64 protein-coding genes and 1 tRNA gene (2 of these 65 running past the window's edge) are annotated in these 53,895 nt (G+C 68.0%); 29 read left to right on the forward strand and 36 right to left on the reverse strand.

Going from position 1 to position 53,895, the window contains the following annotated elements:
• Positions 1-201: the final stretch of an alpha/beta hydrolase gene (locus H5U26_RS07080; protein ID WP_290618072.1), read on the forward strand. 693 nt of this gene lie to the left of the window's left edge; the window shows 201 of its 894 coding nt (coding positions 694-894); the start codon falls outside the window, past its left edge; it ends in the stop codon at positions 199-201.
• A gap of 27 nt (positions 202-228) precedes the next feature.
• Here H5U26_RS07080 and H5U26_RS07085 read toward each other — a convergent pair whose 3' ends face one another.
• The 4 genes from H5U26_RS07085 to H5U26_RS07100 form a co-directional block, all read right to left on the reverse strand.
• Positions 229-999 carry an SDR family oxidoreductase gene (locus H5U26_RS07085; protein ID WP_290618074.1) on the reverse strand — a complete coding sequence of 257 codons (771 nt, stop codon included), beginning with the start codon at positions 997-999 and terminating at the stop codon, positions 229-231.
• Positions 996-1,355: a dihydroneopterin aldolase gene (gene folB, locus H5U26_RS07090; RefSeq protein ID WP_290618076.1), complete on the reverse strand. Its 360-nt coding sequence runs from the start codon at positions 1,353-1,355 to the stop codon at positions 996-998. Before folB ends, H5U26_RS07085 begins: the two co-directional genes overlap by 4 nt.
• A 20-nt stretch (positions 1,356-1,375) precedes the next feature.
• A complete protein-coding gene (locus H5U26_RS07095) occupies positions 1,376-2,347 on the reverse strand; it encodes an NAD(P)-dependent oxidoreductase (protein ID WP_290618078.1) in 972 nt (323 codons plus the stop codon).
• 122 nt (positions 2,348-2,469) lie between these two features.
• Positions 2,470-5,292: a DUF748 domain-containing protein gene (locus H5U26_RS07100; protein WP_290618080.1), complete on the reverse strand. Its 2,823-nt coding sequence runs from the start codon at positions 5,290-5,292 to the stop codon at positions 2,470-2,472.
• A gap of 112 nt (positions 5,293-5,404) precedes the next feature.
• Here H5U26_RS07100 and H5U26_RS07105 point away from each other — a divergent pair, with 112 nt between their 5' ends.
• Entirely contained in the window at positions 5,405-6,226 is an 822-nt protein-coding gene (locus H5U26_RS07105; protein ID WP_290618082.1) for an NUDIX domain-containing protein, read from the forward strand.
• A complete protein-coding gene (locus H5U26_RS07110) occupies positions 6,223-7,101 on the forward strand; it encodes an MBL fold metallo-hydrolase (RefSeq protein WP_290618084.1) in 879 nt (292 codons plus the stop codon). The genes H5U26_RS07105 and H5U26_RS07110 overlap by 4 nt, the downstream gene beginning before the upstream one ends.
• Positions 7,102-7,282: 181 nt before the next feature.
• On the opposite strand, the gene ispF is transcribed toward H5U26_RS07110, so the two are convergent.
• From ispF to cutA, 11 genes are all read right to left on the reverse strand, one after another.
• Positions 7,283-7,756, reverse strand: coding sequence for a 2-C-methyl-D-erythritol 2,4-cyclodiphosphate synthase (ispF, locus tag H5U26_RS07115; protein ID WP_290618086.1), 474 nt, complete (start codon positions 7,754-7,756; stop codon positions 7,283-7,285).
• Positions 7,756-8,499: a 2-C-methyl-D-erythritol 4-phosphate cytidylyltransferase gene (gene ispD / locus H5U26_RS07120; protein ID WP_290618088.1), complete on the reverse strand. Its 744-nt coding sequence runs from the start codon at positions 8,497-8,499 to the stop codon at positions 7,756-7,758. Before ispD ends, ispF begins: the two co-directional genes overlap by 1 nt.
• 7 nt (positions 8,500-8,506) lie before the next feature.
• The gene (locus H5U26_RS07125) at positions 8,507-8,776 is read right to left on the reverse strand and encodes a septum formation initiator family protein (RefSeq protein ID WP_290618090.1); all 270 of its coding nucleotides are present in this window, start codon (positions 8,774-8,776) and stop codon (positions 8,507-8,509) included.
• A gap of 5 nt (positions 8,777-8,781) precedes the next feature.
• Positions 8,782-10,077: a phosphopyruvate hydratase gene (gene eno / locus H5U26_RS07130; protein WP_290618092.1), complete on the reverse strand. Its 1,296-nt coding sequence runs from the start codon at positions 10,075-10,077 to the stop codon at positions 8,782-8,784.
• Positions 10,078-10,084: 7 nt separating this feature from the next.
• Positions 10,085-10,933, reverse strand: coding sequence for a 3-deoxy-8-phosphooctulonate synthase (gene kdsA, locus H5U26_RS07135; RefSeq protein WP_290618094.1), 849 nt, complete (start codon positions 10,931-10,933; stop codon positions 10,085-10,087).
• Positions 10,930-12,579 (reverse strand): CTP synthase, encoded by a 1,650-nt coding sequence (locus H5U26_RS07140; RefSeq protein ID WP_290618096.1) that lies wholly within the window; start codon positions 12,577-12,579, stop codon positions 10,930-10,932. The genes kdsA and H5U26_RS07140 overlap by 4 nt, the downstream gene beginning before the upstream one ends.
• A 56-nt stretch (positions 12,580-12,635) precedes the next feature.
• Positions 12,636-14,531: a transglutaminase domain-containing protein gene (locus H5U26_RS07145; RefSeq protein ID WP_290618098.1), complete on the reverse strand. Its 1,896-nt coding sequence runs from the start codon at positions 14,529-14,531 to the stop codon at positions 12,636-12,638.
• On the reverse strand, positions 14,531-15,814 hold the full coding sequence (locus H5U26_RS07150) for a DUF58 domain-containing protein (RefSeq protein ID WP_290618100.1): 1,284 nt from the start codon (positions 15,812-15,814) through the stop codon (positions 14,531-14,533). Before H5U26_RS07150 ends, H5U26_RS07145 begins: the two co-directional genes overlap by 1 nt.
• Before the next feature lie 70 nt (positions 15,815-15,884).
• Complete coding sequence (locus tag H5U26_RS07155; protein ID WP_290618102.1) at positions 15,885-16,436, reverse strand: TlpA disulfide reductase family protein; 552 nt, start codon at positions 16,434-16,436, stop codon at positions 15,885-15,887.
• Positions 16,437-16,442: 6 nt separating this feature from the next.
• Complete coding sequence (locus tag H5U26_RS07160) at positions 16,443-16,868, reverse strand: protein-disulfide reductase DsbD domain-containing protein (RefSeq protein WP_290618105.1); 426 nt, start codon at positions 16,866-16,868, stop codon at positions 16,443-16,445.
• Complete coding sequence (gene cutA / locus H5U26_RS07165; RefSeq protein ID WP_290618106.1) at positions 16,861-17,190, reverse strand: divalent-cation tolerance protein CutA; 330 nt, start codon at positions 17,188-17,190, stop codon at positions 16,861-16,863. The genes H5U26_RS07160 and cutA overlap by 8 nt, the downstream gene beginning before the upstream one ends.
• 220 nt (positions 17,191-17,410) lie before the next feature.
• On the opposite strand from cutA, the gene H5U26_RS07170 reads away from it, so the two are divergent.
• The 4 genes from H5U26_RS07170 (at position 17,411) to H5U26_RS07185 (ending at position 21,130) form a co-directional block, all read left to right on the forward strand.
• Entirely contained in the window at positions 17,411-17,707 is a 297-nt protein-coding gene (locus tag H5U26_RS07170) for a co-chaperone GroES (protein ID WP_290618108.1), read from the forward strand.
• A gap of 39 nt (positions 17,708-17,746) precedes the next feature.
• The gene (groL, locus tag H5U26_RS07175; RefSeq protein ID WP_290618110.1) at positions 17,747-19,402 is read left to right on the forward strand and encodes a chaperonin GroEL; all 1,656 of its coding nucleotides are present in this window, start codon (positions 17,747-17,749) and stop codon (positions 19,400-19,402) included.
• 179 nt (positions 19,403-19,581) lie between these two features.
• Positions 19,582-20,556: a 4-hydroxythreonine-4-phosphate dehydrogenase PdxA gene (locus tag H5U26_RS07180; protein ID WP_290618112.1), complete on the forward strand. Its 975-nt coding sequence runs from the start codon at positions 19,582-19,584 to the stop codon at positions 20,554-20,556.
• Between the two features lie 34 nt (positions 20,557-20,590).
• Positions 20,591-21,130 (forward strand): DUF2058 domain-containing protein, encoded by a 540-nt coding sequence (locus tag H5U26_RS07185; RefSeq protein WP_290618114.1) that lies wholly within the window; start codon positions 20,591-20,593, stop codon positions 21,128-21,130.
• Positions 21,131-21,148: 18 nt separating this feature from the next.
• On the opposite strand, the gene H5U26_RS07190 is transcribed toward H5U26_RS07185, so the two are convergent.
• From H5U26_RS07190 to H5U26_RS07215, 6 genes are all read right to left on the reverse strand, one after another.
• A complete protein-coding gene (locus H5U26_RS07190; RefSeq protein ID WP_290618116.1) occupies positions 21,149-24,652 on the reverse strand; it encodes an FAD-dependent oxidoreductase in 3,504 nt (1,167 codons plus the stop codon).
• 106 nt (positions 24,653-24,758) lie between these two features.
• Positions 24,759-25,112 (reverse strand): rhodanese-like domain-containing protein, encoded by a 354-nt coding sequence (locus tag H5U26_RS07195; protein ID WP_290618118.1) that lies wholly within the window; start codon positions 25,110-25,112, stop codon positions 24,759-24,761.
• Between the two features lie 31 nt (positions 25,113-25,143).
• The gene (locus H5U26_RS07200; RefSeq protein ID WP_290618120.1) at positions 25,144-25,626 is read right to left on the reverse strand and encodes an aromatic-ring-hydroxylating dioxygenase subunit beta; all 483 of its coding nucleotides are present in this window, start codon (positions 25,624-25,626) and stop codon (positions 25,144-25,146) included.
• Positions 25,627-25,640: 14 nt separating this feature from the next.
• Entirely contained in the window at positions 25,641-26,948 is a 1,308-nt protein-coding gene (locus H5U26_RS07205; RefSeq protein WP_290618122.1) for an aromatic ring-hydroxylating dioxygenase subunit alpha, read from the reverse strand.
• Between the two features lie 139 nt (positions 26,949-27,087).
• Positions 27,088-27,297, reverse strand: a complete 210-nt coding sequence (locus tag H5U26_RS07210; protein ID WP_290618124.1) for a hypothetical protein — start codon at positions 27,295-27,297, stop codon at positions 27,088-27,090.
• Positions 27,298-27,312: 15 nt separating this feature from the next.
• Positions 27,313-27,888: a mismatch-specific DNA-glycosylase gene (locus H5U26_RS07215; RefSeq protein ID WP_290618126.1), complete on the reverse strand. Its 576-nt coding sequence runs from the start codon at positions 27,886-27,888 to the stop codon at positions 27,313-27,315.
• Positions 27,889-28,056: 168 nt separating this feature from the next.
• On the opposite strand from H5U26_RS07215, the gene H5U26_RS07220 reads away from it, so the two are divergent.
• The 4 genes from H5U26_RS07220 to H5U26_RS07235 all read left to right on the forward strand — a co-directional run bounded on the left by H5U26_RS07220 (position 28,057) and on the right by H5U26_RS07235 (position 30,138).
• Entirely contained in the window at positions 28,057-28,359 is a 303-nt protein-coding gene (locus H5U26_RS07220) for a hypothetical protein (RefSeq protein ID WP_290618128.1), read from the forward strand.
• Between the two features lie 12 nt (positions 28,360-28,371).
• Entirely contained in the window at positions 28,372-28,764 is a 393-nt protein-coding gene (locus H5U26_RS07225) for a hypothetical protein (RefSeq protein WP_290618130.1), read from the forward strand.
• Between the two features lie 518 nt (positions 28,765-29,282).
• Complete coding sequence (locus H5U26_RS07230; protein WP_290618131.1) at positions 29,283-29,666, forward strand: DUF423 domain-containing protein; 384 nt, start codon at positions 29,283-29,285, stop codon at positions 29,664-29,666.
• Between the two features lie 10 nt (positions 29,667-29,676).
• Entirely contained in the window at positions 29,677-30,138 is a 462-nt protein-coding gene (locus tag H5U26_RS07235) for a putative molybdenum carrier protein (RefSeq protein ID WP_290618132.1), read from the forward strand.
• Positions 30,139-30,168: 30 nt separating this feature from the next.
• Here the strand turns inward: H5U26_RS07235 and hslO are convergent, their stop codons facing one another.
• Both hslO and mscL read right to left on the reverse strand, forming a co-directional pair.
• Complete coding sequence (gene hslO / locus H5U26_RS07240; RefSeq protein ID WP_290618133.1) at positions 30,169-31,032, reverse strand: Hsp33 family molecular chaperone HslO; 864 nt, start codon at positions 31,030-31,032, stop codon at positions 30,169-30,171.
• A 74-nt stretch (positions 31,033-31,106) separates the two neighbouring features.
• Positions 31,107-31,547 carry a large-conductance mechanosensitive channel protein MscL gene (gene mscL / locus H5U26_RS07245; RefSeq protein WP_366055911.1) on the reverse strand — a complete coding sequence of 147 codons (441 nt, stop codon included), beginning with the start codon at positions 31,545-31,547 and terminating at the stop codon, positions 31,107-31,109.
• A gap of 365 nt (positions 31,548-31,912) precedes the next feature.
• Here mscL and H5U26_RS07250 point away from each other — a divergent pair, with 365 nt between their 5' ends.
• On the forward strand, positions 31,913-32,659 hold the full coding sequence (locus tag H5U26_RS07250) for a TorF family putative porin (protein ID WP_290618135.1): 747 nt from the start codon (positions 31,913-31,915) through the stop codon (positions 32,657-32,659).
• 112 nt (positions 32,660-32,771) lie between these two features.
• Here H5U26_RS07250 and icd read toward each other — a convergent pair whose 3' ends face one another.
• On the reverse strand, positions 32,772-34,028 hold the full coding sequence (icd, locus tag H5U26_RS07255; RefSeq protein WP_290618136.1) for an NADP-dependent isocitrate dehydrogenase: 1,257 nt from the start codon (positions 34,026-34,028) through the stop codon (positions 32,772-32,774).
• Positions 34,029-34,098: 70 nt separating this feature from the next.
• Here icd and H5U26_RS07260 point away from each other — a divergent pair, with 70 nt between their 5' ends.
• On the forward strand, positions 34,099-34,404 hold the full coding sequence (locus H5U26_RS07260; protein ID WP_290618137.1) for a 2Fe-2S iron-sulfur cluster binding domain-containing protein: 306 nt from the start codon (positions 34,099-34,101) through the stop codon (positions 34,402-34,404).
• A gap of 91 nt (positions 34,405-34,495) precedes the next feature.
• On the opposite strand, the gene H5U26_RS07265 is transcribed toward H5U26_RS07260, so the two are convergent.
• From H5U26_RS07265 to H5U26_RS07280, 5 genes are all read right to left on the reverse strand, one after another.
• Positions 34,496-35,173: a cupin domain-containing protein gene (locus H5U26_RS07265; protein ID WP_290618138.1), complete on the reverse strand. Its 678-nt coding sequence runs from the start codon at positions 35,171-35,173 to the stop codon at positions 34,496-34,498.
• 639 nt (positions 35,174-35,812) lie between these two features.
• Positions 35,813-36,163, reverse strand: coding sequence for a DUF1778 domain-containing protein (locus H5U26_RS14895; protein WP_366055912.1), 351 nt, complete (start codon positions 36,161-36,163; stop codon positions 35,813-35,815).
• Between the two features lie 22 nt (positions 36,164-36,185).
• Positions 36,186-36,569: a type II toxin-antitoxin system death-on-curing family toxin gene (locus H5U26_RS07270; protein ID WP_290618139.1), complete on the reverse strand. Its 384-nt coding sequence runs from the start codon at positions 36,567-36,569 to the stop codon at positions 36,186-36,188.
• 3 nt (positions 36,570-36,572) lie between these two features.
• Positions 36,573-36,803, reverse strand: a complete 231-nt coding sequence (locus tag H5U26_RS07275) for a hypothetical protein (RefSeq protein WP_290618141.1) — start codon at positions 36,801-36,803, stop codon at positions 36,573-36,575.
• Between the two features lie 324 nt (positions 36,804-37,127).
• Positions 37,128-37,203 (reverse strand) — tRNA-Ala (locus H5U26_RS07280).
• A gap of 136 nt (positions 37,204-37,339) precedes the next feature.
• On the opposite strand from H5U26_RS07280, the gene H5U26_RS07285 reads away from it, so the two are divergent.
• Both H5U26_RS07285 and H5U26_RS07290 read left to right on the forward strand, forming a co-directional pair.
• Positions 37,340-37,909, forward strand: a complete 570-nt coding sequence (locus H5U26_RS07285) for a tetratricopeptide repeat protein (RefSeq protein WP_290618142.1) — start codon at positions 37,340-37,342, stop codon at positions 37,907-37,909.
• Positions 37,910-37,948: 39 nt separating this feature from the next.
• Complete coding sequence (locus H5U26_RS07290) at positions 37,949-38,743, forward strand: sulfite exporter TauE/SafE family protein (protein ID WP_290618144.1); 795 nt, start codon at positions 37,949-37,951, stop codon at positions 38,741-38,743.
• Between the two features lie 3 nt (positions 38,744-38,746).
• Here H5U26_RS07290 and H5U26_RS07295 read toward each other — a convergent pair whose 3' ends face one another.
• Positions 38,747-39,253, reverse strand: a complete 507-nt coding sequence (locus tag H5U26_RS07295) for a dihydrofolate reductase (RefSeq protein ID WP_290618146.1) — start codon at positions 39,251-39,253, stop codon at positions 38,747-38,749.
• Positions 39,250-40,044, reverse strand: a complete 795-nt coding sequence (locus H5U26_RS07300; RefSeq protein ID WP_290618148.1) for a thymidylate synthase — start codon at positions 40,042-40,044, stop codon at positions 39,250-39,252. The genes H5U26_RS07295 and H5U26_RS07300 overlap by 4 nt, the downstream gene beginning before the upstream one ends.
• Before the next feature lie 45 nt (positions 40,045-40,089).
• Between H5U26_RS07300 and apaG the strand changes: the two genes are divergently transcribed.
• The 8 genes from apaG to H5U26_RS07340 all read left to right on the forward strand — a co-directional run bounded on the left by apaG (position 40,090) and on the right by H5U26_RS07340 (position 45,629).
• Complete coding sequence (apaG, locus tag H5U26_RS07305; RefSeq protein ID WP_290618150.1) at positions 40,090-40,491, forward strand: Co2+/Mg2+ efflux protein ApaG; 402 nt, start codon at positions 40,090-40,092, stop codon at positions 40,489-40,491.
• Entirely contained in the window at positions 40,492-40,692 is a 201-nt protein-coding gene (gene thiS, locus H5U26_RS07310; protein ID WP_366055905.1) for a sulfur carrier protein ThiS, read from the forward strand.
• 53 nt (positions 40,693-40,745) lie between these two features.
• On the forward strand, positions 40,746-41,540 hold the full coding sequence (locus H5U26_RS07315; protein WP_290618154.1) for a thiazole synthase: 795 nt from the start codon (positions 40,746-40,748) through the stop codon (positions 41,538-41,540).
• Between the two features lie 73 nt (positions 41,541-41,613).
• Positions 41,614-42,231 (forward strand): tRNA (guanosine(46)-N7)-methyltransferase TrmB, encoded by a 618-nt coding sequence (gene trmB / locus H5U26_RS07320; RefSeq protein ID WP_366055913.1) that lies wholly within the window; start codon positions 41,614-41,616, stop codon positions 42,229-42,231.
• Positions 42,232-42,402: 171 nt separating this feature from the next.
• Positions 42,403-43,542, forward strand: coding sequence for a hypothetical protein (locus H5U26_RS07325; protein WP_290618158.1), 1,140 nt, complete (start codon positions 42,403-42,405; stop codon positions 43,540-43,542).
• A gap of 45 nt (positions 43,543-43,587) precedes the next feature.
• Positions 43,588-44,640: a hypothetical protein gene (locus tag H5U26_RS07330; RefSeq protein ID WP_290618160.1), complete on the forward strand. Its 1,053-nt coding sequence runs from the start codon at positions 43,588-43,590 to the stop codon at positions 44,638-44,640.
• Positions 44,641-44,680: 40 nt separating this feature from the next.
• On the forward strand, positions 44,681-45,169 hold the full coding sequence (locus tag H5U26_RS07335; protein ID WP_290618162.1) for a flavin reductase family protein: 489 nt from the start codon (positions 44,681-44,683) through the stop codon (positions 45,167-45,169).
• Positions 45,170-45,203: 34 nt separating this feature from the next.
• Positions 45,204-45,629: an SRPBCC family protein gene (locus H5U26_RS07340; protein ID WP_290618164.1), complete on the forward strand. Its 426-nt coding sequence runs from the start codon at positions 45,204-45,206 to the stop codon at positions 45,627-45,629.
• On the opposite strand, the gene H5U26_RS07345 is transcribed toward H5U26_RS07340, so the two are convergent.
• The 4 genes from H5U26_RS07345 to H5U26_RS07360 form a co-directional block, all read right to left on the reverse strand.
• The gene (locus tag H5U26_RS07345) at positions 45,571-46,395 is read right to left on the reverse strand and encodes a VOC family protein (protein ID WP_290618166.1); all 825 of its coding nucleotides are present in this window, start codon (positions 46,393-46,395) and stop codon (positions 45,571-45,573) included. The genes H5U26_RS07340 and H5U26_RS07345 overlap by 59 nt on opposite strands.
• A gap of 495 nt (positions 46,396-46,890) precedes the next feature.
• Positions 46,891-48,318, reverse strand: coding sequence for a GGDEF domain-containing response regulator (locus H5U26_RS07350; RefSeq protein WP_290618168.1), 1,428 nt, complete (start codon positions 48,316-48,318; stop codon positions 46,891-46,893).
• A gap of 298 nt (positions 48,319-48,616) precedes the next feature.
• Positions 48,617-48,835, reverse strand: a complete 219-nt coding sequence (locus H5U26_RS07355) for a hypothetical protein (protein WP_290618170.1) — start codon at positions 48,833-48,835, stop codon at positions 48,617-48,619.
• 62 nt (positions 48,836-48,897) lie between these two features.
• Complete coding sequence (locus H5U26_RS07360; protein WP_290618172.1) at positions 48,898-49,044, reverse strand: lmo0937 family membrane protein; 147 nt, start codon at positions 49,042-49,044, stop codon at positions 48,898-48,900.
• Positions 49,045-49,321: 277 nt separating this feature from the next.
• Between H5U26_RS07360 and H5U26_RS07365 the strand changes: the two genes are divergently transcribed.
• The 6 genes from H5U26_RS07365 to H5U26_RS07390 all read left to right on the forward strand — a co-directional run bounded on the left by H5U26_RS07365 (position 49,322) and on the right by H5U26_RS07390 (position 53,464).
• Positions 49,322-50,077 carry a Crp/Fnr family transcriptional regulator gene (locus H5U26_RS07365; protein ID WP_366055914.1) on the forward strand — a complete coding sequence of 252 codons (756 nt, stop codon included), beginning with the start codon at positions 49,322-49,324 and terminating at the stop codon, positions 50,075-50,077.
• 404 nt (positions 50,078-50,481) lie between these two features.
• Positions 50,482-50,658 (forward strand): CsbD family protein, encoded by a 177-nt coding sequence (locus H5U26_RS07370; RefSeq protein WP_290618176.1) that lies wholly within the window; start codon positions 50,482-50,484, stop codon positions 50,656-50,658.
• A gap of 102 nt (positions 50,659-50,760) precedes the next feature.
• Entirely contained in the window at positions 50,761-51,183 is a 423-nt protein-coding gene (locus H5U26_RS07375; protein ID WP_290618178.1) for a PRC-barrel domain-containing protein, read from the forward strand.
• 155 nt (positions 51,184-51,338) lie between these two features.
• Positions 51,339-52,052 carry a Crp/Fnr family transcriptional regulator gene (locus H5U26_RS07380; protein WP_290618180.1) on the forward strand — a complete coding sequence of 238 codons (714 nt, stop codon included), beginning with the start codon at positions 51,339-51,341 and terminating at the stop codon, positions 52,050-52,052.
• Positions 52,053-52,867: 815 nt separating this feature from the next.
• Positions 52,868-53,167 (forward strand): hypothetical protein, encoded by a 300-nt coding sequence (locus H5U26_RS07385; RefSeq protein ID WP_290618182.1) that lies wholly within the window; start codon positions 52,868-52,870, stop codon positions 53,165-53,167.
• 93 nt (positions 53,168-53,260) lie between these two features.
• Positions 53,261-53,464 (forward strand): hypothetical protein, encoded by a 204-nt coding sequence (locus tag H5U26_RS07390; protein ID WP_290618184.1) that lies wholly within the window; start codon positions 53,261-53,263, stop codon positions 53,462-53,464.
• A gap of 45 nt (positions 53,465-53,509) precedes the next feature.
• Here the strand turns inward: H5U26_RS07390 and H5U26_RS07395 are convergent, their stop codons facing one another.
• Positions 53,510-53,895: the 3' portion of a phosphatase PAP2 family protein gene (locus H5U26_RS07395; protein WP_290618186.1), read on the reverse strand. It continues 313 nt past the right edge of the window; the window shows 386 of its 699 coding nt (coding positions 314-699); its start codon lies beyond the right edge, outside the window; the stop codon is at positions 53,510-53,512.

The raw sequence follows: 53,895 nt of genomic DNA on the forward strand, positions 1-53,895 counted from the left end.
ACGCCCCTGGCGGTCATCCATGGCGACCACAGCGCGGTCTTCACGCCGGCGGTCAAGGACTACATCGGGCGCCTGGCGCGCCAGCGCGGCTGGCCCATGTTCGCCATCCCGGGCGCGCACCACCACTTGATGCTCGACTCGCCGCGCGCGCTGTGCGGCGCCCTGCACGGGCTGCTGGCCGGCTGGCCCACGGCTGCGTGACGGCGCCGTTTCGGCCGGCCGTCGCGCTCAATCCAGCGTGTCGGCCAGACTCAGCCGATAGCCTCCGGCCACCTCGATATTGGCGCCGGTGATGTAGCCGCCGGCTGGCGACAGCAGAAACAGCAGTGCGCCGGCGATGTCGTCGACCTGCGCCGGGCGGCCCAGCGGCACGTGCTTTTCGATGTCCGCCGGCAGGTCGACCGAGTTGTCGATGTGGCCGGGCGAGACCATGTTCACGCGCACGCCCTGCGGCCCCAGCGCTTGCGCCAGGCTGCGCGTGAGCACCAGCAGTCCGGCCTTGGAAATCTGGTAGGCCATGGCGCGGGTGTTGGCCACCAGGTGCTCGACGCCGGCGTAGCCGAGGTTGATGACGTGGCCCATGCCGGAGGCCACCAGCGCCGGCAGGGCGGCGCGGATCAGCGCGTAGGGCGCGATGAGGTTGGTCTCCAGCGTGGCGCGAAACTGCTCCGGCGCCAGGCCGAGCGGGTCGCCGAGCGGGTAGTTGCCGACGTTGTTGACCAGCATGTCGAGGCGCCCGGCCTGCGTCAGGGCGGCTTCGATCAGCGCTTCGGCTTGCCCCGGCACCGCCAGATCGGCGCTGATCGCGAACCCCCGCCGGCCGAGCGCGGCGATTTCGGCCACCGCGCTTTCGGCGTCCTGCCGCGACCGGCCGTAATGCACCACCACGTCCGCACCGGCCCGCGCCAGGGCCAGGGCCAGGCCACGGCCGGTGCGCCGGGCAGCGCCGGTGACCAGCGCCACGCGGCCGCTGAGGTCGGCGGTCGGTGCCGCCGTCATCGGCGCCGTTCGAGGCTGACGCCGACGCTGCGCGCGGCCGGCAGGATGTCCGGCTTGCGCACGCGCACGCGCACCCGGCTCACCTGCGGGTAGCGTTCCAGCAGCAGCTGCGTGGCGTGGCTGACGTAGGCCTCCACCAGATAAAACCGGCCTTCCACGGCCAGCCGGGTGAGGTGTTCGGCCGCCACCGCGTAGTTGATGGTGTCGTTGATGCTGTCGCTGGCGGCAGCGGCGGCGAAATCGATATCCAGCTCCGCATCGATCAGGATGCGCTGGTCGTGCAGGCGCTCGGATTCGATGATGCCGATGACGCAGTGGACCGTCAGTTCGTCGATGTGGATGGTGCCGATGCTCATGGGTGAAAACTGCTCCGGAATCAGCTGACGACCGCGTAGCGGCCGGTCTTGACGAAGGCGATGTACTCGCGCAGGCCGCGCATCAGGTCGTACTCGGGCAGGTAGCCGAAGTCGGCCTGCGCGCGCGGGTCGGGCGCAATCGGACCGGCCCGGAATGGGCCGGCCTCGGTCGGTGCCTCGGGCACCTCGATGTCGGCGCCGGGTATCAGCGCCTTGATCGCCTGCACGACCTGGTACAGCGTGCTGGCGACCGGCGCGTTGATGTCGTAGACCACGTGCGGCAGGTCGGCGGCCAGGGTGGCAGTCATGCAGCCGCGACCGGCGTCGGCGCCGTACAGCATGGGGATGATGGGTGCCGAGTAGGCCAGCAGCGGATTGTCGTAGTGCACCGGCTCGCCGCGCAGCGGCTTCTCGATGAACGGCTGCAGGCCCTGGCCGACGGCGCCGGCAAAGGCGAAGCCCGGCCCGTACACCTGCCCGCCCAGGCGCAGGATGCGCACGTCCAGGTCGTACAGCTGGCGATAGTCGTTGGCCAGCAGCTCGGCGCCGACCTTGGCGCTGGCGTAGGGATCGGCGGGGATGTCGAACTTGCCGGTATTGAGCGTTCCGGAGAAGGCCGCGCCGGTCCACCCGGTCTTGCCGGTGGACACGTAGCTGACGCGCTTGATGCCCATGGCGCGGGCGCATTCGAGCACGTTCAGCGTGCCCATGATGGTCAGCTCGGCGTTGGCGTAGGGCCGCGCGTAGGCGCCGGGGGTGAGGAAGCTCGCCGTGTGCAGGATGCGCGTCACGTCCAGCTCGCGCACCGCCCGGTACAGGTCCGGCGCGTGCAGCACGTTGCCCTGCATCAGCGTGACCTTGTCGCGGATGTCGGCCAGCAGTTCGGTTTTCAAGACCATGTCGAAGGCCGCCACCGGCACGCCGCGAGCCGCCGCCTCGCGCACCGCAAACGAGCCCACCAGGCCACAGCCGCCGGTTACCAGAATTGTCACGGGTCTCTCCTCTTGTGTCGTGGCTTGAAAATGAATCCATGCGCATTCGGCCCGGGAGCGGGCCTCCCACACCGCCTCGAAGAGTGTGGGAGCGGCGCCGTCGCCGCGAACGGTGCGTTTCCTCAGGAAGTCGCCAGCACCAGTTCGCTGGTGGCCGAAGGCTGCAGCGGCGCATCCTCGGCCGGCAGCACGATAGTCAGGCGCCGGACCGGCACGCCATTGTCCATCAGTGCGGCGCGGATTGCCTCGCCGCGTGCCTGCGCCAGCGCCCGCAGGGCCGCCGTATCCGGAGCCATGGCGGCCAGCAGGCGCTCACGCCCGGCGCGCGCCGCCGCGGCGCGCTGCTCGGCAGCAGTCGGCTGGGTATCGGCCGGTGCGGGCACTGCCGGCGGCTCGTTGCCGAAACGCTCTTCGTACAGCGCGATCAGGCGCTCGGTCCAGTCGGCATCGCCCTCGAACGGATCATCATCTTCACCGCCCGCCTGGCCGAGGGCCGCCCCCAGCGCCTGCTGCGCCAGGGCCCGGGCGTCGTTCTGGTCTGCCAGCGGGTGGATGTGCAGCGTGAGCTGCGGCCGCGCGATGAGGGCCTGCGCCACTTTCTGCAGGGGTTCCATCTGCGCCGCCGGCAACTGCGCGCTGCCGGGGGCGAACGCGACTGTCCGCAGGTCTTTTGCCTTGCCGCCGACCAGGCGCGCCAGCAGGGTGAAGGGTGTTTTCACCGCCTTGACCACGAGCGCCCTGATCGCCTTGCCGATCAGGGCGCCGTAGTCGAACTGCGGGTTCGAGAGATCGCCGCGCAGCGGCAGGGCGACGTCGATGACTCCGCGCGAGTCCTTGAGCACTGCCAGGGCCAGGGTCAGCGGCAGGTCGAGCGCGTCCGGACTGTCCACCCGCTCGCCCAGCACCAGACGGTTGAGGATGATTCGGTTGTTGCCGATCACCTGTGGCCCGCTTACCGTGTAATCGAGGTCCACGTCCAGCGTGCCGCGCTCGATGCGGTAGCCGGCAAACCTGCTCACGTAGGGCGTGAAGGTCGCCATCTCGACCCCGGTGAAGGACAGCTTGAACGCGGCTTCGCGCGGTACGCCGACGGTAAAGCTGCCCTCGACCGTGGCTGGCGCGTACTGGTCGATGCGACCGTTCAGCACGACGCGCGCCGGCTGCGTGGCATCACTCGCCAGGCCGTCGATGTTGCCTTTCAGCTGCTCGATGCTGACCGCGAAATGCGGCGTCAGGCTGTGGTCTTCGATGTGGAGCGTGCCGCGACTGACGCGCACCGTGTCGACTGCGAAGCGCATCGGCGCCGGCCCGGGGCCATCGTTGGTCACTGGTGAGTCGGTGACTGGCGCCACGTCGCGTGGCCCGAAGCGCGACAGGTTGCTTTGCCGGTTCTCGGTGATGACAGCCCGCAGCACTGGCCGGTTGATCCAGATCTTGCTGGACGTGACGCCCTGCGCGCTGGCCTGCAGCTGATCCACGCGCAGCGTGCGCAGCGCCAGCAGCGCCTCGTCGCGTTCGGTGTCCCACAGATCGACACGGGACAGCGTGACCTGGCCGCGGAATTCCGGCCCCGGCCCGCCGAGCGTCAGCTGTCCGGTGGCCGCTGCCGTACCGCTGCGCAAGGCGACCGGGCCGACGTCCGGCAGGTAGGGCGCCAGCGGCGGCAGGGGCAGGCCCTTGGCGGTGATTTCAAGCTCGGCCGGGCCGGCTGGCAACACCGCCTCGCCGGCCAGCCCGAAGGTGCCACCGTCCGCCAGGCTGCCGGTGAGGCTCACCGGCACCTTGTCCGGCGCGCCCAGCGCACCGATGTCGACCTGCTCCAGCGTGAGGTCCTGGTGCAGCGCCGGCTGCACCGTTTCATCGCTGATGCTCAGGCGCTGGCCGGTCAGCGCCAGGGCGCCCAGCGTGACCTGCCAGCTTGGGCCGGCGGGATCCGTTTCGTCGTTGCCGGCCTGGCGGGTCAAGTCCTGAAGGTTGATTCGTCCGTCGGCTGCCCGCGCCAGCGCCAACCAGTTGTCGCGTCCGCTGATCCGGCCCACGGACACGCGCCGGGCGGCCAGATCGAGGGCCAGTTCATCCACGGCCAGTTCGGCAATCTGCGCCAGCGGGGCGTCGCTGGCATCGGCAAGCGCGGTCTGGCGCAGGCTCATGCGACCGTCGCTGAGTCGCACCGCCCCGCCGGCAGCCAGCGATAGCGTGGCGTTGGCGTCGATTTTTCCCCCACGCGCTTTCAGGGGTAGCGCGCGTTCCAGGTAGGCCAGCGCCGGTTCGGCGTCGATGCCCTGCAATGAGAAGCGGCCGTCGAGCGCCAGCGGCGCCGGCACGAGATCGGCCTGCAGGCGCAGCGTGCCGCCGCCTGCGCGGCCCCGCAACAGCACGGGAATCGGTTCTGCGGCCTGGCTGTCGAAGCCGGCCATCGACACGACCAGATCGGTCAGGCGCAGCGCGGCCGCCGGCCGTGCACTGGCGTCGCGCACGACAAGCGCGCTGCCATCGACGTTCATCCGGTCGATGCGCAGCCGCGGCGGCGGACCGCCATCGCCGCCGCCGGCCGGCAGTTGCGGGCTGATGCCGCCGCCCTCCAGGAGACCGAGCTGCCCGCGCGCACCGCGTACCGTCAAGGCGTCAAGATGCACGCTGCGTGTCCACAGGGAGTCGACCGCAAGGTCGGCCATGGCACTGTCCACCGCCAGCAGCAGGGCGCCATCGGGATCGCTCAGGTGCAGGCCGTCGATCCGCAGCGCCAGCCGCAAAGGGTCGAAATCGAGCGCTGCCACATGGGCGGTGCCGCCGGTGGTTTCGGCGAGGGTCTGCTCGGCGTAGAGCCGGGCGCGCTCGGGCACGGCCATTGCAGCCGCCACAAGTGCGGCCAGCAACGCCAGCATGAGCAGGCAGCGCCAACGACAGCGGTGGCGCAGGTTCGCTATTGCCAGGAAGGCGCGCATGGTCCCGATCTTAAGCCGCGAAAGCGGCACGAGCGAGCCGGCCGGCCATCCGTGCGGGCCATAATGGCCGTTCAGTCAGCCTGCGCTGACCCCTCATACGGAGCAGACGACCATGACCCTTCGAGATGCCGCCACGGTGGTGCTGGTGCGCGAGGCGGGCGACGGCGCGCCGGGCTTCGATGTGTTCATGCTGCTGCGCACGGTCAAGAGCGATTTCAATGCCGGGGCTTATGTATTCCCCGGCGGCGGGGTCGACCGCAGCGACGGCGGCGCGCAGGCACAGCGTGTGTGCAGCGGGCTCGACGCCCGCCAGGCCAGCGCGCGTCTGGGCATCGCCCAAGGCGGCCTGGCGTTCTACCTGGCGGCGATTCGCGAGTGTTTCGAGGAAGCCGGCGTGCTGCTGGCGGCCGATGCCGCCGGGCAGACCTTGAGCCTGCACGAGCCGGCAACGCAGCAGCGCTTCGCGGCGTACCGGGCGGCGCTGAATGCCGGTCAGACCACGCTGGCGGCCATCTGCGAACGCGAGCACCTGCGCCTGCCGCTGGACCAGGTCCATTACTACAGCCACTGGATCACGCCCGAGGGCATGCCGCGGCGCTACGACACGCGGTTTTTCCTGTGCCGGGCGCCGCTCGGTCAGGAACCACTGCACGACGGCGAGGAAACCGTCGACCATTGCTGGGTCCGTCCGCAGGAGGCCCTGGCGCGGCACGCGGCCGGCGGCTTCAACCTGGTACCGGCCACGCGCAAGCAGCTCGAATTCCTGGCCCGGTACCCGACGGTCGATGCCCTGCTGGCGGCGGTACGCAGCATCGGGCAGGTGCCGGCGATACTGCCGCAACTGATCATCGGCGCCGACGGCAAGCCCGAGCGGGTGCGCCTGCCGCTGCCGGAAGGCGTGGAAGAAATCGACCTGCGTGGAGTGGCCCTGTGAACGCTGCCGGCAACCCCTTCGATACGCCACAGATCCGCGCCGAGTTCCCATTCGCGGCGGCCGTCGACGTGTGGCCCGGCGTGCGGCGCATCACCGCGCCCAATCCGGGCCTGATGACCGGCCCCGGCACCAATACCTATCTGGTCGGCAGCCGTCAGGTGCTGGTCATCGATCCGGCCTGCGACGCCCCGGCGCATCTGGATGCCATCAAGCGCGCCGCAGGCGATGCCATCACCGCCGTGCTGGTCACGCACGCCCACCCGGACCACGCCCCCGGCGCGCGGGAACTGGCCCGCGACTGCGGCGTGCCGGTGTACGGCAGCGGCATCGCGCTGGCCGGCGTCAGCACGCCGGGCTTCGCGCCCGACCGGGTACTGGCCGATGGCGATATCCTGCCGACCGACGCCGGTCCGCTGCGCGCCCTGCGCACACCCGGCCACGCCGCCGACCACATCTGCTACCTGCTCGAAACGCAGCGCCTGCTGTTCGCCGGCGACCATCTGATGGATGGCACCACGGTGGTGATCGCGCCGCCCGATGGCGACATGGCGGCCTATCTGGCGTCCTTGCGGCGCCTGCAGCAGGAGCCCGTCGAGCGTATCGCCCCCGGGCACGGCCGGCTCATGGAAGGCGCGCAGGCCACCGTGCAACAGGTCATCGACCACCGCCTGGCGCGCGAGGCGGCCATTCTCAAGGTGCTGGAGGGTGGGGGCGGGCGCAGCATCCCGGACCTGGTGGCCGAACTCTACGTCGGCGTCCCGAAGGCCCTGCACGCATTGGCCGAACTGTCGGTTTATGCGCATCTGATCAAGCTGGCGGCGGAAGGGCGGGTGCAGGGTGATGGCCGCGCCGCAGTGTGGCGGCGGGTCGTCTAACGAAACACGGAGGTATTCAGCTTCCCGCAGCGCCGGCACGCGCTGCCAGAATCAGTGGCTACCAGTGAGTCATCGGAGGACTGGAGCCCGGCTCGCCGGGCGATGCGTCCTCGCGTAGGGCCGGTCCGTCGTCCATCGCGCAGCGAAGCCGCTACAGCGGGTCGTGGCGGGTCGCTTCTGATCAGGCGCGCGCCAGCAGGCACACGGCGTGGGCGGCGATCGCCTCGCCGCGGCCGACCGGACCCAGGCCCTCGGTGGTGGTGGCCTTGACGCTGACGGCGTCGATGTCGAGGCCCAGATCGGCGGCGATGTTGGCGCGCATGGCGTCCCGATGCGGGGCGAGCTTGGGCCGCTGCGCCAGCACGGTGGCGTCGATGTTGACCACCGAGTAACCGGCTTCGCGTACCAGCGCAACCACGCGCCGCAAGAGCAGGCGGCTGTCTGCGCCTGCATAGGCCGGATCGGTGTCCGGAAAGTGCTGGCCGATGTCGCCCAGGGCCGCCGCGCCCAGCAGCGCGTCGGCCAGGGCGTGCAGCAGCACGTCACCATCGGAGTGCGCAATCGGGCCGTGGCTGTGGGGGATCTGGACGCCACCCAGCACCAGGGGTCGGGCGGGCGCCAGGGCGTGCAGGTCGTAGCCGTGGCCGATGCGCATCAGGTCTCCGGGGTGCTTTGGGCAGTGCGATCGAAGCGCGCTTGCGCGGCCAGCAGGCACTCGGCCAGGGGCAGGTCCTGCGCCACGGTGATCTTGATGTTGTCGCGCCGGCCGGCCAGCAGGCGCGGGCGAAAGCCTGCGCTTTCCATGGCCTGGGCCTCGTCGGTGGGTTCCTGGTCGGCAGCCAGCGCACCGGCCAGCGCCGTCCGCAGCACATCAAGCCGAAACCGCTGCGGCGTCTGCACCGTCCACAGGCCCTCGCGCGGCACGGTTTCGCGCACCCGGCCGGCGGCGTCGGCGCGCTTTACGGTGTCGGTCAGCGGCGTGGCCAGCAGGCAGCCGTGCTCCTCCAGCGGCTCGGCGCACAGGCTGTGGATGTCGCCCGCATGCAGCAGCGGGCGCACGGCGTCGTGCACCAGCACTGGCGTTTGCGGCTGCTGGCGGTCGGCCAGCCAGTCGAGTGCGGCCAGCACGGACGCGCCACGGCTGGCGCCACCGGTCACCACCTGCAGCGGTTTGGCGCAGGTGAAGCCGAGCGCCTGCCAGTACGGATCGGCCTCGCGCAGCGCCAGCACGATGCCGGCGACGCGCGGGTGTGCGGCCAGGCGTTCGAGGGTGTGCACCAGCACGGGTGCGCCGGCCAGCGGCAGGTACTGCTTGGGCAGGTCCGCGCCCATGCGCACGCCGATGCCGGCGGCGGGCACGATCGCCCAGTGGTCGGCGCTCGGCAGGGCTTCCGCCACCGGACGCCTACTCGATGACGCGGATGAAGGTCTCGCCGGGCTTGATCATGCCAAGCTCGCTGCGGGCGCGGTCTTCCACGGCAGTCACGCCGCTGCGCAGGTCCTCGACCTCGGCCGTGAGCTGCGCGTTGCGTTCGGCCAGCTGGTCGACCGCGTCGCGTTCGCGCACGACCCGGTCCTGCAGCTCGCCAAGCTCGAACAGGTTGCCGGGCGCCACCAGCAAACGGTGTTGCAGGCCGAGCATGACCAGCAACAGCGCAAGCAGGCCGGCGCGCATGGGCATCAGCGGGCGAGCGACCCGAACACGCCGGCGCCCGGATAGCGCGCCGCGGCACCCAGCTCCTGCTCGATGCGCAGCAGGCGGTTGTATTTGGCCACCCGGTCCGAGCGGGACAGCGAGCCGGTCTTGATCTGCCCGGCGCCGCTGCCGACCGCGATGTCGGCGATGGTGGTGTCCTCGGTCTCGCCCGAGCGGTGCGAGATCACCGCCGTGTAGCCGGCGCTGCGCGCCAGGCGCACGGCGTCCAGCGTTTCCGACAGCGTGCCGATCTGGTTCACCTTGATCAGGATGGAGTTGGCCACGCCGGCCGTGATGCCCTTCTGCAGCGTGGCCGGGTTGGTCACGAACAGGTCGTCGCCGACCAGCTGCACGCGCTTGCCCAGGCGCTCGGTGAGCAGCTTCCAGCCGTCCCAGTCGTCCTCGGCCTGGCCGTCCTCGATGGAGATCACCGGGTAGCGGTCGGCCAGATCGGCCAGGTACGCAACGAATTCGGCCGACGTCAGGCTGCGCTTCTCGGATTCGAGCTCGTAGCGGCCAGCCTTGTAGAACTCGCTGCTGGCCACGTCGAGCGCCAGCAGCACCTGTGTCCCGGCGGCATAGCCGGCATCGCCGATGCTGTCGAGCACCACCTTCAAGGCTTCTTCGTTCGAGGCGAGATCCGGCGCGAAGCCGCCTTCGTCGCCGACGGCGGTGTTAAGGCCCCGTGCGCGCAGGCGGCGCTTGAGGGCCTGGAAAATCTCGGCGCCGCAGCGCAGGGCTTCCGAGAAGCTCGGCATGCCGGCCGGGATGACCATGAATTCCTGCAAGTCGACGCTGTTGTCGGCATGCGCGCCGCCGTTCAGGATGTTCATCATCGGCACCGGCAGGCACATGTCGACGCCGCCGCACAGCAGGTTGATGTGCCGGTACAGCGGCAGCCCGCGCGCCGCGGCGGCCGCATGGGCGGCCGCCAGGGACACCGCCAGTGTGGCGTTGGCGCCCAGGCGCGCCTTGTTGTCGGTGCCGTCGAGTTTGAGCAGCACGTCGTCCAGGCCGCGCTGGTCGGCCGGGTCCAGGCCGCGCACCGCCGGCAGGATTTCCCGCAGCACGTTGTCGACCGCCTTGCGCACGCCCTTGCCGCCATAGCGGGCAGCGTCGCCGTCGCGCAGTTCCAGCGCTTCGCGCGAACCGGTGGAGGCGCCCGAGGGCACCGCCGCCCGGCCCAGCTGGCCGCTGTCGGTCAGGACGTCCACTTCCACGGTGGGAAAGCCGCGCGAGTCGAGGATTTCGCGGGCCTTGATATCGACGATCGTGCTCATCGGGGTCTCAGGTTGATTGCATCAGGGCCTGCTCGGCAAAACCGGCGGCCTTGACGGTGCGGTCCAGGCTGACCAGGGTTTGCAGCAGGTTTTCCATGCGGTCCAGCGGCCAGGCGTTGGGTCCGTCGGACAGCGCGCGGGCCGGGTCGGGGTGGGTTTCCATGAACAGTCCGGCCACGCCGGCGGCCACGGCGGCCCGCGCCAGCACCGGCACGAATTCGCGCTGGCCGCCGGAACGGTCGCCCTGCCCGCCGGGCAGTTGCACCGAGTGCGTGGCGTCGAACACCACCGGGCAGCCGGTTTGCCGCATCACGGCCAGGCCGCGCATGTCGACCACCAGGTTGTGGTAACCGAAGGACACGCCGCGCTCGCACACCATGACCCGGCCTTCGCCGCCGGCGGCGTTGGCCTTGGCCACCACCTGCGCCATGTCGTCCGGCGCCAGGAACTGGCCCTTCTTGATGTTGACCGGCTTGCCGCTGGCGGCGGCGGCTTCGATCAGATCGGTCTGGCGGCACAGAAAGGCCGGCGTCTGCAGCACGTCCACCACCTGCGCGGCGGCCTGCACGTCATCCGGTGTGTGCACGTCGGTCAGTACCGGCACGCCGAGCGTCTCGCGCACCTCGGCCAGGATCGCCAGGCCGGCGTCCCGGCCCGGACCGCGAAAGGACTTGCCGGAACTGCGATTGGCCTTGTCGAACGAGGCCTTGAAGATGAACGGCACGCCCAGCCGGGCGCAGATGTCCTTGAGCGTGGCGGCGGTGTCGAGCGCCAGCTGGCGGCTTTCCGCCACGCACGGCCCGGCGATCAGGAACAGCGGCCGGTCCAGGCCGACCTCGAATCCGCACAGGTTCATGCCGGCACCGGATGCGGGGCGCGCGCGGCGCGGTGGATGCGCGCCGCCTCGACGAAGCTGCCGAACAGCGGGTGGCCGTCGCGCGGGTTGGAGGTGAACTCCGGGTGGAACTGGCAGCCGATGAACCACGGGTGATCCGGCAGTTCGATGATCTCGACCAGGCCGCCCTGCTCGGAGCGGCCGGACACCACCAGACCCGCCGCCTCCAGGGCCGGCAGCAGGCGCGGGTTCACTTCGTAACGATGGCGATGGCGCTCGACGATGCGCTCCTTGCCGTAGATGCGCCGCGCCAGGGTGTCCTCGGCGAGCAGGCAGGTCTGGCCGCCCAGGCGCATGGTGCCGCCCAGGTCGGTGCCGGCGGTGCGCTGCTCGAGGCGGCCGCTTTCGTCCAGCCATTCGGTGATCAGGGCCACCACCGGCTGCGGCGTGGCCGGATCGAACTCGGTGCTGTGGGCGCCGTGCATGCCGGCGACGTTGCGTGCGAACTCGATCACCGCCACCTGCAGGCCCAGACAGATGCCCAGGTACGGGAGACCGTGCTCGCGCGCGAAGCGCACGGCGGCGATCTTGCCCTCGATGCCGCGCTCGCCAAAGCCGCCCGGCACCAGGATGGCATCCATGCCGGCCAGGCAGGCGGTGTCGTCGCTGTGCAGGGACTCGGCGTCGATGTAGTGCACGTTGACTTTCGTGCGGGTGTGGGCGGCGGCGTGATCGAGCGCCTCGTTCAGGGACTTGTAGGAATCGGCCAGGTCGATGTACTTGCCGACCAGGGCGATGTCCACCGCCGCGGTCGGGTGCTCGAAGTCGTGGATGTAGCGGTCCCAGGCGTCCAGGCGCGAGGTGCCGACCGGCAGGTCGAGGCGGCGGGCGACGAAATCGTCCAGGCCCTGATCGTGATAATGGCGCGGAATCTTGTAGATGTTGTCCAGGTCCTCGGCCGAGATCACGGCCTCGCGCGGCACGTTGGTGAACAGGGCGATCTTGCGCCGTTCTTCCTCCGGCAGCGGCTGCTCGGTGCGGCACAGCAGCACGTCCGGGCGGATGCCGATGGCCTGCAGCTCCTTGACCGAGTGCTGCGTGGGCTTGGTCTTGATCTCGCCGCTGGCGCGCAGGTACGGCACCAGCGTCAGGTGCATGTACAGCACGTCGTGGTGCGGGCGCTCCAGGCCCATCTGGCGGATGGCCTCCAGGAACGGTAGCGACTCGATGTCGCCCACCGTGCCGCCGACCTCCACCAGCGCCACGTCGGCGTCGCCGGCGCCCTCGACGATGCAGCGCTTGATCTCGTCGGTGACGTGCGGGATGACCTGCACGGTGCGCCCCAGGTACTCGCCGCGGCGCTCGTTGCGCAGCACCGCCTCGTAGACCTGGCCGGCTGTGAAGTTGTTGGCGCGGCGCATCGGCATGCGCCCGAAGCGCTCGTAGTGGCCCAGATCGAGGTCGGTCTCGGCGCCGTCGGCGGTGACGTAGACCTCGCCGTGCTGGAACGGGCTCATGGTGCCCGGGTCGACGTTCAGGTACGGATCAAGCTTCAGGAAGGTGACCTTCAGGCCACGCGACTCCAGCAGCGCGCCGATGGAGGCGGCGGCGATCCCCTTGCCCAGCGAGGAGACCACGCCACCGGTAACGAAGATGTATTTCGGCATGCGCGTCCGGGTGGCAAAAAGCGGGAAAAAAGCGCGCAAAAAGTACCAGATACGCCCTATCCGGACAATCGGCGGCGGCGCAGATCGCGCAGCGCCGCGGCCGCCGCGGTCGGCGCCGCGTCCGGCGCAAAGCGCGCGGCGGCGTACAGTTCCAGGAACCGCCGGGCGGCGGCGCGGCGCGGCGCCGACCAGCCGTCCGGCAGCCGCGCCAGGTAATCGGAAGCCGTCCACTGCGGTCGTTCCGGCAGGCCGCTGGTGCGCAGGAAGCGCCGCCACAGGCGCAGCCATTCGCGACTGTTGGCCGCCTGCGCGGCGACCCGGCGCAGGCGCCGGTACTCGCGCACGAACAGGCCGGCCAGCACCGCCAGACCCGCCAGCAGCACCGCCTGTACCTGGCCGTCGGTCAGTTCCACGCCCTGCCACCAGGCATCCAGGCGCGCCGCCAGGCGCTGCCAGGCGCGCTCCAGGGCGCCGCCACCGTAGTCGGCCACGGCCGCGCCGTAATCGAGCGGCGTCGCATCCAGCGTCTGCCAATGACCGGCCGCGTCCTGCCACTCGGCCCAGGCGTGGGCATCGCGCTCGCGCACCAGCCACAGGCCGCCGTCCAGCGGCTCGCTGACCCGATAGCCGGTCACCAGGCGCGCCGGCACGCCGTTGGCCCGCAGCGCGAGCACGGCCGCAGTGGCGTACCAGAAGCAGTGCGCCGGCTTGCGGTTGATGAAGAAATCCCGAAACGGCGCCTGCCGGTCGAGCCGGTAATTCAGGCTGTAGCGGCGGGCGCGCAGCTCGGTGCCGATGCGGCCCGCGGTCTGCGCCCGATTCGCGCCGGCCAGGCGGCCGGCCGCGGCCTGCAGCTCGGCGTCCCAGAACGCCGGCAGTGCCCGCGCCTCGGCCGCGGCCGCCGCTTCGGCCGCGGGTGGCCCGCCGGCGGCCTGCCAGCGGCGCTCGCCGCGGCCCGTGAACTGCGCCTGCAACACCCCGGCCGGGTCGCGGCTCAGGGCCGCTTCGGACAGATCGACGGTCTGCGTGCCCGGCGGCACGAAGATCAGGTTGTCGCGGCGCAGGCTGTGCGCCGCCAGCGACCAGCTGGCCGTGCCCGGCGCGAGCCGGTAGCGCTGGCCGCTGGCGGTGGTTTCGCGCGCCAGCTCCGGCTGAGCGGAATCGACGCCCTTCCACTCGTAACCGGCATCCAGCGTCAGCAGGCGGTTGCCGACCAAATACGGTGGCGGCGTGCCACTAGTGACCCACAGGCGCAGCACCGGCCGCCGCGCCGGGCGCAGAAAGCCGTCCGCCCGCAGCCGGGCCAGCGGCGCAAAGCCGGTCTCGCCACGCGGCGCCGGCAGGGCGCTGAACAGGGCGCCCAGCAGGGGCCGCTGCGCAGCGTGCAGGACCGGTTCCGCCAGCGGCAACAGCGCCAGCACCGGCACCAGCCACGCGGCGCGCAGCAGCGCCCGCCCGCCCAGCCGCGACACCATCGGCGCCAGCACCGCGGCCGCCGCGCCGATCCACGGCAGCGCCAGCGTGAGGCCGGCCGGCGGGATCCGGCGCGGGATCAGCAGCGCCAGAATCACCACCGCCACCACCAGCGTGTCGGTGGCCGGATCGCCGGCCTTGCCGGCGGGCGCCGGCGGCCTGGCGACCAGCAGCCACAGCAGCAATGCGACGCCGGCCAGGCACAGGCCGCCGAACACCGCAAAATCCGCCGCCCAGGAGTCCACCGGCGCCCAGTCCGCCAGCCCCAGATAGCCGAGCAGGCCACCGCTGACGAAGCTGATGAAGGCCAGTCCCGGCGTCGGCGCCAGCGGCCGCTGCCAGCCGAACCAGGCCGGCAGCGGCGCCAGCAATGCCAAGGCCCCGAACAGCAGCGCCGGCGCGGTCCACTGCATGGAAACCAGCACGTGCGCCCCGGCCGCCGCCACGGCGATGGCCAGCAATACATCCACGGCGCGCATCAGGCGGCCAGCTCGTGGTTGCCCGGCCCGGGCGGCAGCGCCCGGCCCGCGCGCCCGGCCAGGCGAAACACCAGCACCAGATGGCCGGCGGCCCGCCAGGCGGCGACCTGCGCGGTGATCGTGTCGGTCGCGTCCTCGGTCACCAGCAGATGCAAAAGGCCGGCTTCGGGCAGGCTCGCCGGCAGATGCGTCTGGCGCGCCGGTGGGCAGGTCGCCACGGCGCGGTGCAGGGCGGCCTCGTCGTCAATCGGCTGCCAGTCCGCGCCCAGCGCCAGTGCGTTCAGCGCCAGCGCCTCGGCCCGCGCGTGGGCCACCAGCTCCAGCACCAGCGCCAGGCGTCTGTCGAGCGCGGCCGCATCGCGCGGCCGCCGCTGCCAGGGTGCGAAACCGGCCACCGCCGTGTCGCAGCAGATGGCGATGCCGTCGGCGTGCAGCTCGCTGCCGCCGCGAAACACCCGCGACATCAGCTCACCCCGCCGCGCGCTGGCACGATGGTCCAGGCGCGTCGACGGATCGCCGATCTGATACGGACGGGTGTAGGCGTACTCGAGCGCCCCGGCATGACGGGCCGCGTGCACACCGGTCCTGAGGCAGCGCGTCGCCAGCTCGCGCAGCGGCGGCAGGCTCACCGGCAGCGGCGGCGGCAGCACCGCCAGCTCCAGCGGCAGCGCGGCGCCGACCGTGCTGCGGGTCAGGAACAAGGGAAAGAAGCTGTGCACGGCCAGACCAGGCAAACGCAGCAGGCCGCGCGCGCGGGGAATTACGACCGTCTCGCACACGCGGCTTTCGCCGGCCTCCAGCCGCTCGATCAGGGCACTGCGGGACGGCGCCACCGGCCGCCAGCCCGGTCCGCGCCACTCGCGCAACATCAGCTCGCGCGCCGGGCGGTGGCCCGTGTTGGTCAGGCGCACCTGGCCGCGACACGGCTGCCCGGCAACGGCGACCTCATGGTTCAGGCGCACCAGGTGCAGGCGCGGGCGCCATACCCGTCCTACGGCGGCGCTCAGGGCGAGCAGCGACAGGCCCGCCGCGGCAAGGCTCAGGTCGAAGCCCGGGTTGCTGCGCCGGGCCAGCAACAGCAGCAGGATGCTCGCCAGCAAAACCGCCAGGCCGCTGGCGGTCAGACCGTCGCGCAGCGCGCGCAGCGGCGCCCGCCAGCCGCCGCGCCGCTCGGTCAGGCGCGGCGGCTGGCGCAGTTCGAGCAGCCAGCGGGTCATCCGCCACAGGTGCCAGGCCAGCGGCTCCTGCGGCACGCGCAGCGGGCGGTCGGCAAATTCCTTCATGTCAGCCCGTCAGGCATCGTCGTCCCGCAGGAGCCCGGCCGTGCCGGGCGATCAATCGCGCGGCACTTGCTCAGTCGGCCGGAGCCTGCACGGCGCCGGCCGTGTTCAGCCATTTTTCCAGATCCTGCGGATCGGCCCGGCCTTCCAGTCGGGCCAGTACCTTGCCGTCGGCGCCGATCAGCACCGTGTACGGCAGCACGCCTGCGGTATTGCCCAGCCGGCGGGCGATGTCCATGGCCTCCAGGTCGCCGACCAGGCTCGGGTAGTTCAGCTTCAGGCGCGTGGCCAGTTCCCGAGCCGGCGCGGCCTGTTCGACCGCCACGCCCAGGAACTGCACGCCGCGGTTGCCATGGCGGTTCTGCAGGTCGATGAAATCCGGCATTTCCTCAAGGCACGGTCCGCACCAGCTGGCCCAGAAATTCAGTACCACCGTCTTGCCGGCGAACTCGGACAGTCGGCGCGGCTGGCCGTCGAGGTCTGGCAGGGAGAAGTCCTCCACCACCGCGCCATCGGTAATCGCTTCCAGTGCCGGTCCCGGCAGCAGAAACGTGCGCAGCGCCATGCCGGCGGCCAAGGCCACGAGCAGCAGTGCGGCAATGCCAAGCCGGCGACGCAGACTCATCGGCAATCACTCCGGAAGTTGCAGCTGCACGCTGACCGGCGCGTAGCACAGCCGATCCTGCGCGCAGCCCTGGTAGCGCAGGCCGACGGCCGCGCCCGGGCGGGCGGGAATGGGGAGGTGAATGTTCTGGTCGCCGCGCAGGACCGCCACGCGGCCGAACTCGGGATCTTCATAGATATCGCCCGGCGGTAGCTGGGCATGCAGCGGCGCGCCGGTGGCGTCGGTCAGTTGCAGACGGTCGCGGTACAGGTAATGACCGGGCGCGATGCGAAACTGCACCTGCAGCCTGCCGTCGGCGCCGGCCACCAGTTGCGGCGCAAAGGCCTGTTGCGGGCTCAGGACGGCGGGCTTGTCGCCCAGCAGGTCGGCCAGGTCGGCCGTGGCAGCAGGCACCAGCAGGCAGCCGGCCAGCAGCGCCAGAGCCCTACCCACCCCGCGCGTCCAGCCAGGCCAGATATGCCGGATTGCCGGCCAGCACCGGCAGCGCCAGCAGCTCCGGCACTTCATAAGGATGCAGCTCCAGCAGCCGGCGTTCGAGCGCCGGGTAGTCGTCGGCGCGAGCCTTGATCAGCAGCAGGCATTCGTCGGTCCTTTCCAGTTGTCCCTGCCATCGATACACGGAGCGGGCACCCGGCAACAGCGTGACACAGGCAGCCAGGCCTTCTTCGACCAGCGTGTCGGCGATTCGTGCGGCACTGGTGCCATCGGCACAGGCCGACAGCACCAGGCGATAGGGCAGAACATCGGTGGTCATGCCGGCTCAGGCCTTGGCGCCCAGGCCTTGCCCAGACCCTTGCAAAGCGCTCTCCAAGGCCCCATCTGGTCCGGGTGAGCGGTGCGCCCCCTTGACGCGAGGGGCGTTGCGCCTATCATTTGGCACTCTCGGCACGAGAGTGCTAATGCACCCCGGCAGCCCGTTCCTGAAACGTGCGGGTCCGGCTGGATTTTTTCGCAGTTCATTACCGGAGGCATGAATGAACATTCGTCCCCTTCACGACCGCGTCGTGATCCGTCGCATGGAAGAGGAACGCAAGAGCGCGGGCGGCATTGTACTGCCCGACTCGGCGACCGAAAAACCGATCCTGGGCGAAGTGCTCGCGGTCGGCCCGGGCAAGATGCTGGACAACGGCGAAGTGCGCAAGTTGCAGGTCAAGGTCGGCGACAAGGTGCTGTTCGGCAAGTACGCCGGTACCGAGGTCAAGCTCGGCCTGAGCGACAAGGAAGTCCTCGTGATGCGCGAGGACGATCTGATGGGCGTCGTCGAAGACTGAGCCCCGTTCACACCCAACCATTCACTGAGGAATTGAACAATGGCTGCTAAACAGGTGCATTTCGGGTCCGATGCCCGCACCGCCATGATGCGGGGTGTCAACACCCTGGCCAACGCCGTCAAGGTCACCCTGGGTCCAAAGGGCCGCAACGCGGTGCTGGAGAAGTCCTTCGGCGCGCCGACCATCACCAAGGATGGCGTGTCCGTGGCCAAGGAAATCGAGCTGGCCGACAAGCTCGAGAACATGGGTGCGCAGATGGTGAAAGAGGTGGCTTCGCACACCTCCGACGAGGCCGGTGACGGCACCACCACCGCCACCGTGCTGGCGCAGTCGATCGCCGTCGAGGGCATGAAGGCGGTTGCCGCCGGCATGAACCCGATGGACCTGAAGCGCGGTCTGGACAAGGCCGTTACCGCTGCGGTCGAGGAAATCAAGAAGCTGGCCAAGCCCTGCACGGACCGCAAGTCGATCGCCCAGGTCGGCACGATTTCGGCCAACTCCGACACCTCGGTCGGCGAGATCATCGCCGAGGCCATGGACAAGGTCGGCAAGGAAGGCGTGATCACGGTTGAGGAAGGCCAGAGCCTGGAGAACCAGCTGGAGCTGGTCGAGGGTATGCAGTTCGACCGCGGTTACCTGTCGCCTTACTTCATCAACAACCAGCAGTCCATGAACGTGGAGCTGGATAACCCGTTGATCCTGCTGTACGACAAGAAAATCTCCAACATCCGCGAGATGCTGCCGGTGCTGGAAGCGGTCGCCAAGTCCGGCCGCTCGCTGCTGGTGGTGGCCGAGGACGTCGAGGGCGAGGCCCTGGCCACGCTGGTGGTCAACAACATCCGCGGCATCGTCAAGGTGTGTGCGGTCAAGGCGCCGGGCTTCGGTGATCGTCGCAAGGCGATGCTCGAGGACATGGCCATCCTGACCGGCGGCACTGTCATTGCCGAGGAGACCGGCATGACCCTGGAGAAGGCCACCCTGGAAGACCTGGGTCAGGCCAAGAAGGTGCAGATCGACAAGGACAACACCACCATCATCGACGGCGCCGGCAAGGCCGAGGACATCCAGGCGCGCATCAAGCAGATCAACCGTCAGATCGAGGACACCACCTCCGACTACGACAAGGAAAAGCTGCAGGAGCGCGCGGCCAAGCTGTCCGGCGGCGTGGCGGTGATCAAGGTCGGTGCCTCCACCGAAGTCGAGATGAAGGAAAAGAAGGCGCGCGTCGAGGACGCCCTGCACGCGACCCGTGCGGCGGTGGAAGAAGGCGTGGTGCCCGGCGGTGGCGTGGCGCTGGTGCGCGCGGCGGCCAAGATCAAGGACCTGAAGGGCATCAACGAAGACCAGAACGTCGGCGTGCGCATCGCCCTGCGCGCCATGGACGAGCCGCTGCGCCAGATCGTCGCCAACGCCGGTGACGAGCCGTCGGTGATTCTGGACAAGGTGCGCTCGGGCGCGGACGCCAATTTCGGCTACAACGCCGGCAGCGGCGAGTACGGTGACATGGTTGCCATGGGCATCCTGGACCCGGCCAAGGTGACGCGCGTGGCCCTGCAGAACGCAGCCTCCATCGCCGGCCTGCTGATCACCACCGAAGTTGCGGTGGCGGAAGTACCGGAGAAGAAGGAAGCCGGCGGCGGCATGCCGGGCGGCATGGGCGGCATGGGTGGCATGGGCGGCATGGACATGATGTAAGGTCCGCCGACCTGTACCCGACGAGGCGCTGAATACGTCAGCGTTCCTGTTCGAAGAAAACCCCGGGGGCCCACAAGGCGCCCGGGGTTTTTTGTGTCCCGTGCGGCGCGACAATAGGGCAGCAGGTGCCAGACTCGCCGACCGCCAGCGCCCGAACCGAATCAAGAGAACCCCGGATCATGACCAAACCCGCCCTTGCTGTCCCCATCGGTGATCCGTGCGGCGTTGGCCCGGAGATTCTTGCCAAGGCCATGGCGACCGGCCAGCCGCAGCGTCTGGCGCGGCTGCTGTTCATCGGCAGCGCGGAGGCCATGCGCCGGGGCGTGGCGGTGGCAGGCGCCGATCTGGCCGTAAGGCCGGTGACCTCGGTCGCCGCGGTCGAGGATGACGCACGCGTCATATCCATCCTGGACGATGGGCAGCTGGACCCGGCCGAGATCGTCTATGGCCAGGAGCGCGCCGCCTGCGGCGCCGCCGTCGGCCGCTGGATCGGTCAGGCGCAGGACTTGGCCCAGATCGGCGAGGTGGCCGGGCTGGTGATGGGCCCGATCAACTCGGAGGCCATGGCCGCTGCCGGAGCACTGGGCGCTCTGCTGAACGCCAAGCCCGGCGAGCGCCTGCTGACGCTGTTTTCGGGGCCGCTGCGCATCACCCACATCTTCGACCACGTGTACCTGCGCGACGTGTGCGCCGGCCTGACGGCCGATCTGGTGGCCCGCTCGATCCGCCTGACCCACGAGACCCTGCGCGGCTGGGGCGTGGCCAATCCGCGCATCGGCGTGGCGGGTCTGAACCCGCACGCCCACGGCCCGGAAGAGGACGCCGCCATCACGCCCGGCGTGGCGCAGGCGCGGGCCGGCGGCATCGACGTCAGCGGCCCGATCTCGCCGGACACGGTGTTCCGGCACTGCATCGACGGCCGCTACGACGTGGTGGTCGCCATGTGCCACGACCAGGGCCACATTGCCCTCAAGACCTGGGGTTTCGAGGGCAACTGCGGCGGCTTCATCGGCATGCCGTACCTGTTCATGACAGTTGGCCACGGCACCGCCTTCGACATTGCCGGCAAGGGCATTGCCAGCCACGCCATGATCCTGTCGGCGCTCAACCAGTGCGCGCAGTTCGCCGCCGGTCGGGGCTTTGTGGCAGCCTGACGGCCGGTCCGACACCACCACACACGGGGCAAAGATGGCCAATCCGTTGAATCAGCTGCAGGCCCAGTTGCTCAAGGCGGGCCTGGTCAAGACCGACCAGATCCGCAAGGTGGCACAACAGAAACGCGACACCGCCCGGCGCGGTCCGGCGCCGGACCCGGCGGCCGAGCAGCTGCGCCAGGCTCAGCAGCAGAAGGCCGAGCGCGACCGCGCGCACAACCGCCAGCAACAGGAACAGCGCGAGCGCAAGGCGCAGGCGGCGCAGCTGCGGCAGTTGATCGAGAGCCAGCGCCTTGATCGCAAGGGCGGGGAGGCGGCGTATCAGTTCGTCGAGTCCGGCAAGATCCGAAAGATCTACCTGCACGAGGCGCAACGCGTGCAGGTGGTCAAGGGCGCCCTGGCGGTGGTCCGGCTGGGCAGGAACTTCGAGCTGGTGCCGCCCGCCACCGCCCAGAAAATCGCCGAGCGTGATCCGACGTTGGTGGTGGTGCTGAACGCGGAATCACCGCCGCCGGCCGCGGCGGCGCCCGATCCCTACGCCGACTATCCGGTCCCCGATGATCTGATGTGGTAGCCCGCCCGGGCGGCGGGGCTAGCGCAGCCCCAGCCGCCGCAGGCTGCGGTCGATCCACTGGGCAGTGAGCTTTTCCTGCACGCCGTTCTGGCGCAGGCGCTGACCGAGGCAGGCGAAGTCCACCTCGTCCAGCGGCTGGTCCTGGTTGAAGCAGGTAAACACCGGCGCCAGCGGCCGGCCGCTGGCCGGATCGCGGCGGCCCTGCAGGCACTGCGCGCAGACCTCTTTCATCATGCACTGCATCGGCGAGTTGATTGAGCCGATGGCGACGTGGGGCTTCAGATACGGCGCCAATACGGCGTGGCGGGCCGCGGTCACGGCCGCCATCATGCGGTCCGAGCCGATGGCGATGATGCGGTCGACGTCCGACAGGGCAATCGCCACCTCGCCCAGTTCCCCGGCCGCATAGGCGCGCATGGCTTGCACGATGTTGCCGGTGAAGGCCCGGTCCTGCGCCCGGCCGGGCGTGAAGCCGGGTGCCTGATCGCAGGTCCAGACCACGACATCGGCGGCGGCCTCGATGTCGGCCACTCGGTAGCGATCCGGCGCGTGCTTGTAGCCCGCGAAGTAGACGACGCGCGAGCCGGCCTGCCGCAGCGCCTTGCCGATCGACAGCAGCACCGCATTGCCCAGGCCGCCGCCGGCCAGCAGCACGGTCTCGCCGGCGGGGATTTCGGTCGGCGCGCCGGTCGGGCCCATCAGCACCACCGGCTCGCCCGGCGTCAGATGCGCGCACAGGTCCGACGAGCCGCCCATCTCCAGCACGATCAGCGCCACCAGGCCGCGTTCACGGTCCACCCAGGCGCCGGTCAGGGCCAGACCCTCCATGGCCAGCGTGGTGCCGTCGTCGCGGCGGGCCAGCGTCTCGAAGTTCTGCAGGCGATAGAACTGGCCCGGCTCGAAGCGCTGCGCCGCCAGCGGCGCGTGCACGACCACCTCGACGATGGTCGGCGTGAGGCGCTGCACGCGCTCGACGTGTGCCCGCAGCAAACCGTGCAGGCGCCGCTGAAATGCGTCTGCCGTCTCCTGACTGGCCGGTGCGCGCGCGGCGAGCAGGCGGCTGACCACCGGGTAGCCGCGCTTGGCGCTGGCCATGGCCTTGACCACGTTGCCGGCGAAGCTCGGGTGCAGATCGCCGAAGAAGCTGACCGCCCGGCCGTCGGGCCGCCGCTGGGTCAGCATCGGCACCTCGCCGGACTTGGCCAGGCGCGGCGCCGCTTGCGGTTCGCCGTTCTCGTCCAGGCTGCGGAAATAGCCGCCGTCGAGCGCCAGTCCGGTCGGCGCCTCGCGTTGCAGCACGGTGTTTGGCACCGTGCCGGCAGCGACCAGCACGGCGCGCGCCGGCATTAGCTGTCGCTGCCCGTTGGCCGTCAATTTGCCGTCCTCACCCGGCGCCTGAAGCTCGACTTCGAGGCCGCTCAGGTGGCCGTGGGCGTCCACCTGCACCGCGCTCGGCGCCAGGCATTCGGCGAACTCGACGCCTTCCTCCAGCGCCTTGAGGACCTCTTCGTGATTGAGCGTATAGCAGGGCGCATCGACCAGCCGGCGCCGATAGACCAGCGTGGCGCCGCCCCAGGACTTGAGCAATTCCAGAATGCGCGGAGCGCGGGCCTCGGCGGTCGCCGCCTCGCGCTCGGCGCGGATGGCGCGCGCGTGGGCGATGAACTCGTCGGCAATGGTTTGCTCTTCGGCATCCCAGGCGCTGCGCACGGCATCCTGCCCGCGCTCGGCGCACAGCGTCTCGTAGCGGGTGAGGAATTTCTCCACCTGCAGCGGGTAATAGGCCAGCGCCTCGGTGGCGGTGTCGATGGCGGTCAGGCCACCGCCGATCACCAGCGCCGGCAGGCGCAGTTGCAGGTTCGCGATGGAGTCGCGCCGCGCTGCGCCGGTCAGCTGCAGGCCCATCAGGAAATCGGAGGCCTGGCGCACGCCGCGGGCCAGGCCATTGGGCACGTCCACGTAGCGCGGCCGGCCGGCACCCATGGCCAGCGCCACGTGGTCGAAGCCAAGATCAAACGCATCGTTCAGCGTCAGCGTGCCGCCCAGGCGCACGCCGCCGTGCAGGCGAAAACCGGCCCGCCGCTCCAGCAGCAGGCGGATCAGCTTCAGGTAATTCTTGTTCCAGCGCACGGTGATGCCGTACTCGGCCACGCCGCCGAAGCCGGCCGTGACCCGCGCGTCGAGCGGCTCGAACAGCTCCTCGACGTTGCGGATCAGGCGCGGTGGACGGCGTGTGCCGTCCGCCTCCACGCCGGTGAGGTCCGCCGGCAGCGGCTCGATCTTCAGGCCGTCGACGCCGACCACGGCGTGGCCGTCATTGAGCAGGTGATGCGCCAGCGTGTAGCCGGCCGGACCCATGCCCGCCACCAGTACCTTGCGACCGCTGGCCGGGCGCGGCAGCGGGCGCCTCAGGTCGAGCGGGTTCCAGCGCGTCAGCAGACTGTAGATCTCGAAGCCCCAGGGCAGCTCCAGCACGTCGCGCAGGGTGCGCGTCTCCACCTGCGGGATGTCGACCGGCTCCTGCTTCTGGTAGATGCAGGCCTTGGTGCAGTCGTTGCAGATGCGGTGGCCGGTGCCGGCCAGCATCGGGTTATCGACCGTCACCATCGCCAGCGCGCCCAGGCTGTAGCCCTGGGACTTGAGCAGGTTCATCTCGGAGATGCGCTCGTCCAGCGGGCAGCCTTGCAGCGGCACGCCCAGCGCGCTGCGCTTGAACTCGCCGTGCTTCTCGCGCAGGCCGTGCGAGCACGAATCCTTGCCCTGGTTGTGGCACCAGATGCAGTAGTTGGCCTGGTCCTGGGCGTATTGCAGATCGCCGCCGGGGTCGGTCAGGGCAAAGCCCTCGCGGCGGCGCAGGTGATCGGCCGCCGGCCCGTGGCGCGTGATGACCTGCTCGGTGACGGTGCTGACCGGTACCAGGCGCTGCGGGTCGAGCTTGTGCGGCTCGCGAAACAGCACGCCGTGGCGGTGCTGCGCCTGACCGGCCGGCGCATGCAGTGCCCAGGCGGCGTAGCGCAGCGCCAGGTCGAGTTCGGCGGTGTGCCGGTCCGCAGTGTCGGACCAGTCATTTACATGGCGGGCGAAGGCCAGATCCGAGAATGGCTCGCCGAACAGCGCCTCAAGCTGCGCGGCCAGCGCCGGCCCGTCCTCACCCGCCGCCTGCTCGGCGGAGAGCTTGCGCGCCGCCTGGCGCTGCACGAAGTGGCGCTTGCAGGTGTACAGCGGCGCCAGCGCCTGGTGGCGCGCTTGCAGGGCGCGCACCTCGGCGCCGATGCCGAACAGGGTGCCCAGAAAGTCTTCCAGGTGCGGCGCCAGCGCGACCAGCAGGTCGCTGTGGGCCTTGTCGTCGAGCGTTTCGGGTTGCCTGCGGCCGGCCAGCAGGCGCTCTGTCAGGGTCGGCTCCGACCCGGCAAGCCAGGCGACGAAGCTCTGATCCATACGGTCCAAACCGGCATCGTCGTAGAGGATTTCGGCCGGCAGGTCGAAGGCGAGGTGCAGCGGGGCGGGCGCGGGGCGTGACATGACGGGCAGGCTTCGTTCGAGGGGTCGCGTATTGTAGGCGACCGCCCCGGCGCGCCTGATGAACGGTATCGAACGTGCGCCGTGCTGGCGCTGTCCAGATCGTGCGCTAGCGCTGCAGCGGATACCCGGCGTCGCGCCAGGCGTTGAAGCCGCCGGCCAGGGACAGCACCTTGCGGTAGCCCATGCGCTGCAGGCTGTCGGCGGCCAGCGCCGAGCGCCCGCCCGAGGCGCAGTACAGCACGATGGGCTGGTCCGGGTCCGGCGCCAGCTGTTCGATCTTGCCTTCCAGAATGCCGCGCGGTACTGGCGTAGCGCCCGGAATGTGGCCATCGGCCCACTCGGCCGGCTCACGGGTGTCGATCAGCAGGCCAAGACTCGCGCCCTCGCGACGCAGATCGTCGATGCCGATTTCACGGATGCGGGTCTTGGCGTCCTGCAGCAGGGCCTGATAGCGCGTCATGCGAATACTCCGGGCTGGACGGCCGGCAACGCTACACCATGCACGACAGCTGCGTCATTTCATGGTCGTTGTTGATCAGCATGACCTTCTTGAAGGCCAGCCTGAAATCGTCACCGTGCGGCCGCAGGCGGTGCTCGGTGCGGCCGATCCACTCCACCGGGTCGCGCCGGTTCACGCGCAGCTCGGTCAGGTGAAAGTTCGAGAAGGTCTGGATCAGCCCGTCCGGGCCGTCGTAGATCTCGATGTTGGATACCAGCCGGCGCAGGCGCGAGCGGGGCTCCTGCGTCCAGGCCATGCCGGTCCTGGTGATGCGCGCCACGCGCAGGCGAAGGCGCGCGTGGTCGTCGTAGATGATGGACAGCTGGCGGGTGGGGTCGACGTCGTCCTGGTTGCAGGGCACCCAGTACAGGGCGTCCTCGTCCCACAGGGCGAGCCAGTCGTCCAGGCGCTGCTCGTCGGCCAGGCGCGCCTCGCGGTACAGGAATTGCTCCACGGCATAGCGATCGAAAGGCATCTGCGCGCTCCTCCTCAGGGGCTGCTCATCAGTTCGAGGTAATGGCGCCACTGCGTGCGCATGGTCAGTTCGCTCAGATCACCCTGATAGGGGATGCCGTCCTCGTCCGGCTGTACCGGCAGGTGCGCGCAGCGGTTCATGAGAATCCACTCCACCTCGCGCGCCGCCAGGCCCTGGTAGTTGCGGGCCCACACTTCGATGTCGTCGGACAGCTGGAAGCCGGCCGGGCCGTAGGCGCCCTCGTCGCGGCGCAGGCGGGCGGTGTTGATCGCGTCCGGCGCGCCCTTGAACAGGCACGGCGCGTAATAGATGTAGGTCTCGTTCACGCTGACCGGCACGCACCAGCGGATTTCCTGCAGCATGTTGAACAGGTTCGGGAAGATCACCGTGTGCGCCGGGCCTTCGGTGAGAATCCGATTCGCCTTTTCCTTGCCGTGCAGGCGTTCCAGGCCCGCCAGATACTCGCGCTGGGCCGATTCGGGAATGTCGGCGGACCATTCGCCGGTGTAGGTCATGCCGGTCACGCGCCGCTGCGGGCGCATGTCCAGGTCCGAGTGGCCGTTGCCCAGGTCACGTGCGTGGATGAGGCCGAAATAGCCCTTGCCCGGCGGCGGCGGTTTCTGGCCTTCCTTGGCCTCGAACATGTTGCCCAGGTACATGTTCGAGCCGTGCGTCTGGTAGACGTGGTAGGAGTCGACCGAGTTCTCCATCCACATCTTCCAGTTGCACTCGATGCGCATCTGGTAGACGCCGTGGTTCATGGTGATTTCGCCGGTCGGCGACAGGTCGCAGAAGCGGTCGATGTTGGCCGCGGCCGGGCCCAGGTGTTCCTGCAGGCTCTTGCCGGTCTTGCCCATGCTGGCGAAGATGAAGCCGCGGTATTGCTCCACCCGCGGCACGCGAAACAGGCCGTTGTCCTCGCGCCTGAAATCCGGCGGGTAGTCCTCGCGAAACAGGATGCCCTTCAGGTCCCCTTCACAGCTGTAGGTCCAGCCGTGGTACGAGCAGGTGAAGGTCTGCGCATTGCCGCGGCGCGCCTGGCAGATGGTGTTGCCGCGGTGCGTGCAGCGGTTCAGCAGCACCCGTACCTGCATGTCCTTGCCGCGGGTGATGATGATCGGCTGCTGGCCGAGGAGGCCGGTGCGGTAGTCGCCGACGTTCGGGACCTCGCTTTCGTGGCCGACGAACACCCATTCGCGGTACCAGATGCGGTTCAGCTCTTCCTCGAAGATGGCGGGGTCCGTGTACAGACTGCCGTGCACGCGGTCCGGGCGGACCAGAGCGGCGTAGTCGATCAGCGACGAGCGGGTTGCCATGTCCATGACGGGGCTCCTCTTGCAGGGTATGTCGGGGGCGCTTCGAAGTGGCGCCTCGGTGGCCAGTCTAGTGCGGTCGCGCCGGGCCGTGAACGAAAAACCGATCGTTCGGTCGAAAAAACCGTCGGCTGGAAGGTTCACCGGCTCAGCTGCGCCCGGCCGGCGGCGTGCCGGGCGTCGCGCCCTCGCGCTCCTGGCCACAGCGGGCGCAGCGCCAGCGCGACGGCGTGCGCCCGGGCGCCGCGTGCGGCCCCAGGTCCACCAGTTGCCAGTTGTGATAACCGTCCTGGCACTGCCGGCGGGCGCGCTCGCCCGACAACTGGTCGCGGCTTCGAAAGCGCAGGATTCTGGCCATCAGCGGCTCCGGAACTCAGGCCGACACGATGCTTGAAAGCTTACGCCCGGTGCCGTCATCGTTGCCGGCGATGCAGGCGGCCAGCTGGCGGTAGCTGTCGGTCAACTGCGCCAGGCTGTAGCGGGCGTTGGCGGGGCTCGGATTGGGACTGACGAAGATGCGCGCCCCGGCAAAGGTCTGCGGCTGCAGGCCGGGCGCGATCACATCCTGCTGCGTCAGCACATGCCGGCAGAACGCCCGGTAGGCCGTGGCGCCATGGAACCACAGCAGCGGCGGCCGGCAGTTGTCGATCACCTGGGCCAGTCGCGCGGCGCCGGCGCGGTAATCCGCAGCGCGCAGATGGTGCGCCATCGACGACGCGGTCTTGCACAGGTCCGTAAAGCCGATGCGGTCGCGGGCCAGGATCAGATTCATTGCCGCCGGACCGGGCGTGACCGGCGCTGCCAGCAGGCCGCTGGCGTTCAGCGCCGGCCAGAAGCGGTTCTGCGGGTTGGGAAAATAGAAGCCCTCGCGCACCGCCCGCAGCGACGGATTGATGCCCACCGACAGTAGGCGCAGCCCGGGCGCGAGGTAATCGGGCAGGGTATCCATGGCGGCGCTGCGATCGGTTGCGATGGTTGAGTCTATGGGGCGCCGGACGCGGCCGGACCGGTGGCCGGGAACTTTGTCCCGGTGCGCGTATCCTAAACAAGCGCACTGGTGTCAGCCGGCACCACTGTGGAAAAGATTCCAAACACCCCAATTCCAGGAGGCCGTCCCATGGATCAGAAAGCAAAAGCCGAAGCGAGCACCCCACCCGATGAGCGGGTCACCGACCGGGCAGCGCGCAGCGCGCACGAAACCATCGACCGCGTCGCCGAGCACGCCCGCTCGACCGAGGACCGCCTGCGCGATTCTGCCAGCCACGCTGGCGAGCGAGCGCGCGCGGCCGCCGAGCAGGTGCGCGAGCGCGGGCACGAATACGGCGACGACATCCAGCGCTTCGTGGCGGCCCGTCCGCTTGCGGCGCTGGGTATTGCCTTCGCGGCGGGCTGGCTGATTTCGCGACTGGGCCGCCGCTGACAGGCACGGCGAGTGGAAGTTCCCCCGCCGCCTGGCGCCGGGGCCGGTCTGCGCGAGAGTCTGGGCGAAACGCTGCGCGCCATCCGCGGCTACCTGGCGGAACTGCTCGAATTGGCGGTCGAGGAGGCGCGCCTGAGCATCACCGTCTTGACGGTGGTGGGGATTCTTGCCGCCGCGATCGTCCTGCTGCTGGTCACCGCTTGGCTGGCACTGGTGGCCGCGGCGGTGGTGCTGGCCGTGCGGGCCGGCATGGACTGGCCGGCAGCGCTGCTGGGCGCCGCTGCGCTCAATGGGCTGGCATGCGTGCCGCTGGTGATTTATGTCCGCTGCCTGATTCGTGGCCTCGGGTTTTCCGCCACGCGCGAAAGCGTGGCGCTGCAAGCGCCGCAAGACCTGCGCGCATGATGGGACTGGCCAGTGCCCGGGCCCGCTGCGACCAACAGCGCCTGCGCGTCGAGCAGGCGCGGTCTCGGGTGCAATGGTGGCAGGCACAGACGCGCGCTGCGGCAGTGCGCGCCACAACCTCGGTACCGGCCCTACTGGCGGCGGCTGTTGCCGGGTGGTGGGTCGGCAGGCGCAGGGTGACCCGTCAGCCGCGCTTCGGCGCGAACGCACGGATCACCGGGCAGTCCGTGCGCCATCTGTTGGTGCAGGCACTGCGCGTGTGGACGTTCTGGCGTGGTGTGCAGATGAATCTGGGTATCGCCCCGTCGCGTCACGCGGTTGCCGCACGGCAGGATGGGCGCCCATCCGCCACGCCGCATTCCGGCCCATCGGGCAGGCCATGACTGCCGTCAGTTACAGCCAACCAGCGCGGCCAATGACAACGCAAGCGGGGCCTGGGTGACGGTGTTGCGTATTCTGGACGGTGAGCATCCGCCGCGGCGCGATTGGCGGCGGCGTTTGCAGCGGGCGCTGTACTGATGGCGGCGGCGCGTTTTTTCCTGATGGCCGGCGCGCTCAATGCGGCGCTGGCGGTGATGCTGGGCGCCTTCGGCGCGCACGGGCTGCGCGGGCGGCTGCCGGCGGATATGCTGGCCATCTATCAGACCGGCTGCCAATACCACGTCTACCACGCGCTTGGCCTGCTGCTGGTCGGCCTGTTGGCCCTGCATGCGCCGACCAACAGCGCGCTGCGCTGGAGCGGCTGGCTGATGCTGGCGGGCGTGCTGCTGTTCAGCGGCAGCCTGTACCTGTTGGCGATCACCGGCCAGCGCTGGTTGGGGGCGATCACCCCGCTCGGTGGCAGCGCCTGGATTGCCGCCTGGTTGTTGTTGGTCTGGGCGGCGCGTGGTGTTGGGAGGTAGGCGCCTGCGCGTGATTTCCGGCGGCCAGACCGGCGTCGATCGCGCCGCGCTGGATGTGGCGCTGGAGCTTGGCCTGCCCTGCGGCGGCTGGTGTCCGGTCGGCCGGCGCGCCGAGGACGGGCCGATTCCGACCCGTTACCCGCTTACCGAAACGGCCAGCGCCGACTACGGCGAGCGCACCCGGCGCAACGTGGCCGAGGCCGACGCGACGCTGGTGCTGTGCCACGGGGGGCTGAATGGCGGCACGCTGCTGACGGTGGAGGCGGCCCTTGAGCTGGACAAGCCGTGTCTGGTCATCGACCTGCGCCGGCCCTGGCAACCTTCGCAGGTGCAGTCGTGGCTGCATGCCTGCGCGGTGACTACCGTGAATCTGGCCGGCCCGCGCGAGACCGGCACACCCGGCATTCATGCGCTGGCGAGCGATTTTCTGCGCGCCGTTCTGGCACCGGCGGTGGCTGACAAGACCGGCTGACTGGTCGCCGGAACGGACCGTGCGCCGCGGTCAGTGCAGCGGCCCGCTCCCCATGTCATCGAGCAGGCGCTCCACCGCGGCGCGGTCGTAGTGGTAGTGCTGGTTGCAGAACTCGCAGTCCACGTCGATGCCGCCGCGCTCGGCCAGCAGGGACTCGATTTCCGCCCGGCCCAGCGCCAGCAGCGTCGCCTCCACGCGCTGGGCGGAACACGAACAGCCAAAGCGCATCGCCTGCGACGCCAGCAGGTGCAGGTCTTGGTCACCGAACAGCCGGCCCAGCAAGCGCGTCGGTTCCAGGTGCAGCAGTTCCTGCGGGCGCGTGGTGCCGGCCAGTGCCGCCACGTGCTCCCACTGCGCCGCATCGTCCGGCCCGGCGCTGCCCGGCAGGCGCTGCAGCAGCAAACCGGCCGCGCGCGTCGGGTCCGCCGCCAGCACGATGCAGCCTGGCAGCTGATCGGAGCTCGCGAAATAACCCTCCAGCGTGGCCGCGAGGCCACCGGCGGCCAGCTCCACGATGCCCTGGTAGCGGCGCCCGTCGCCGCGGGCATCCAGCGTGATCACCAGTCGCCCGTCACCCAGCAGCGCATGCCAGTCGGTGTCGTGGAGCGGTTCTTCCCAGCGCGCCAGCGCCCGCACCGTGGAACCGGCCCGGTTGTCGGCCACCAGCAGACGCAGCGGGCCGGCACCGCGCAGCTCGACGATGACCTGTCCGGCGGCCTTCAGATTGCTGCCCAGCAGCGCCGCACCGGCCAGCAGCTGGCCGAGCAGTTCGCGAACGGCGGGCGGGTAATGGTGACGCGACAGCACGTCCTGCCAGGTCGTTTCGAGCTGCACCAGCAGGCCGCGCACCGGCGCCTGGGCGAACGTGAACCGGTGCAGCGTATCGGACGACATGGCGGGGATTCGAAAGAACGGGCGGCCAGTATAGCGGGCCGCCCATCCGTGGCCGGCGCCGGGCGCGTTTCAGATCACAGCTGCGAGGTGCAGTTCGGGCAACGCGTCGCCGCCACCGGGATGGCCGTGCAACAGTGGGGGCATTCGCGGGTCGCCGGGGCTGGCGGAGGCTCGGCCTTTTTGAGCCGGTTCAGGCTGCGGATCAGCATGAACACCGCAAACGCGACGATCACGAAGCTGACGATCGAGTTGATGAACAGCCCGTAGTTGATGGTGACCGCGCCCGCCGCCTTGGCCGCGGCCAGCGACGTGTACGGACCGGCAGTCGCACCCTCGCGCAGCACCGCAAACAGGTTGGAGAAGTCCACCTGGCCCAGCAGCAGGCCGATCGGCGGCATCAGCACGTCGTCGACCAGCGACTTGACGATGGCGCCAAAGGCCGCGCCGATGATGATGCCGACCGCCATGTCGACCACGCTGCCGCGCATGGCGAACTCCCGAAATTCCTTCAGCACGCTCATGTGTGTTCTCCCGGATTGCAGCACCGGCCCGGCGAGGCCGGGCGCCCGGAATTGTGCGTTTCGGGTGCAGGAAATACCAACGCATATTTGGCAGCCGTGCAATTGCCAGTGTTGAGTGTGTGGACATCCCTGAAGGTGTCGAGCGACGTCGGTCGCACCATCTTGGGTCGCTAATCGGGCGCTGCGCTTCAAAGCGAGACATCTTGATTGCATCGAAGGAAAAAATGCCACGCCCAAGCCCGGTTTGATTGGCCTGACACTTGCTTGTACCATTCGCGGCCCTTTGCCCCTGCGTGGCTTGCCCGTCTGGCAAAGGAATCGTGAAGCAATTGCCTACAGCAATCGGAGACGAGCAACTCATGAAGCAAGTAATCCTGACCTCGCTGGCTGCGGCCGGCCTACTGGCCGCGACCGGGGCTGCCGCCGACATCACCGGCAACGTTGGCCTGACCAGCGACTACGTGTTCCGAGGCATCAGCCAGACCGACGAGAAGCCGGCCATTCAGGGCGGCCTGGACTACGCGCACAGCAGCGGTGCCTATGCCGGTGTGTGGGCCTCCAATGTCGATTTCAACGACGGCGACGAGGCGCAGATCGAGATCGACATGTACGCCGGCATGACCGGCAAGATCGACGACCTGGGCTGGAAGTTCGGCGGCGTTTACTACAACTACCCGGGCGTCGCCGACAGCTCCGGCCTGAAGTACGACTACTGGGAATTCGGCCCGACCCTGACCTACCCGATTGGGCCGGCCACCGCCAGCCTGCTGGTCCTGTGGAGCCCGAACTTCTACAACGAAACCGGCAAGGGTCTGTACTCCGAACTGGGCCTGTCGGCGCCGATCGGGCCGGCTGAGCCGGGTGGGCCGTTCGGTCAGTTCAACCTGGGCGGCACCTTCGGCCACCAGGACATCGAGCGCAACGCCAAGTTCGGCACCCCGGACTACAACAACTGGAGTGTGTACGCCTCCACCACTGTGGCGGGTGTTGGCCTGAAGCTGGCCTACACCGACACCGAGCTGAGCAAGAGCGAGTGCTTCGGCGGCGGCTCCTTTGGCGACTGGTGCGGCGGCCGCGCCGTGTTCAGCGTCAGCAAGGCGCTGTAAAGCCTGAATCCGCCTCGGCGGAAATGAAAAAGCGGGTGGACAGTGATGTCCACCCGCTTTTTTTGTACCCGAAATCCGTCGCTGAGCGCGTGGCGCACGCCCAGCGGTCGGCTTACATGTTGGCGACGATGGCCTGCCCGAACTCGCGGCTGCCGAGCTTGGTGGCGCCTTCCATCAGGCGCTCGAAGTCGTAGGTCACGGTCTTCGCCTGGATAGCGCCGGAGATGCCCTTGACGATCAGGTCGGCCGCCTCGGTCCAGCCCAGATGCCGCAGCATCATCTCGCCGGACAGGATGATCGAGCCCGGGTTCGACATGTTCTTGCCGGCGTACTTGGGGGCGGTGCCGTGCGTGGCCTCGAACAGCGCCACGGTGTCGGACATGTTGGCGCCCGGCGCGATGCCGATGCCGCCCACCTGCGCCGCCAGCGCGTCGGAGACGTAATCGCCGTTCAGGTTGAGCGTGGCGATCACGCTGTAGTCCCGCGGGCGGGTGAGGATTTGCTGCAGGAAGGCATCGGCGATCGCGTCCTTGACCACGATGTCCTTGCCGGTGCGCGGATTCTTGAAGCTGCACCACGGGCCGCCGTCGATTTCCATGGCGCCGAACTCGGCCTTGGCCAGCGCATAGCCCCAGTCCCGGAAGCCGCCTTCCGTGAACTTCATGATGTTGCCCTTGTGCACCAGCGTCACCGACGGGCGGTCGTTGTCGATGGCGTACTGGATGGCCTTGCGCACCAGGCGCTGGGTGCCTTCCTCGGACACCGGTTTGATGCCGATACCGGAGCTTTCCGGGAAGCGGATCTTCGTGACACCCATGTCCTTGATCAGGAAATCGATCAGCTTGCGGGCCTCAGGCGAGCGCGCGGCCCACTCGATGCCGGCGTAGATGTCCTCGGAGTTCTCGCGAAAGATCACCATGTCGGTGTCTTCCGGGCGCTTGATGGGGCTGGGCGTGCCGGGGTAGTAGCGCACCGGGCGCAGGCACACGTAAAGATCGAGCTCCTGGCGCAGCGCCACGTTCAGCGAGCGCATGCCGCCGCCGACCGGCGTGGTCAGCGGTCCCTTGATGCCGACCAGGAACTCGCGCATGGCGGTCAGCGTCTCGGCCGGCAGCCAGGTGTCGCCGCCGTAGGTGGCCACCGCCTTCTCGCCGGCGTAGATCTCCATCCAGGCGATGGAGCGCTTGCCGCCGTAGGCCTTGGCGACGGCCGCGTCGAGCACCTCGATCATCGGCGGCGTCACGTCCACGCCGATGCCGTCACCCTCGATGAACGGGATGATCGGCCGATCCGGCACGTTCAGGGAGTTGTCGGCCTTGGCGGTAATGCGCGCGCCGTCGGTCGGTACAATGATTTTTTCGTAAGCCATGGCCTCGCCTGCCTGCTGGAATAATGAGGCCGGCATTTTAATCGACAACCGGTCCTTCTTACTTCCGCCCATGCCGCAGCACACCATCCTGATCGCCGACACGGGCGAGAGCTTCCCCTGCGCCGAAGACCAGTCCGTCCTGCACGGCATGAGCCGCCTGGGCCGCAAAGGCATCCCGCAGGGCTGCTACGGCGGCGGCTGCGGCGTGTGCAAGATCCAGGTACTCAGCGGCCGTTACCACACGCGCAAGATGAGTCGCGACCAGGTCACGGCCGAGGAAGAACAGGCCGGTTATGCGCTGGCCTGCCGCACCTGCGCCGACGAAGACCTGACGCTGCGCGTGATCGGCAAGCTGCGCAAGGCGTTGACGCGCTGACCGGCCGCTGGCGGGGTGCTGTCGACGGCCCGTCCATACCGACCGACGGTTCGCAAACGCGCTGCCGCGGGTCGTGCTGATGCGTCGATCGTCACAGCGGCTGAGCCGCAGGCGCTTTGACAAAGCGCAGGTGCCCGGTCTTCATCCAGACCCGCGCGCCTTTGGCCGTGTCCGTCGCCGACAAGCGTTGGCCCTCGGGCAGGCGCAGCCAGGCATGCTTGCCCAGCGTCTCGCCGTCCACGATGATCTCGCCGTCGATGACGAGCAGCTCGATTCCGCCGGGCGCATCGCAGCTCAGCGCAGCGCCCGCGTCGAGCCGGCTGTAGGTCACGGTTTCGCGCCCGTCCTGGTGCAGAGTCGCGGTGGCGACGCCATTCACTGGGGCGCCGAGTTCGGCTTCCATGTGCTTGCGAACCGGAGTGCGGTCGGCCGGGTCGAACTGCCAGAGTTTCACGAAGATCGTGCACCCCTGCGCCGAGCCGGGCGTGTGGGCGCTGGTCGGGGGATTGCGCACGTAGGTGCCGACTGGAAAATCGCCGTGCTCGTCCTGAAACACCCCGTCGAGCACCACGAACTCCTCACCCCCGGGATGGCTATGGGCCGAGAACCTGCTGCCGGGCGCATACCGCACGATGCTCGTGGCGCGCGCCACCTCGTCCCCGATGCGGTCCAGCATGCGCCGGGCCACGCCTTGCACGGGCGAGGGGCGCCATTCCAACCGGTCCGAATGCACGACGACGCGCTTGGAGAAATCCGCGTTGATTTCCATGAGACTCCCTCCTGTCGTGACCATGAGCTGGCGATCGCGTTGCCCGGCAATCGCCGGGGTGGACCGCGACTTTCGCATGCCAGGGAGGGAGATTGCGCAGGGTTGGGGGATTTCAAGATTGGCGACACCCGCAGATATCAGGCAGGAAACGGCGGTGATTTTCGGCGATCGTTGGGGAACAAAGGCCGGGTACGTTCGGCCGCGCTCGGTGCGAATGTGGGTGATATCGGCGCCCAGGCGTGATCGAGGGCGGCGGCCTGAACTGGCGGTCCCGCACCATGACCGCCATCGGCAGCTCATGCCGGCGGTCGCTGGTGTGGAGGAGTCTGCGTTTGCGGCGCGCCCGCTGGCTGTGCTGCGGCGCTGCTGTCCATAAGGTCATCGGCAAACGGGGTGAACCCGTCAGGGGCATCGTCGATTTTCCAGGTTCGTCAGGGCTGGCCTTTGCGGTCCAGCCGTTTCAGGTGGGCGGCGTATTGTTCGATGCGGTTGCGCTGTCTGCCGGTCGCTGGGCAGCAAGCCGCGGCCCGCGAGTCTGCGCGGGTTTCGGCGCAACTGGCTGCCGACTGGTGGGTGGCGGTGTGTTGAGCAGGGTTTGATGCCTGACCGGATTACGCGCCCCCGATCACCCGTGCCACATCACCGTGGCACTCGGCGCACTTGCCCACCAGCAGCAAGTCGCTGCCCTTGATGATGCCGCCGAAATTGGTGATGGTTGTTTGGTGACCGCACTGCCCACACCAGACGTTGACGGATGTCGGCAGGGATGGACTCCCATCGCTGGCAGGCAGGTTTGGTGAATGTCGGCAAGGATTCCACGGTTGGGCCCGCTATCTCGAGCTGCTGTTCGACAAGAAGCTGGCCTGCCGCCTGGCAGGCGCTGTGGAGAACGAAAGTCGACACGGGCATCCCTGCAACTTCCGCCGCGCGGCGCTGCAGACCCCGCGGATCGGGCGTCATCCGTAGCGCAATTCGAACCCAGCCGGGCATCGAGTCGTTCAGATCGCTCACTTCACTCCCCTTCGACCCTTGCGAATCCGCGCAGCCATGGCTCGAGATGGGCGATATCAAACGTGCCCGACTCGAACATCTGCATCATCTGCGCATGGATCTGCATCGGCGCACGCTGCAAGCGCCAGCCGTTGATGCGCAAGAACACGTCGGCAGCCGCAAAGGCGATACGTTTGTTGCCATCCACGAAGGGATGGTTGATTGCGAGGCTTTCGAGCAGCGCCGCCGCCTCGGCCACGATGTCATCGTAGTAGCCGGTCTGCGGGCGAAACAGTGCGGCCTCCAGCGCCCCGGGATCGCGCACGCCCGGCGCGCCGCCGTAACGCTGCATCAGCACCGTGTGCATGCCGAGCATGTCGGCCACGGTCAGGTAATCGCGCGGCACGGCTTACTTCGCCAACTCCCGGTAGAGGCTGTCGAACTCATCCAGACTGGACGCGAATGATTCCATCACGTGACGGCGGGGACGCTTCTTCTGCTGCCGGTCGATGTAGTCGCGCAGGGCTTCGTCGAGCACCGCCTGGAACTGGCGGCCTTGGCTCTCTGCAATCTGTCGCAGCGCCGCCAGCACATCCGGTGCGGCTTGGGAGGAAAACTTTTCGCGGGCCGCAGTCGTCATGGCCATCTCCATCATGGTTCATCTTGACGTTTCATGATAGGGCAGGGTCAGCCGTTTGCCACCGTCTGTCTGGCCTTCGATGCTCGACCGGTCGGCTTGGTTGACGATGAAGCGGCGCGCATAACTTCTTTATTTTATGGGCAAACATCTGCGCCTTCCCGCGGGCCAAACGGAGAAAAGAGCCGGCTCTGGCGCAGGAAGTGGCCGATTTCGGGGGGGTCGGCCGGTGGCCACCCGCAGCACGGTTGGGCGGAACCCCGCGTGACGTGGGGATTTCAGGCAATAAAAAAGGGCCCGGAGATCATCCGAGCCCTTGTATGTATATGGTGGAGCGGAGGAGGATCGAACTCCCGACCTTCGCATTGCGAACGCGACGCTCTCCCAGCTGAGCTACCGCCCCACGTGATGCTTGATTCGTCGATTCCAGGGCGCCGCCGGTGTGGCCGGCCAGGGCGCCTGTTTTTTGGGGCGCGCAGTGTACCATGCGGCCTGTGCCGGCCAACATGTCGGCGCTGCGTCATCAGGAGGATGCTACCGTGCGTAATAGTCGTCAGATGTTGCTGGCCACCGTCATGGCCGCTGTTGCCGCCTGGTCGCTGGCCGCGCGCGCCGGTGAGCTTGAGGACGGCATCACCGCCTTCGAGAAGCACGATTTCAACACCGCCGTGCGCCTGATCGAGCCGCTGGCCGAGCAGGGCAATATCGAGGCGGAATATTTCATGGGTACTTTCTACATGTACGGCCACGGGGTGGCCATGGACCCGGCGCAGGCCACGGTGTGGTTCAAGCGCGCCTTCGGGCATTGGGAAACGCAGGCGCGCGCCGGCGACCCGGCGGCGATGGTGGAGGTGGCGGGCATGCTGACCTCGGGTCTGGGCGTCGATCGTGACGACAAGGCCGCCGCCGACTGGCTGCGCAAGGCCGGCGATCTGGGCTATGTCGAAGCCTGGGCGGAGCTGGGCGGGCTGTACGTGGAAGGGGCCGGCGTGCCCAAGGACCTGTCCGAGGGCGAGCGGCTGCTGAAAAAGGCCTCCAGCGCGGGCAGTGTGCGCGCCAGCGAGATGCTGGCCGCCTTGTCCAAACGGGTCGAGCCGGCCAGTTTCTGACCGAGCTGCCGTCAGCGTGCGCAGGTGTGACCTGACGGCGTGATCCTGCTCGCCTATCTTGCGGTCGGCGCGCTGGCCGGGCTGATCGCCGGCATGCTCGGTCTGGGTGGCGGCGTGGTGATCGTGCCGGCGCTGGCGCTGGTGTTTCCGCTGCTGGGTATCCCGTCCGAGGTGCTGATGCACTTGGCGATCGGCACCTCGCTGGCGGTTATCGTGCCGACCTCAATGTCGTCCACCTATGCGCACTACCGGCGCGGCGCCGTGGATCTGCCGCTGGTGCGGCGGCTGCTGCCGGGCTTGGTGGTGGGCGCGGTGCTGGGAGGCTGGCTGGCGGACAAATTACCCAGCGCGCTGCTCAGTCGCGTGTTCGGGGTATTCGTGATTGGCGTGGCCACGCAGATTTTCTTCAACGCCACCGCGCCCGGTCGCCGGCCGCTGCCGGGCGCTGCCGGTCTGCTGACCACAGGCACGGTGATCGGCACCATGTCGACGTTGCTCGGCATCGGCGGAGGCAGCCTGACGGTGCCGTTTCTGAACTACTGCCGGGTGGACATGCGCCGGGCGGTCGCCACCTCGTCGGCCTGCGGTCTGGTGCTGGGGGTGATCGGGGCGGCGGTGTTCCTGTGGGCGGGGCGCGATCATCCCGGGCTGCCGGCCGGCGCCATCGGTTATCTGTATCTGCCGGCGTTCATCGGTATCGCGGGGGCATCGGTGCTGACCGCGCCGCTGGGTGCGCGCCTGGCGCACAGCCTGCCGGTGGTGACACTCAAGCGCGTCTTTGCGGTGTTTCTGGCGATGGCCGGCCTGCGCATGCTCGGCGTGCTGCACTTTTGAGCGCTACGAATCCTGGCGCCGACGGTAGGTGACGAAGCTGTACGGGTGGGCGTTGCGCGCGTCGGCCGGGTGATCCTGGCGTGCCACCTCGCGCCAGCCGGGGCCAAGTGCCGGGAAATGCGTGTCGCCGGCGACGGCGGCGTGCACTTCGGTCAGCTCCACCGTGCCGGCGTCGGCCAGCGCCTGTGCATACACGGCCGCCCCGCCGATCACCATGGCCGGTCCGCCATGCGCCGCCGCCAGGCGGTAGGCCTCATCCAGGCTGCCGGCCACCTGCACGCCCGGCGGCGCAAAACCGGTCTGCCGGCTGAGCACGATGTTCAAACGCTGCGGCAGCGGCTTGCCGATGGAATCGTAGGTTGCCCGGCCCATGATGACGGGCCGGCCCAGCGTCAGCTCGCGAAAGTGCTTCAGGTCCGCCGGCAGATGCCAGGGCAGGGCGCCATCGCGGCCGATGACGCCGCCTTGCGCCACCGCCACCACCAGCACCACCTCGACCGGCGCCGTCACACGGCGACCGGGGCGGCGATGCGCGGCAGCGGGTCGTAATCCAGCAGTTCGAAGTCGTCGTAGCTCAGGTCGAAGATCGACTCCGCCGGCCGGCGAATGCGCATTTGCGGCAGGGCACGCGGCGCGCGGGCCAGCTGTTCGCGCGCCTGCTCCAGGTGGTTCAGGTACAGGTGCGCGTCGCCCAGGGTGTGGATGAACTCGCCCGGCGCCAAGCCCGTGACGTGCGCCACCATCTGCGTCAGCAGCGCGTAGGAGGCGATGTTGAACGGCACGCCCAGAAAAATGTCGGCGCTGCGCTGGTACAGCTGGCACGACAGCCGGCCCTCGGCTACATAGAACTGGAACAGGACATGGCACGGCGGCAGGCGCATGGCGTCCACCTGTGCCGGGTTCCAGGCGCTGACCAGCAGGCGGCGCGAGTCCGGATCGCGCCGGATGCGCTCGATGACGGCGCTGATCTGGTCGATATGGCCGCCGTGGTAATCCGGCCAGGAGCGCCACTGGTAGCCATACACCGGACCCAGATCGCCGTTTTCATCCGCCCACTCGTCCCAGATGCTCACGCCGCGCTGTTTCAGGTAGGCGATGTTGGTGTCGCCGCGCAGGAACCACAGCAGCTCGTGGATGATGGATTTGACGTGCAGCTTCTTGGTGGTCAGCAGCGGAAAGCCGGCCGACAGGTCGTAGCGCGACTGGTGGCCGAACAGGCTCAGGGTGCCGGTACCGGTGCGGTCGGATTTGCGCGTACCCCGTTCCAGCACGGTGCGCATCAGATCGAGGTATTGCTGCATGAGGGGCGGGGCGCGAGGGAAGATGCCGGGCGCTAGAATACCGCCATGAACGCTCCGCATGACCCCAACGAGCCCCGGCCGCACAACATCGCGGTGCAGGTGCGAACGCAATACCTGGCTGAACAGTCGGCCCCGCTGCAGGGCCGCTACGCGTTCGCCTACACGGTGACCATCACCAACCGCGGCACGCTGCCGGCGCGGCTGGTGGCGCGCCACTGGATCATCACCGACGCCGGGGACAACACGCAGGAGGTGCGCGGCCTGGGCGTGATCGGCCAGCACCCGCACCTGGCGCCGGGCGAGTCGTTCACCTACACCAGCGGCACCATGCTCGACACGCCGACCGGTCTGATGCACGGCAGCTACCAGATGGTGGGCGACGACGGCGTCGAGTTCGACGCGCCGATTCCGCCGTTTCACCTGGCGGCGCCCAACAGCCTGCACTGAGTGGACATTCTCGTGAACGGGCAGCCGCGCACGGCCCGCGATGACCTGACCGTGGCCGAGCTGGTGGCCGAGCTGGGTCTGGCCGGCAAGCGCCTGGCGGTCGAAGTCAACCGCGACATCGTGCCGCGCGGCGAACATGCGACGCGCACGCTGCACGACGGCGACCGCATCGAAATCATCCACGCCATCGGCGGCGGCTGAGCCGCTCCACAGAAGGCGTACAGAAGGCGGCCGAGCCGCCGGGACGCACAACCATGACCGCACTCAACGACGATCCGCTGCGCATCGGCGCCCGTACCTTCACTTCGCGCCTGCTGGTCGGCACCGGCAAGTACAAGGACCTGGACCAGACCGCCCGCGCCATCGAGATGAGCGGCGCGCAGATCGTCACCGTCGCCGTACGGCGGGTGAACATTGGCCAGGATCCGAGCCAGCCGAACCTGCTCGACGTGCTGCCGGCGGACCGCTACACCATCCTGCCGAATACCGCCGGCTGTCACACGGCCGAGGAGGCCGTGCGCACCTGCCGCCTGGCGCGCGAGCTGCTGGACGGCCACAACCTGGTGAAGCTGGAAGTGCTGGCCGATCACAAGACGCTGTATCCGGACGTGACCGAGACGCTGGCGGCCGCCAAGACCCTGATCGCCGACGGCTTCGACGTAATGGTCTATACCTCCGACGACCCGATCCTGGCCCAGCGTTTCGAGGCCATGGGCTGCGTGGCGGTGATGCCACTGGCGGCGCCGATCGGCTCCGGGCTGGGCATCCGCAACCCCTACAACCTGCACCTGATCCTGGAACAGGCGACGGTGCCGATCCTGGTCGACGCCGGCGTGGGCACCGCCAGCGACGCGGCCATCGCCATGGAACTGGGCTGCGACGGCGTGCTCATGAACACGGCCATCGCCGGCGCCACGGATCCGGTGCTGATGGCCAGCGCCATGCGCAAGGCGATCGAGGCCGGCCGCGAGGCGTATCGGGCCGGGCGCATCCCGCGCAAGCTGTATGCATCGGCCTCATCGCCGCTGGATGGCCTCTTTTTTGGCTGAAGTTCAGACCGCCGCGTTGCCGGAGGCAAGCCACCGACGCGCCATCCGCAGCTTCGTGGTGCGTGCCGGGCGCATGACGCCGGGCCAGCGCCAGGCGCTGGAACGCCTGTGGCCGCGCTATGGCCTGGACCTGCCGGACGGTGCGCTCGATCTGGACCAGGCCTTCGGCCGGCAGGCACCACGCACGCTCGAAATCGGCTTTGGCATGGGCGATGCCCTGCTGGCGCTGGCGGCGGCGCATCCGCAGCAGGACTTCATCGGCGTGGAGGTCTACCCGCCGGGCATCGGCAGTTTTCTGCTGCGCGTCGAGCAGGCGGGTCTGAGCAACGTGCGCGTGATCTGCGCCGATGCCGTCGAGGTGCTGGCGCGGCATCTGCCGGCGGCCAGTCTGGACCGCCTGTTGGTGCTGTTCCCGGATCCGTGGCCCAAGAAGCGTCACCACAAGCGCCGGCTGGTGAATGCGGCGTTTCTGGACCTGGCTGCGCGTGTCCTGCGCTGCGGTGGGCAGTTGCACATCGCCACCGACTGGGCCGATTACGCGGCGGCCATCGGCGAGGTTTTGCAGGGCAGCCCGGACTTTGCGCCGTCGCCCCTGCTGGCGGACGCTACCGGGCGACCGGAAACCAAGTACGAACGTCGCGGCCAGCGTTTGGGGCACGACATCCACGAGTTCCGCGTCCGGCGCCGATAGTTCGACAAGTCGATGATCCGCCGGCACGGCGGCAGGATTCTGACTGCCCAAGCTTCTGCCGGTGGCGGACCGGGGCTTGGCGATCGCCAGGGAAACGGCGTTGCCAAGGTCGCCGGCCGCGGCCTACCATGCGGCCGTCAAGCGCGCTGCATCAACGAGGAGAAACACGCCATGGGCACCCTGGAGCGCTTCAATTTCGATGCCAGTCATCGCAAATACTCGCAAGATGACGTGCGTCGTGCGGCGCGCAACATGCTGATCGACGGCTGCCAGATGAAGGCCGGCGACGAGGTGCTGATCCTGAACGAGAACGGCATCACCGAACCGGCCGCCTCGGACATCATCGAGGACGAGGCGCGCAAGCTCGGCGGGCGCGTGCACGTGATGTGGACCGACACCGTCAGGGGCCCCGAGGACATGCCGCCGTCGGTGGTCAAGGCCTTCGAGTCGCCGGACGTGACCATCTTCAACCACATGATCGCCGGCGTGCTGCGCATGGTGCCGTTCAACGGCCGCGGCATGAAGATGCTGAATTTTCTGCAGACCTGGGACCAGCTGGGTTCGCCGTTCGGGCAGGTGCCATACGGGGTGTGGCTGGAGGTGCTCAAGAACCTCGGCCCGCGCCTGGGGTCGGCCAAGCGCTGGCGCATCACCTGCCCGCTGGGCAGTGAGCTGTCCGGGCCGATCCCGCAGCCGGGCCAGTCGCCCAAGCCGGCCAAGTCCGACGCCAAGGCCACCGGCGACGGCTTCACGCTGCGCACCTTTCCGCTGGGCGTGTGCCAGGTGTTCGATGCCATGCAGGCCAGCGGTCGCCTTGCCGTGCGCTGGCTGACGCCGTCCGGCATCCACGTGTTCGAGCCCAACGGCATTGCCCTGCCCAGCCCGGTGCTGATCGATATCGAAAACGGCCGCATCACCGGCTTCGATGGCGACCCGCAGGCCGTCGCCCAGCTGCGCGCCTACATGGAAAAGTGCGGCGGTGAGACGGGCAAGGAGCCCTACATCGTCAATTCCTGGCACGCCGGCATCAACCCGCGCTGCGCCGTCACGGCCGGGCCCGAGCAGGGTCTGGACCAGTGGATGTACATGGTTCACGCCAACCCGCGCATCGTGCATTTCCACACCATCGGCCCGCTGCAGCCGGGCGAGATGTCGATTCCGGTGGTCGATCCGACCATCGAGTTCGACGGCGAGAAGGTGTGGGACGCCGGCCGGCTGGTGTTTCTGGATCGCCCCGACCTGCGCGACAAGGTACGCGCCTTCGGCGATCCGGATTTCGCCTTCCATCACGAACTCGAAATCGGCATCTAGGCGCCCGCCGCCCAGCCCGCTCATGGCAACAAAAGAAGCACCCGTATGACCCGCACCATCTGGTACACCCGCTGCCCGGTGCCGACCGCGTCCGGCATCGCCTATCAGCGCAAGCTGTTCGACAGCCAGTTCGCGGGCACCGACTGCGAGGTCCGCAACATCAAGGAACTGGGCCGTGCCAATGCGGACACGCATTTCGCCCACACGCTGGAGGATTCGTTCCGCGAGGGCGGTGGCTCGCCGCCGGTGTGGGCCCGCTCGCGCGGGGCGGATACATCGCTGCTGGGCATCAGTTTCGTCGAGGAGACCTTGGGCCTGTTCGTGCGCGCGGATGACCCCATCCACTCGGTGCGGGATCTGGCCGGCAAGCGTCTGGCGCTGCCGGTGTGGCCCGATCTGATCATGAATTTCTTCCGCTTCGCGGCCCAGAAGGCCTTCGTGTCGGCGCTCGAACTGCACGGCATGCACGAGCGCGATGCACAGTTCGTGGACGTGGTCGAGACCGCCGATCACCATGAGCTGATCAATCCCGGCTTTGCCGATACCCAGGCCCGCCAGCAGCGGTCGTACTATCACTGTCAGATGCGCGCCCTGCTGGACGGCAAGGTCGACGCCTTCTTCGCCAAGGGCGGCGAGATTGCCGCCATGCAGCGCGAGTCCGGCGGCGGCATCCGCATGCTCTATAACCTGATCGACGCCGAGCCGCTGTGGGCCAAGGTCAACAACGCCACCCCGCGGCTGCTCACGGTCAGCAATTCGCTGGTCCGCGAGCGCCCGGATGCCGTGGTGCGCTACGCGCGCACCCTGCTGCAGGCCGCCACCTGGGCGGCGCAGCCGGAAAACAAGGCCGAAGCCACCGCCGCCATGGCGCGCGAGACCGGTGTCACGCCGGCGGACATCGAAACCTACTACACGCCGGACCTGCACCAGAAGCTGAAGCCCGAACTGAGCGCGCGCCTGATAGAGACGCTGGAGATCATGAAAAGCTTCCTGCACGCGCACGGCTTCATCGAAAAGAATTTCCCGACCCGGGACTGGCTGGCCACCGACCTGCTGCGCGAGGCGTATGCGGCCGAAGGCATCGCCTGGCCGGACTGAGCTTTCCAGAAATCAACCGCCCAACCAGGAACTTTCGATCATGAATAGCCCGCTCGACCCCAAAGCCCTGCGTCAGGTGTTCGGCCAGTTCTGCACCGGGGTCACGGTGGTATGCGCCACCGACACGCAAGGCCGCCGCTACGGCATCACCGTCAACTCCTTCAGCTCGCTGTCGCTGGACCCGCCGCTGGCGCTGTTCGCCCTGACCCGGGAGTCCGAGACCCTGAAGATCATCGAGGCCGCCGGTGCCTTCAGCATCAACATCCTGGCCGAAAACCAGCAGGACATCTCGAACCGCCTGGCCAAGAGGGGCGGACCGGAGAAGATGGACGGCGTCGTCACCCATCCGGGCGTCACCGGCGCACCGATCGTCGAAGGCTCGATCGGCTACCTGGACTGCACGCTGCGCAACAACTACGACGGCGGCGACCACGTGATCCTGGTCGGTGAGATCAAACTGGCCGCGGTCGGCGAGCCGCTGCCGCCGCTGCTGTATTTTCGTAGTGCCTACAGGACCGTGACGGATTGATCGTCGCCGCGCAGCAACACCACAGGAGGTCGAGATGGACAAGGCTACGGTGACCGAGACCATCGACGTGAACGCATCCCTGGACAAGGCGTGGGCGCTGGTCGGCGATTTCGGCGGCCTGGTCGGCTGGTTTCCGGCGGTCACCGAAAGCATCGTCGAGGGCAGCGGTGTGGGCGCGCTGCGCCACCTGACCATGCCCGACGGGAATCAGCTGACCGAGCGCCAGCAGGCGCGCGACGATGCCGCCCGTTGCTACGAGTACGTGGTCATCGCCGGTGCGCTGCCGTGCACCGACTATCGGTCGCGGCTGGCCGTGAGCCCGGCCGGCAGTGGGGCGCGGATCACCTGGACCGCCGAGTTCGTGCCGCTGCCGGATGCGCCCGTGGACGCGGTGGCCTTCATCAGCAGCATCTATCAGAGCGGGCTGGCCGGCGCCAAGGCAGTGCTGGACGGCCAGTAGGCATCGTCGCAACGCGCCGGGCTTCACCGCCTGGCGGCTGATGCCCCCAGGCGGTGAAGCGCGTCAGATGCCGCTGACGCCAGTTGGGGCCAACGTCGTAGCCGCCGGTACCGATCTCCCACTCGAAACCCGACGGCGTGCGGCCGTAGAAGGAGAACACGTCGTCGGTGTGGCGGCCGGGCAGGTGGGTGATTTCCACCCCGGCGGCGCGCGCGCGATCGCAGGCCAAACCCACCGCGTCGATATCGGGCACGTGCATCTCGAAATGCGCCGTGCGCTTGACCGGTGGAATGCCGACGCCCAGTGCAATCGAGTGATGGCGGCGGTTGCAGTGCAGGAACACCGCCTCGATGGTCAGGCCGGCCCACTCCTCGGCGCCGCGGTCCGAGACGGCCATGCCGATCACGTCGGTGTAGAAACGCAGCGTCGGCTCCAGATCCTGCGTCACCAGCACGATGTGGCCCATGCCCATGTCGCCGGTCACAAAGCCGCTTGGTGCGACCGCCGAGGCAAACGCCGTCGCCGCCACGCGCTGGCCCAGACACAGTTCCAGCGGATTGCCGGACGGGTCGCGGAAGCTGACCAGATCGGTCACGTGGCGGGCGCGGCAGGCGCTTTCGTCACCTTTGTGCATAGCCACGCCGGCTGCCTTCAGACGGCCCAGCGCGGCATCGAATTCGCCGCGATTCAGCGCCGCCAGGCCCACCGCCGCCACGTCGTCCTGGCTGCCGGGACGCAGGAACAGTCGCTGTTCGCACTCGTCCATGCGGTAGCCACGCGAGCCATCGTCTCAGCGCCGCCAGGCCCACCGCCGCCACGTCGTCCTGGCTGCCGGGACGCAGGAACAGTCGCTGTTCGCACTCGTCCATGCGGTAGCCACGCGAGCCATCGTCGTTGCCGCCATTGCCAATCATGCCGATGACATTGGTCAGCAAAGCCTCCCAGCCCTGCAGGTCCGAGACCTCGAAACCCAGATAGGCGAGTTCCAGTCCGGCGGTCATCACGCGCTCCCCCTGTAATTGGCGGCCAGCGTGGGGTTCATCGCCGGCCGGGCTGCTGCCAGCGATGCGCTGGGCAGCTTCTTGATGGCTGGGTCATCGTATCCGAAACGCAAAACGGGAACGGCCGGTCGCCGGGGAAGCGCGCAAAACTGTTGCGCGACGCGCGGGCTCTCGATGCTGGCAAGGTGGCGAGGCGGGCGGTTCGACCTGAGCGGGGAGCGCTCGTTCGGGCAGCGGCAGCCGGAAAGTCCAGGCTGGAGCTAGTCGGCGCAGTGTCGGGCCGGGTGCGTGACTGGCAAGACGGCTTGCCCCTTTTTTTCCGACTTGGGGCGGCGCGCCGCCTGCTGCTCGGGAAGTTGCGGCGAACGCGCGCCGGCCTTCATCCCCTGCCTGAAAAACTGGTAGTTGTCTCGCCCTTCGTTTTTGGCGTGGTACATCGCGGCGTCCGCGCAGCGGATCAAGGCCGCAGCGGTCGCCACGTGTCCCCCCTCGGGAAACAGGCTGATACCGATACTGACGCTGATCCGAATGTCGGAGCCGGCGATGGTATGCGGTGCTGCCAGGGCGTTCAGCATCTTCTGGGCGCTCAGGCCGGCATCCCCGGCCTGCTGGATTTCCGATAGCAGGACTACAAATTCGTCTCCGCCCTGCCGGCTTACGGTGTCCGATCCGCGCACGCAGGCCAGCAGGCGTTGTGCCACCGACTGGAGCAGTTTGTCGCCCACCAGATGGCCCAAAGAGTCATTGATCTGTTTGAATCCATCCAGGTCCAGGAACAGCACGGCGCCCTGGTTGCCATGACGGCGTGCCAGGGATATTGCATTTTCAATCCGGTCATTCAGCAATATGCGGTTCGGCAAATTGGTCAGGGCGTCGTGATGGGCCAGATAAGCCAGGTGTTGTGTCTTGGCGCGGGCGGCAGTCACGTCGCGAAACACGATTACCGCTCCGCTTGTCTTGCCAGCAGCATCACGGATTGGGGCGGCCGAATCCTCAATGGCATATTCCTTTCCATCGCGCCGGACCAGCACGCAGTTGGCGGTCAAGCCCACGGGCTTGTCTTCCTGGATTGCCTGCTGCAATGGATTGGGCGCCACTTCGCGCGTAATGCCATCAACGATTCTGAATACCTCGCCAACCGAGTGACCGGTCGCCTCCGCATCAGTCCAGCCGGTCATGTCTTCGGCCACCGGATTCAGGTACGTCACATTGCCCGCAAGATCGGTGCTCAGCACGGCATCACCGATCGAGTTCAGCGTGGCATGGGCGCGATCGGTCACGACCGACGCGGCCTGCTCGTTGGTGTGACGCTCGATCACGCTGCGCAGAATGCGCGGCAACCAGTACGCGTCAAGGTGATTCTTCAGCAGATGGTCCTGCGCGCCAAGCTGAATGGCTTGCCGGGCGAGCGCAGAATTTTCGGCGCTGGTCAGAATCAGTATTGGAACGCGCCGCGCGGCCCTGAACACTATCTCGAACGTCTTTATGCCTTGACTGTCGGGCAGGAACAGGTCAAGCAACACCGCGACGATTCCGGGTCTGAACAAACGGTCAACGCCATCTGAAATCCGGTTGACCTGTTGCAGCGTCCATTTTTTATCAACCGACGTGGCCAATGCCTTGCGAATGAGCATTGCATCAGCGGCGCAGTCCGAGACAAGCAGTACGGTGCAAAGGTCGTTGTCCATGAGGTCGGATTTCGAGCGGGTTTCTGTCTGCCACACGAGCGCCGGCTTTCAGTTTGTCGCCGTCATTCTGGCGCGGGCATCGGGCCCGTTCCGTGCGCTAGCCCACGTGTTGCCGACGACCTCGACGCGGTACGGCCGGCCGGGCACCCCCCGGCCGCGGTTACGATCGGGCCGGCAGCCTGGCCTGCCACGGTTGCGCCGCACGGCCGGCGCCCGGAACCTGAAGGTCAGGTACTGGTTGAGGCGCTCGGTCGTTATGGACCCAGGGCGGCACCGAACCGCTCAGCCTTGGCCAGGCTCAGCTTTTGCGGCCGACTACCAGCAGAAGCCCGCCCGCCACGATGGCGCCAACACCCGCCCAGATTGGGACATTGACCCGCTTCTTTTCGGCTACCGACATGTGCAACGGTCCCAGGTCGGCCTCGTGGGTTTCCCTGGTGTAGCTGAACCCGCCATAGGCGAGCCCCAGGGCGCCGGCCACGATCAGCACGATCGCGGCAAGTTTTTGTGCATCCATCCTGTGATCTCCCTCAAGCAGCCGTGATCTTTAGGCCCCAGGGGGCTCGCGCGATGGCAGGCTCAGATCCGTCGTCCCTGAATCACCCGCACCAGGATCATGATGATCGCCACCACCAGCAGTATGTGGATCAATCCACCCATGGAGTAGGACGAAACCAGTCCCAGGGCCCACAGGATCAACAGAACAATCGCAATTGTTTCAAGCACGTCCGAATCCTCAATCGTGAATCGACAAGACGCGCAGAATGGTCGCTGCGGATCCGTTCGGTCTGTACGGCAACACACACAAGGCGCCCTGGCTGCGTTCCGTGCCATGTGGCGCGCGGCGTGACCCACACAGCCCCCTCCGGGCATGTTATGTACGATACCGCACCGAGCATGAATCAGTCCTCAGTACCCTGTTGGGCCGACGTTGAGGTCGCCGCCCAAGGGGGTCCAACATCGAGGTTGCCGCTCACAAGGGTGTCCAACATACATAAATCCGATTCGGGAGGATCCCGTGATACAGCAAAACCACCTTCTGGCGGCCTTACCAGAGGACATCCAGAGCCGCCTGTTCCCTAGCCTGGAACCGGTGACCTTGCCGCTGGGCAAGGTGCTGTACGAGTCCGGCGACACCTTGCGCTACGCCTATTTCCCGACCGATTCCATCGTGTCGTTGCTGTACGTGATGGAAAGCGGCGCCTCGGCGGAAATCTCCGTGGTTGGCAACGAGGGCGTGGTCGGGATTTCCCTGTTCATGGGCGGCGAAAGCACCCCCAGTCGGGCGATCGTGCAGAGCGCCGGCAGCGCCTATCGGCTGATTGGCAGGCAGCTGAAGGACGAATTCAGTCGCCACGGCGAGTTTCAAAACCTGCTCCTGCGCTACACGCAGGCACTCATCACGCAGATGTCCCAGACTGCGGTCTGCAACCGCCACCACACGATCGACCAGCAGTTGTGCCGCTGGTTGCTGCTGTCGCTGGACCGCCTGCCGGACAACCGTCTGACCATGACCCAGGAGCTGATCGCGAACATGCTGGGTGTGCGCCGCGAGGGTGTGACCGAGGCGGCCGGCAAGTTGCAGCGGGCGGGCGTGATCCATTACAGCCGTGGCCAGATCACGGTGCTGGACCGGGCCAAACTGGAGCAGCTGAGCTGCGAGTGCTACGCCGTGGTCAAGCGGGAGACCGATCGCCTGTTGCCGTATCGCGTCTCCCCGCCGGAGAACGTGCTCACGATGCAGCCGATTGTCAAGTAAGCAACTGCCAGCCGCTCGCCTGAGCGGGCGCATTTCCCCGTCGCAGGGGGCCTGATACTACAGCCGGGCGGACACAGGATTCATTTCGGGAAATGCCGAGTCATGCAGCGCTTTCCGCAGCGCGGCGACGCGCCAAAATCAGTGGCAGCAAGCTGCAGATTTTGCGAGCCATCGGAGAATTGTGGGAGCCCGGCTGCGCCGGGCGATCATCGCGCAGTGAAGCTGCGCTCTGACCGGGTTTTACCCGATGGCAGGCGCTGAGAAATTCAGGATGGATTTCAGCGCTTGCCTATGGGTGTTGCCGTACAGACCCGAAGCACGGTGCTGCTTATCGTTGCCATCAGCAAGCCCTGAAGCCGGGTGCAGCCTTGCGCCCACTCGCACACGTTCGATTCGGAGACCGCATGAACAAGGATCAAATCAAAGGCCAGGCCAAGCAGGCGAAAGGCGAAGTCAAGGAATTGGCCGGCAAGCTAGTTGGTGACAAAGCCATGGAAACCAAAGGCGTGATTCAAAAAACCGCCGGAAAAATACAGACCGGCTATGGCAATGCCAAGGACAAGATAAAGAAGGGGCGCTAGCCTGTCTCTCGATATCTGCGTGGGTGACATTGATTTGTCGACGTCAGTTGGCCGCGTTTCAAGCGGTATGCGGCCTGGCAAATTCGATAACTGGAGATGAACATGAGCTACGAAGACAAGGATGCGTTCGGAATGTACGGCGACAAGCGCGCCGGCGCCGGACCTGAGACACGAAAGGGACCCGGGCCAGAACTGATGGGTGCGGACACGCTGGTTGGCAGCGACGTCTATAACCTCGAGGGCGAAGACATTGGCGACATCAAGGAAATCATGCTCGACATGCGCAGTGGCCGGGTCGGGTATGCGGTGTTGTCCTTCAAGCCCTTTCTGAGCCTGCGCGAGAAATTGTTCGCGGTGCCGTGGGGCGCGCTGACGCTCGATACCGAACACAAGCGTTTTACGCTGAATGTGGACAAGGATCGTCTCAAGGATGCCCCCGGTTTCGACAGAGGCCATTGGCCCAATATGGCGGATCAGACTTGGGAGAGCGAGATTCACAGTTACTATCGGACGAAGAACGCCTGACGAGTGCCGTACTCTGGGCCACACCGTGCGTTGACATCTGTGTCCAGAACGCCACGGGCGTTGTCCCTTGCGTCATGTAGACTGTGCCAGCGGGGTAGCTCCAGCGCCTCTCCCGTGCCTTTCTTGGGCGACTCCGGTGCTGAAGGACAGACCCGATGCCCCCCCCCGTCACTAATCGCCTGATCGGCGGCTTGCCCGCCAGGGACCACGCGCGTGCTTTGGAGCACTGCGAGTCGGTCGACCTCGTCTTTGGCACGATTCTGTGTGAGCCCGGCCAACCGTTCCGATACGCGTATTTCCCGTTGACGGGCTTCATTTCACTGGTGGCAACAGTGAGCGGTCACAAACCGCTCGAGATGGGATTGATTGGTAACGAGGGCATGCTGGGCGCCACGCTTGCGCTCGGGGTCAGGAACTCACCCCAGCGCGGCGTGGTCCAGGGTTCGGGTACCGCCTTGCGGATGACGGTTGCGCACCTGCGAGCGGAGCTTCGCGACAGCGCGGCCTTGCGACGTACGCTCGATCGCTACCTGTACGTGTTGATGGCGCAACTGTCGCAGACCGCTGCCTGCACGCGCTTTCATGCGATCGGGGCGCGTCTGGCGCGCTGGCTATTGATGACGCACGACCGGGCGCATGGGGATCATTTCGATCTCACGCACGATTTCCTGGCCGACATGCTCGGCGTGCGAAGGAGTGCCGTCACCATCGCCGCCGGCGCGCTGCAGCGCCGGAAACTGATCAGCTACAGTCGCGGCAGGATTGTCATTCTGGATCGAAAGGGACTGGAGGCAGCGTCCTGCGAATGCTACCGGGCGGTCGTCGACGACTACTTGAACATATTCGGCAATGGTGCGCCCGTACAGTAAGTGTCAGTGCGGGGATGGCCCGCGGTGGCGCGGGCCGGGAATGCGCTGCGGCATACGTCGCGCGACGCGGTTTGAAATCCAGGATGGATTTGTTCGGTACTTCCCTGGCGCTCGGCACGCGAGCGGCGCTGCTCGGGGTTTGACAATTCATACGCCTGGATCAAGCAAGCCCGAGCACTTCGCGCGCGAAAGCGCGTCCGGAGTGCTCGGGCTCCGCCGGGAAGCCTACTTGGGCGTCACGATCACGGTCGTGTCGCCACCGGCTTTGCCGGGTTCGCCTTGCACCCCTTCCGCGCCGGATGAGCCCGTGGCGCCGGTGTCGCCGGTCGCCCCGGTGTCGCCGGTGGCACCCGTATAGCCAGTTGCTCCGGTAGCGCCGGTAGCACCCTTCTGGGCGGCAGGGCCAGTCGCGCCCGGCGGCCCGGCGGGACCAGGGACCGCGACGACGGTGGTCGCCGGCTGCCGGTCACATGCGCCAAGTCCAACTACGGTCATCAGCGCAACAAAAACCATTGAATATTTCATGCGGCTTTATCCTGAAGAAAACACCCGCTCCCGGATTTTGCACATGTGCAGAGCGGGGCGAATGGAATAACAGTGCCAAAACTACGCGAACCGGCCCGCCGCTTCCGTACGCTAACGCACGATTACCGGTTCGCCGTGATCCGGTGGCCGTACAGATGTCCGTAGGAATCCGAATCGGCACGGCAGATGTTCGATAGAGTACGGTTTGCTTGCAGGCAACCTCGCATGGTCTGCACCCTACAGCGGCGCACACGCATGCGCGCCGAACCGACCAAGAATTGAGTATTTCGATGAATAGCACAATTGCGCTCGTGGCCGGAGCCCTGACGGGTCTGGCGGCCTATGGCGCACCGGTATTCGCCGCCGATGTGGGCGTTTCGATCAGTGTCGGTGAGCCGGGTTTTTACGGTCGTATCGACATTGGGGACTATCCGCGGCCACGGGTTTATTACTCCGAGCCGATATACATCGAGCGCGGCGCCCGCTACCGGGAACCGGTCTACCTGCTCGTTCGGCCAGGTCACTCCCGGAACTGGAAAAAAAATACTGCCGCGAGTATGGAGCCTGCGGCGAGCGGGTCTATTTCGTGAACCACGACTGGTACCGCAACGTTTACGTTCCGCACTATCGGGAGCGTCGCGGTCGGCGCGACGGTGGGTACCAAAACCGGCAGGGTGGGTCTGATGGACGCCGCGATGGCGGTTACCGGAACCGGCAAGGTGGACCCGATGGTCGCCGTGACAGCAGTCAACAGGACCACGCGGACGGGCGCGATGGTCGTCACGAAGGTGGCCACGACAACCGTCAGGGTGAGCGTGACAATCATGAAGACGGCCAGCGCGGCAACCGCTAAGACCACGATTGCGCAGTGTCGGGCCGGCGGGTGAGAGGGCAGCGACAGCCCGTTCGTCCGGCCGCACCGCTTGGTCGCGTCAGCCCGTTTCCCGTTGTTCGGAATTTGCGGGTTTCCCGAACGCAGGCCGGCGCGAGCGCAGCCAGCGGGCGTGCAGCACCGCGGCCAGCCAGCCCAGCGCCGAGCCGGCGGCGATGTCCACTGCCACGTGCTGGCGGGTGGCGATGGTCGAATACAGAATTCCCAGCCCCCAGCAGACGTTCGCGATATGCGGCCACAGTGGCGCGCCGACGCGGCGCAGCAGGCGGTCCAGCCAGATCGCCGTGAACACGGCAAAGGCCGCGTGCAGCGACGGCAGGGCGTTGCCCACGTCGTCGGCGGCGATGATCGGCCCGAACGGCGGATGCTGCATCCAGTCGATCACCGGGCGTGGACTGGCCGTCGGCCACAGCAGGAACACCGCCA

Source organism: Immundisolibacter sp., assembly GCF_014359565.1.
Lineage (GTDB): Bacteria > Pseudomonadota > Gammaproteobacteria > Immundisolibacterales > Immundisolibacteraceae > Immundisolibacter.

Excerpts from the sequence above, each read along its gene's own strand:
- H5U26_RS07085 (WP_290618074.1), bottom strand. The coding sequence starts at position 999 with ATGACGGCGGCACCGACCGCCGACCTCAGCGGCCGCGTGGCGCTGGTC.
- folB (WP_290618076.1), bottom strand. The coding sequence starts at position 1,355 with ATGAGCATCGGCACCATCCACATCGACGAACTGACGGTCCACTGCGTC.
- H5U26_RS07100 (WP_290618080.1), bottom strand. The coding sequence starts at position 5,292 with ATGCGCGCCTTCCTGGCAATAGCGAACCTGCGCCACCGCTGTCGTTGG.
- H5U26_RS07105 (WP_290618082.1), top strand. The coding sequence starts at position 5,405 with ATGACCCTTCGAGATGCCGCCACGGTGGTGCTGGTGCGCGAGGCGGGC.
- ispF (WP_290618086.1), bottom strand. The coding sequence starts at position 7,756 with ATGCGCATCGGCCACGGCTACGACCTGCACGCCCTGGCGCCCGCCCGA.
- H5U26_RS07125 (WP_290618090.1), bottom strand. The coding sequence starts at position 8,776 with ATGCGCGCCGGCCTGCTTGCGCTGTTGCTGGTCATGCTCGGCCTGCAA.
- eno (WP_290618092.1), bottom strand. The coding sequence starts at position 10,077 with ATGAGCACGATCGTCGATATCAAGGCCCGCGAAATCCTCGACTCGCGC.
- kdsA (WP_290618094.1), bottom strand. The coding sequence starts at position 10,933 with ATGAACCTGTGCGGATTCGAGGTCGGCCTGGACCGGCCGCTGTTCCTG.
- H5U26_RS07140 (WP_290618096.1), bottom strand. The coding sequence starts at position 12,579 with ATGCCGAAATACATCTTCGTTACCGGTGGCGTGGTCTCCTCGCTGGGC.
- H5U26_RS07145 (WP_290618098.1), bottom strand. The coding sequence starts at position 14,531 with ATGCGCGCCGTGGATGTATTGCTGGCCATCGCCGTGGCGGCGGCCGGG.
- H5U26_RS07150 (WP_290618100.1), bottom strand. The coding sequence starts at position 15,814 with ATGAAGGAATTTGCCGACCGCCCGCTGCGCGTGCCGCAGGAGCCGCTG.
- H5U26_RS07155 (WP_290618102.1), bottom strand. The coding sequence starts at position 16,436 with ATGAGTCTGCGTCGCCGGCTTGGCATTGCCGCACTGCTGCTCGTGGCC.
- cutA (WP_290618106.1), bottom strand. The coding sequence starts at position 17,190 with ATGACCACCGATGTTCTGCCCTATCGCCTGGTGCTGTCGGCCTGTGCC.
- H5U26_RS07170 (WP_290618108.1), top strand. The coding sequence starts at position 17,411 with ATGAACATTCGTCCCCTTCACGACCGCGTCGTGATCCGTCGCATGGAA.
- groL (WP_290618110.1), top strand. The coding sequence starts at position 17,747 with ATGGCTGCTAAACAGGTGCATTTCGGGTCCGATGCCCGCACCGCCATG.
- H5U26_RS07180 (WP_290618112.1), top strand. The coding sequence starts at position 19,582 with ATGACCAAACCCGCCCTTGCTGTCCCCATCGGTGATCCGTGCGGCGTT.
- H5U26_RS07185 (WP_290618114.1), top strand. The coding sequence starts at position 20,591 with ATGGCCAATCCGTTGAATCAGCTGCAGGCCCAGTTGCTCAAGGCGGGC.
- H5U26_RS07190 (WP_290618116.1), bottom strand. The coding sequence starts at position 24,652 with ATGTCACGCCCCGCGCCCGCCCCGCTGCACCTCGCCTTCGACCTGCCG.
- H5U26_RS07195 (WP_290618118.1), bottom strand. The coding sequence starts at position 25,112 with ATGACGCGCTATCAGGCCCTGCTGCAGGACGCCAAGACCCGCATCCGT.
- H5U26_RS07200 (WP_290618120.1), bottom strand. The coding sequence starts at position 25,626 with ATGCCTTTCGATCGCTATGCCGTGGAGCAATTCCTGTACCGCGAGGCG.
- H5U26_RS07205 (WP_290618122.1), bottom strand. The coding sequence starts at position 26,948 with ATGGACATGGCAACCCGCTCGTCGCTGATCGACTACGCCGCTCTGGTC.
- H5U26_RS07210 (WP_290618124.1), bottom strand. The coding sequence starts at position 27,297 with ATGGCCAGAATCCTGCGCTTTCGAAGCCGCGACCAGTTGTCGGGCGAG.
- H5U26_RS07215 (WP_290618126.1), bottom strand. The coding sequence starts at position 27,888 with ATGGATACCCTGCCCGATTACCTCGCGCCCGGGCTGCGCCTACTGTCG.
- H5U26_RS07220 (WP_290618128.1), top strand. The coding sequence starts at position 28,057 with ATGGATCAGAAAGCAAAAGCCGAAGCGAGCACCCCACCCGATGAGCGG.
- H5U26_RS07230 (WP_290618131.1), top strand. The coding sequence starts at position 29,283 with ATGGCGGCGGCGCGTTTTTTCCTGATGGCCGGCGCGCTCAATGCGGCG.
- hslO (WP_290618133.1), bottom strand. The coding sequence starts at position 31,032 with ATGTCGTCCGATACGCTGCACCGGTTCACGTTCGCCCAGGCGCCGGTG.
- H5U26_RS07250 (WP_290618135.1), top strand. The coding sequence starts at position 31,913 with ATGAAGCAAGTAATCCTGACCTCGCTGGCTGCGGCCGGCCTACTGGCC.
- icd (WP_290618136.1), bottom strand. The coding sequence starts at position 34,028 with ATGGCTTACGAAAAAATCATTGTACCGACCGACGGCGCGCGCATTACC.
- H5U26_RS07260 (WP_290618137.1), top strand. The coding sequence starts at position 34,099 with ATGCCGCAGCACACCATCCTGATCGCCGACACGGGCGAGAGCTTCCCC.
- H5U26_RS07265 (WP_290618138.1), bottom strand. The coding sequence starts at position 35,173 with ATGGAAATCAACGCGGATTTCTCCAAGCGCGTCGTCGTGCATTCGGAC.
- H5U26_RS14895 (WP_366055912.1), bottom strand. The coding sequence starts at position 36,163 with ATGCCCGGCTGGGTTCGAATTGCGCTACGGATGACGCCCGATCCGCGG.
- H5U26_RS07275 (WP_290618141.1), bottom strand. The coding sequence starts at position 36,803 with ATGACGACTGCGGCCCGCGAAAAGTTTTCCTCCCAAGCCGCACCGGAT.
- H5U26_RS07300 (WP_290618148.1), bottom strand. The coding sequence starts at position 40,044 with ATGCAGCAATACCTCGATCTGATGCGCACCGTGCTGGAACGGGGTACG.
- apaG (WP_290618150.1), top strand. The coding sequence starts at position 40,090 with ATGAACGCTCCGCATGACCCCAACGAGCCCCGGCCGCACAACATCGCG.
- H5U26_RS07315 (WP_290618154.1), top strand. The coding sequence starts at position 40,746 with ATGACCGCACTCAACGACGATCCGCTGCGCATCGGCGCCCGTACCTTC.
- trmB (WP_366055913.1), top strand. The coding sequence starts at position 41,614 with ATGACGCCGGGCCAGCGCCAGGCGCTGGAACGCCTGTGGCCGCGCTAT.
- H5U26_RS07325 (WP_290618158.1), top strand. The coding sequence starts at position 42,403 with ATGGGCACCCTGGAGCGCTTCAATTTCGATGCCAGTCATCGCAAATAC.
- H5U26_RS07330 (WP_290618160.1), top strand. The coding sequence starts at position 43,588 with ATGACCCGCACCATCTGGTACACCCGCTGCCCGGTGCCGACCGCGTCC.
- H5U26_RS07335 (WP_290618162.1), top strand. The coding sequence starts at position 44,681 with ATGAATAGCCCGCTCGACCCCAAAGCCCTGCGTCAGGTGTTCGGCCAG.
- H5U26_RS07340 (WP_290618164.1), top strand. The coding sequence starts at position 45,204 with ATGGACAAGGCTACGGTGACCGAGACCATCGACGTGAACGCATCCCTG.
- H5U26_RS07345 (WP_290618166.1), bottom strand. The coding sequence starts at position 46,395 with ATGGACGAGTGCGAACAGCGACTGTTCCTGCGTCCCGGCAGCCAGGAC.
- H5U26_RS07350 (WP_290618168.1), bottom strand. The coding sequence starts at position 48,318 with ATGGACAACGACCTTTGCACCGTACTGCTTGTCTCGGACTGCGCCGCT.
- H5U26_RS07355 (WP_290618170.1), bottom strand. The coding sequence starts at position 48,835 with ATGGATGCACAAAAACTTGCCGCGATCGTGCTGATCGTGGCCGGCGCC.
- H5U26_RS07370 (WP_290618176.1), top strand. The coding sequence starts at position 50,482 with ATGAACAAGGATCAAATCAAAGGCCAGGCCAAGCAGGCGAAAGGCGAA.
- H5U26_RS07375 (WP_290618178.1), top strand. The coding sequence starts at position 50,761 with ATGAGCTACGAAGACAAGGATGCGTTCGGAATGTACGGCGACAAGCGC.
- H5U26_RS07380 (WP_290618180.1), top strand. The coding sequence starts at position 51,339 with ATGCCCCCCCCCGTCACTAATCGCCTGATCGGCGGCTTGCCCGCCAGG.
- H5U26_RS07385 (WP_290618182.1), top strand. The coding sequence starts at position 52,868 with ATGAATAGCACAATTGCGCTCGTGGCCGGAGCCCTGACGGGTCTGGCG.
- H5U26_RS07390 (WP_290618184.1), top strand. The coding sequence starts at position 53,261 with ATGGACGCCGCGATGGCGGTTACCGGAACCGGCAAGGTGGACCCGATG.